Source organism: Geodermatophilus sp. SYSU D00708, assembly GCF_054050115.1.
Genome location: NZ_JBJGYS010000016.1, coordinates 1 through 53598, shown reverse-complemented (window position 1 = coordinate 53598; position 53598 = coordinate 1). Strand labels below are relative to the sequence as shown.

Genomic DNA, 53598 nt, shown 5'->3' with positions numbered 1-53598 from the left:
AGGACGTACTGCTTGGAGCCCATCACCTCACCCATGTACTCCGCGAAGGTCCGCATCTCCGTCAGGTTCATCCGACGTGGCGGCAGGACGGAGGCCGACCACGGTAAGCCCGTTGGATCCGGTTCCCAGAAGCGCCACCGCACGTCGGCGAGTGTGCCTGGTGGCCGCAGTGGGGCGATCGGCCCCCCGAACCGCCGGGGTGCCCCAGGGCGGGGTGGCGGTGCTCCGGCGGCCGAGCAGCGCTGTGCCAGGCTTGCCCCGTGACGCAGTGGCAGACCTGGGCCATCGTCATGGCCCTGCTGGCGGTGGCGGCGTCGGGTTGGAGGTCACACCTGATGGCGGTGCCATCGGTGACGGCGTTGGTGCTGGCGAGCTGGCGGCGTCCCGCGCCCGTTCCATCTCGTCGAGCAGCTGGGCCATCTGCTCCGGGTCGATCGTGACCGTCGTCGACTGCTGCGGGGCCGGCTCCTCGGCTGGGGCCTGAGGGAACAACCACGCGAGGATCGTCACCAAGCCGAAGATCAAGGTGAGGGCGTTCCCGCGGCCGTAGGCCAGGGCTCGACGGAGAGCCCCAGCGGCTTCCGGGCTGACCTCCTCGACGCGGCCGATCGCTTCGAGCGGATCAATGCTCGACCAGTTTCTCGCGGTCCAGTGCAAGACGTCGCTCAACTCGTGCAGCCGGCCCCACGTCCAGTGCGGTGCCGAGAGGACCTCGATCACGTCGTCCCGGAAGTTGAAGGTCCCCTCAATCCACCTGGCCCTGGCCCGGCACCGTGGGCACGGGAGCGAGCCGCCGCCGCCCAGCGTGATGTTGGTGCTGTTGTCGATGCGGATACCGCCGATCGTCGGCTCCCAGGTCAGGCCGCAGGTGTCGCAGTGAGCGGGGACCACGGGCACGGAGCGACGGTAGACGGCGACCCGCCCCCCGCCGGTGGGTAGGGGCGGGTCGCTTGAAGCGCCCCTACCGGCGAGCGCCCGGACTGCTTCGTTCCATCACGCTGAGTAGTCTGACCATGCCGAGGCGTCACCACGGGTGCCGGGGGAGCGGCTGGGGGATGACGTGGCGTGGTGGGTCTTGCTGCTGCTCGTGTGGGCGGTGCTGGCGATGGGCGCGGCCGTCGCCATGGGCATGACGATCCGCACGGCCGAGCGGCATGACCTTGGCCAGGGCCGGGCTGGTGACAACGGCACCGACACGCGCCGGGACGCTGCCTGACCGATCGGTAGAGCGCCCCCATCGGCGCCCCACAATTTGTGAGGAATCCGTGACGATCGGCTAGTGGCCCGTCGGGCCTGCTGTCACCCTGCTAAGCGTGACTACGGGGGAACGGGTCCAAGGCCTTGACGTGCTCCGCGGGATGGCGGTTGGACTCGTCCTCCTGCGTTGAGGTCGCCCGCGCCGGAGCCCTTGGTGCCGTGCGCGTAGCCGAACAGGGTGTTGCCGGTGGTGGTCGTGGTGAGGGCGTTGGCCGACGTGATGTAGATCGGCAGGCCCTCTGAGGCGACAGCGCCGGTGACGGAGAGGCTGTACTCGCCCTTCCGCCAGACGGTGGCGCGGCCCTCGGCGTTGCCGCCCTGGCCCTCGGCGGTGGCGGTGACGCCGACGAGCACCGGTGCCCCGGCGGGGGTGTCGGCCGGGACGGGCAGGGAGATGCGGTCCGCGTCGCGGAAGATCTCGTTGCGCATGGTCAGTTCCCCTTGACGGTGCGGCCGAAGGCGCCGCTGATGGCGGCGTCGATGTCGGACTCGGAGATGTCGGTGATGTCGCCGCCGTCGGACTCCTGCGCGGAGCCGAGCGAGCCGAACAGCGGGGCCGGGGCGGTGCTCTGGCCCTCAGCCAGCTCGGCCTCGGCGTCGGCCACGGCGGCCTCGACGGCGGCGGTGATCGCCTCGTCGGCGATCGTGCCGTCGACGACCGGCAGCGCGGCGACTACGGACTCGACCAGCCGCGCCTGGGTGCGGACGCGGTCGGCGATCACCTTGAACTCGGCGACCTTCGCGGCGACCTTCGGGCGGGCGGCGTGGCGGGCGTTCGACTCGGCCATGGCGGCGCGGGCGGCGTCGCGCTCGGCTTCGAGCGTGGTCACCCGGCCGGCGGCCTCTTCGAGCTGGGCCAGGCGGCCCTCCTCGATCTGGGGCATGTGGGACTCCTCGGTGTCCGTGGTGGTGGGGGGTGCCTCGACCGAGGTGACCGGGACGTATCGCGTCTCGATGCGGACCTCGACGGGCTGGCCGGTGAGGGTGACGGCGCCGTCGGTCTCGCTGTAGGTGTGCTGGAACAGGCCGGAGTGGGCCTCGGTCTCGCGCTCGTACCAGACCTGGCCGTCGTCGAAGTCGCGCAGCCACACCCACGACTTGTCGCCGCCATAGGCGTCGCACAACGCCTGCTGCAGCTGCTCGCGGAGCTCGTTGGCGGTGGCCTCGGCGACCCCGCGCTGCACGGCCTGGCGGACGACGTGGGAAGGGGTCGCGGACTCGATGACCTGGTAGCGACCGCCCCGCCCGGCGCGGGTTACGAAGTTCACCGACTGGCCTCGACGAGGCGGCCGACGATCCGGCCGCGGCGACCCTCGGCCTCGCCCATGGTGACGTCCGCGGACGCCCGGATGGAGACGCCGATGGCCTCGGCCAGCTCGGGCTGGCGGAACGTCTCGGCGTGCGGCGGCAGCAGCTGCGCTTCGGCGACCAGCCTCTGGTCGGCGGCGTCCCAGCGGGCGGCCTCAGTGAGCACCGCGGCGAGGTCGCGTAGCGACCGCTCGGGGCGCTCGTTGTACTCCCGCTGGATGGGGTGATCGACGTACAGATGCAGGCCGGCACCGAAGACGCCGTCGCGGGCGGCCTGCTCGAGGATCTCGGCGAAGTAGTAGCCGGAGGAGCCCCAGCCGGAGGAGCCCCAGCCGGGGGTGATGAGGGTGACCTCGATGCGCCCAGCGCCGTTCGGGGTTGCCTCGATCGTGGGGCGGGCCTCGGTAAGCAGTTCGGGCATCAGGCACCCCCTCGCGGCGGCCAGTTCCAGTGGCCCGGCGTGGGCTCTTCGGCGGATGGGAAGCTCGTGATGAAAAACATGCCGGTCGGGTTGAGGACGGCCAGCCCGACGGCTGGGGTCACCTCGTCCTCGGCCGGGGTGCCGATCTCCGTGATGCTCGCGGCGCGGGGCTCGGGCAGGTACTCGCCGCCCGGCGTCCCGTAGGACTGGTAGTGGACGACGCGGCCGATGGTGGGCTGCACGACGCCTCCTCTCTACGGTGGGCACGGGCAGCGGAGAGCTGCACGAGGTGGAGCACGGGGAGACGGCATGGCAGACGTCAAGGTCAAGACGGTCGACGGCGAAACGCTCGACATGGAGGTGTCTGACGATCAGGCGCGAGAGCTCGTTGACTGGTTTGACGACGCAAGCAAGGACCCGGTGGTCAACCTGACCGACCCGACGCTGGGCAACATCTACCTCCGCCGCGACCACGTCATCTGGCTGTCCGTGCGGTGACCGTCAGTGGGCGCTGACGACGCGAACGAGGGCACCGGGCCGGGCGAGTGCCCGCAGCACCGGTGGCGCGTGGCGCGCATGGTGTTGGACTGGCGCGGCACCCTGTTCGTGCACCGCTGCGAGGACTGCGACGCGGAACTGGTGGAGCCGGCGTCAGGCGACCGGCTGTAGGTCCCGCACCGGGGTCTGCTGGAACGACCGCCGCCAGCTGGCGTTCGGCCGCTCGGTGGCGAGCGACGCCCAGTGGGCGCCGTCGTCGAGGGCCTTGAGCCGGGCCGGGCCCATGACCGCGAGCTGCTGCTCGGGGGTGAGGCGGGGTGCCGCTGTACGACGTCCAGGCGCTGCTGGGGCGCGAGAGCCCGCAGATCACGGCGCGGTACTCGCATCTGCAGCCGGATGCGCACGGGGCGGTGGAGGCGGCGTGGCGGCGGATGCTGGAGCGGCGGCGGCGGCCGGACGCGGCCGACGGCTGACTCGCGTATGTCCCGGCGCACGTCGGGCGCACGGGGCATGTGTCGGCCCGAGGGACCGGGGGCTGACCTGCGGGTTCTTGGGAGACAGGTGTTCCCGATGACCCACCACGTGGAGTGCGTCGCGCTGCTCACCTCGGCCTGAGCCGGCCGCGGCGTCAGAAGGCGCAGCCGCCGCCGGAGGCGATCGGGCCGGCGATCACCGGCAGGCCCGGCCCCGGGTCGACGACGACGGGGTGGACGCCGGTCAGCCGGCCCATGCAGGTGTCGGCGGACGACGAGCTGCCGTCCCGGCCGTCGACCCAGACGTCGAGCCAGGTGGACGCCGACGACGGGAACCCGGTGTGGCAGGCGCCGTCCTGCGGGGAGTCACCGTCGCCGCAGGTGTCCTCGACGATCAGGTAGCGCTTGATCGAGGGGACGTAGAAGCGCGTGCCGGCGGCCCAGTCCAGCGTGTCCCCGCCCCCGGCCTTGGAGTGGCCCACCGCGACGGTGATCGGGTCGTCGTAGGTGCCGCTGCCGCCCGCCGTCCGGTGCACCTTCGGGTGGGAGATGCGCGGGCTGCCGGCGGGGGTGTTGTCGAAGTAGGAGTACCCGGTCAGGTAGGCCTGGATCTGCCGTCCCCCGGCGGGCGCGGCGGCCGCGGCCGGGGGCGCCGGCGCCGGGGCCTCGCTGGTGCGGCGCGGTGCGGGAGCGGACTCGGTCTCGTCGTCCTCGGCCGGGGCGGCCGGAGCGGCCGCCGGCTCCCCGACCGGCTCGGGCTCGGCGGTCTCGGCCGGGGCCGGCGTCGTCTCCGCGGGGGCGGTGGTGGACGGCGCGGCCGGGCTCGAGGACGCCGACGTGGTGGCGCGCGAGGCGTCGCCGATCCCGCTGTCGCCGCCCGTCGTCGGAGCGGACGTCGCGTCGTCGGTCTCCGTCGCGGTCTCCGTCGCGGTCGCCGCCTCGGTCGCCGCGAAGGAGGCCGGCTGCTGCGCGTCGAGGGCGATCGCGCCGAGCCCCGCGGCGATGCCCACCAGGGCGAGGGCGCCGAGGACGGCGGTCGCCGTCCGGGCTCGGCGGTTCCCGGGCAGGGCGGCATGGCGGTGCGACGACGGCATGGAGGTCCCCTCGCGGGTGGGTCCGGCAGCAGGCGGCGCCGAGGCTCGGGGACCGAGGGACGGACACTCAGTGGAGTCGGTCCAGCGCCGGCGTCACGTTAGCCTGACCAGGACGGGTGACGGAAGGGTTCGGTTCAGTTTCGCTGAGTAACCAGTGTTGCGGTCGCCGTCCGGCCGCGCCGGGGCCTCGGCTACCGTGACGACCCGTGACCACCTGGGAGTACGCCTCGGTCATCACGGCGAACGAGGCCGAGTCCATGCGAGCCGGGGTGAGCGTGAAGCTCCCCGGTGGCCAGCTCGAGCGGCAGGCCGGTGACACCAGTTCGGTGCTCAACCGGCTCGGCAGCGAGGGGTGGGAGCTGGTCAGCTACCACTCCAGCGGCGCCGGCACCTGGGGCTTCGAGCAGTTCTGGCTGAAGCGGCCGACCTCGGCCTAGCAGGTCCGGCCGGCGTTCCGCATCGAACGTCCGTTCGAACCGGTGGCACACTGGTGCGGTGGACGCGACGGTGCCGCCGGGCTGGCCGGACGCGGTGCGCCCACCCGGCGCCCCGGACTGGGAGCACAGCGCCGTCGCGTGGCTGTTCGACCTCGTCCCGCCCGACTACCGGGCGCACGAGGTGCTGCGCCGCTACCCGGTGGTGCTCGCCCGCTTCGCGCGCGACCACGTCCGCGCCGGGCTCGAGGCGGCGCGCGCGGGCTGGCGCACCGTCCGCGTGGACCTCGCCGACGACCTGCCGGCCGACGCGATGGAGGCGGCGATCGGCGCCTACGAGCGCGAGGGCGCCCGGCTGGCGGCCGCCGCCCGGGGGGTCGAGGTGGTCGCCGGGGCGCTGCGCGGGGAGCGGTGGGTGCCCCGTCTGTGAGCGGCGCATCCGCAGCCGGTGCTCGACCGGAAGAGGTGGGCAACCACGGCTACAGTTGATCGGCGGCCGTTGCCGAGCCGTGCACCTGCCGCCGATGGAGAGGACGCTTCCCCCTCGTGTCGCTCCTGCGATCGCTCCGCACCCCCGCCGACCTCAAGGCGCTCTCCCCGGAGCAACTGCCGGTCCTCGCCGCCGAGATCCGTGACGCCCTCGTCACCAGCGTCGCCCGCACCGGCGGCCACCTCGGGCCCAACCTCGGTGCCGTCGAGCTGACCATCGCCCTGCACCGCGTCTTCGACTCCCCGCGCGAGCCGATCGTCTTCGACACCGGTCACCAGAGCTACGTGCACAAGATGCTCACCGGCCGCGTCGAGGACTTCCAGCGGCTGCGCCAGCGCGACGGCCTGTCCGGCTACCCGAGCCGTGCCGAGAGCGAGCACGACTGGGTCGAGAACAGCCACGCCTCCACCTCGCTGTCCTACGCCGACGGGCTGGCCAAGGCATTCGCCCTGCGCGGGGAGCGGCGGCCGGTGGTCGCGGTGATCGGCGACGGCGCGCTCACCGGCGGCATGGCCTGGGAGGCGCTGAACAACATCGCCGCGGCGAAGAACCGCCCGGTGGTGATCGTCGTCAACGACAACGGCCGCTCCTACTCGCCGACGATCGGCGGCGTCGCCGACGCGCTGGCCACCCTGCGGCTGCGGCCCGGCTACGAGCAGGCGCTGCTGCAGGTGCGCCAGGCGCTGCACCGCGCCCCCGTGCTCGGTTCTGCGCTGTACGACGCGCTGCACGCGATCAAGAAGGGGCTCAAGGACGTCCTCTCGCCCCAGGGCATGTTCGAGGACCTCGGCCTCAAGTACCTCGGCCCGGTCGACGGCCACGACGTCCGGGCGATGGAGTCCGCGCTGCGGCGGGCCCGCTCGTTCGGTGGGCCGGTCATCGTGCACGCCGTCACGACGAAGGGCTTCGGCTACCCGCCGGCCGAGACCGACCAGATCGACGCCTGGCACGCCACCGGTGTCTTCGACCCCGACAGCGGCGCCTGCGCCGCCGCGGCCCGCGACTGGACGGCCGCCTTCTCCGACGAGCTGGTCCGGATCGGCACCGAGCGCTCCGACGTCGTGGCGATCACCGCGGCGATGCTGCACCCGACCGGGCTGGCGCCCTTCGCCGAGCGCTTCCCCGAGCGGACCTACGACGTCGGCATCGCCGAGCAGCACGCGCTGACCTCCGCCGCCGGCCTGGCGATGGCCGGGATGCACCCGGTGGTCGCCGTCTACTCGACCTTCCTCAACCGCGCGTTCGACCAGCTGCTCATGGACGTCGCGCTGCACCGCCAGCCGGTGACCGTCGTCCTCGACCGGGCCGGGGTGACCGGCACGGACGGCGCCTCGCACAACGGCATGTGGGACATGTCGATCCTGTCGGTGGTCCCCGGGGTGCGGCTGGCCGCCCCGCGCGACGAGCCGACCCTGCGCGAGGCGCTGCGGGAGGCCGTCGCGGTGACCGACGGGCCGACCGTCGTCCGCTTCCCGAAGGGCGCCCCGCCGGTCGACATCCCGGCCCTGGAGCGGCGCGGCCCGGTCGACGTCCTCCGCCGGGGAGCGACGCCGGAGGTGCTGCTCGTCGCGGTCGGGTCGATGGTGCCGACCTGCCTGGCCGCGGCCGAGCGCGCGGCCGACCACGGCATCGACGTCACGGTCGTCGACCCGCGCTGGGTGCTGCCGGTCTCCGACGAGCTGGTGGAGCTGGCCGCCGGGCACCGGCTGGTCGTCACGGTCGAGGACGGCGGCCGCGCCGGCGGGGTCGGGTCCACGCTGACCCGGGCGCTGCAGGACCGGGGCTGCGACGTCCCGCTGCGGACGATGGGTCTGCCGCAGGAGTTCCTCGAGCACGGCAGCCGCGGTCAGGTGCTCGCCGACGTCGGCCTCACCGAGCAGGACGTCGCCCGGCGGATCACCGAGTGGACCGCCGTCCTGGCCGAGCGCACCGAGGGCCGCGTCGCCGAGGCGGTCGAGGAGACGCCGTGACCGGCACGGTCGTCGCCGCGACCCAGTAGCCGGGCCCGGGCCGGGATCGCCGGGGTTCCTCGCACGGTGCGGGCGCTGCAGCGCCGGCACTGCGCGAGGAACGCACGCAACGGCGACCTCCGGGACACCCCGGTCCGGCCGAGGCGCCGCCGGGCTCAGGCGCGGGCGAGCGCGTCGGTGAGCAGGCCGCGGGTGAGCTCGACCTGCCACTCGCGCGCACCGCCGGCGCGCAGGGCCGCCGCGACCGTCTCGGCGTCCCGCGGCTCCGGCGGGGTCCACATCAGCCGGCGCACCAGGTCGGGGGAGAGCAGGTTCTCCACCGGCACCCGGTGCTTCTCCGACAGCTCCGCCAGGCCGGCGCGGGCCACCTGCAGCCGGGTGGCCGCGGCGGGGTCGCGGTCGGCCCACCGGCTGACCGGGGGCGGGCCGTCCCCGGGCTTGCTGTGCTGCGGCAGTTCCGACTCCGGCAGCTCCCGGCCGCGGGCGAGCGCGCCGAACCAGGTGCCCACGAGCTTGCGGTTGGCCCGGCCGCGGAAGACCGGCAGCTCCAGCAGGGCCGCCTCCGACCGCGGGTCGGCCTGGACGGCGGAGACCATCGCGGCGTCGGGCAGCACCCGCCCGGGGGCGACGTCGCGGCGCCGGGCCAGGTCGTCGCGCGCCTGCCACAGCGAGCGCAGCATGCCCAGCTGCCGGCGGTTGCGCAGCCCGTGGACGCCGGAGGTACGCCGCCACGGGTCGGGCTTGGGCGCGGGCGGCCCGGCGGCGAGGATCGCCTCGAACTCCTGGCGGGCCCACTCGGTCTTGCCCTGCTCGTCCAGGATCTCGGCCAGCGCGTCGCGCAGGTCCACGAGCACCTCGACGTCCAGGGCGGCGTAGACGAGCCACTCCTCGGGCAGCGGCCGGGTGCTCCAGTCCGCGGCCGAGTGCCCCTTCTGCAGCGAGTACCCGAGCAGCGACTCCACGACGGCGCCCAGGCCCACCCGCGGCAGCCCGGCCAGCCGCGCGGCCAGCTCGGTGTCGAAGACCCGGGTGGGCACCAGGCCGAGCTCGGCCAGGCAGGGGAGGTCCTGGTTGGCCGCGTGCAGCACCCACTCCGTGTCGGCGATCGCCTCCTGGAGCACCGACAGGTCCGGCAGCGGAACCGGGTCGACCAGCCCGGTCCCCGCGCCGTCGCGGCGCAGCTGGACGAGGTAGGCGCGCTGCCCGTAGCGGTAGCCGGAGGCGCGCTCGGCGTCGACGGCGACCGGGCCGGTGCCGGCGCGCAGCGCCTCGGCGTACTCGACCAGCGCGGTGGAGGTCTCGATGACCGGGGGTAGCCCGTCGCGAGGGACGAGCAGCGGGGTCGCCGGGGGAGGGGTCGGTTCCTCGTCCACTGCCGGGATGGGCTCGGTGCTCAGCGCTCGTCCACCTTCTCGCCCGTGTCGTCGACCAGTGCGGTGCCGGCAGCACGCAGCCTGCGCGGAACGGGACCGCAGGAGGCCGGGGAGGGGCAGCCGGCGCGGGGGCGTCGCGCCCCCCGTCGGACACCGATGTTACGGAGTCCCACTCCCGGCAGGACCGGAGGGACCCAGCAGCCGGACGCCGGGCGGCGGCAGACCGGCCGCGTTGCCGAGAACCTCCAGCCAGGCGGCGAGGTGCCGGTCGAGCGCGGTGTCCTCGGCGGTCCAGGAGGCGCGGATCTCCACGTCGACGGAGTGCTGCGGCCCGGCCAGCTCGCCGAACCGCGTCGACGCGGTGCGGGTGACCGTGCCGCCGACGGCGTGGTGCGCGGCGCCGGCCTCGGTGAGGGCCTCGGTGAGCCAGCTCCACGCCACCTCGGAGAACATCGCGTCGTCCACCATGTGCTCGTCGGTGGCCGCCGACAGGTAGCCGACGCAGCGCGTCGTCCCGGCCCAGGACTCGTGCCCCGCGGGGTCGTGCAGGACGATGAAGCGCGCGCTGGCGACCTCGACGTCCTCGTCGCCGTCGGGCTCGGTGACCAGCGCGCCGATGGCGTGGGCGAACGGCGCCAGTCGCTGCGGCGCGGGGATGTGCTCGAGCTGGATCTCCGGGCGGACCGTCACCCGCGTCAGGGCCTCCAGGGCAGCCCGGAACTCCTCCGGGGGTTCCTCGCCGGGCCGGTCCCCGGGGCCGCGCCCGGCGCCGGCCAGGCTCGATGGCTCCACGCTCGCAGAGTAGGACCAGAACCGGGCCCGCGCCGCCGACGCGCCGCACCGTTCTGGGAGGATCGACGGTCGTGACCCCAGCTGGCGACGCCCGGACCCATCCCGCCGACTCGGACCTCGTCTCCGCCGCGCGCGGCCTGCCGGTGTCCCGGACCCCGGTGTGGTTCATGCGCCAGGCGGGCCGGTCGCTCCCGGAGTACCGGGCCCTGCGGGCCGACACCCGCATGCTCGACGCCTGTCAGCACCCCGACCTGATCACCGAGATCACCCTGCAGCCGGTGCGCCGGCACGGGGTGGACGCCGCGATCCTCTTCTCCGACATCGTGCTGCCGCTGGTCGTCGCCGGCGTCGACGTCGACATCAAGCCGGGGGTGGGCCCGGTCGTGGCCCACCCCGTGCGCACCGTCGCCGACGTCGACGCGCTGCCGCCGCTGGAGCCCGAGCGGCTGGAGTTCCTCGCCACCGCGGTGCGCGCACTGGTCGCCGAGCTCGGGCCGATCCCGCTCATCGGCTTCGCCGGGGCGCCGTTCACCCTGGCCACCTACCTGATCGAGGGCGGCCCGTCGAAGGAGCACGCCCGCACCAAGGCGTTCATGTACGCCGAGCCCGAGGCCTGGACCCGCTTGCTGGACCGGCTCGCGGTCTCGGCGGCGACGTTCCTCCGGGCCCAGGTCGACGCCGGCGCGTCCGCGGTGCAGCTGTTCGACTCGTGGGCCGGCGTGCTGTCGGCCGCGGACTACGCCGAGCGGGTGCTGCCGCACTCGCGGGCGGTCTTCGACGGCCTGGGCGACCGCGACGTGCCGCGCATCCACTTCGGCGTCGGCACCGGGGAGCTGCTGGCGCTCATCGGGGACGCCGGCGCCGACGTCGTGGGCGTCGACTGGCGGGTGCCGCTGGACGAGGCGGCCCGCCGGGTGGGGCCGCAGCGCTCCCTGCAGGGCAACCTCGACCCCGCCGTCCTGCTGGCGGACCCGGCGACCGTCGACCGGGAGGTGCGGCGGGTCGTCGCGCAGGGCCGGGCCGCCCGCGGGCACGTGTTCAACCTCGGCCACGGCGTCCTGCCCGAGACCGACCCGGGCGTGCTGACCCACGTCGTCGAGCTGGTCCACGAGCTGACCACGCAGTGACTCCGTCCCACCCCACCACCCCGGCGAAGTCCCGCCGGCTGGTCGTCGTCGGCGCCGGGATCACCGGCCTGGCCGCCGCGTTCGAGTGGCGCCGCCGGCGTCCGGACGACGAGATCGTCGTGCTGGAGGCCGGCGACCGCATCGGCGGCAAGCTGGGCCGCGTCGAGCTGGCCGGGCACTGGTACGACACCGGCCCCGAGGCGATGCTCGCCCGCGTGCCGGAGGCGGTGCAGCTGGTGGAGCGCCTCGGCCTGGCCGACCGGCTGGTGGCGCCGGCGACCACCCAGGCGGCCGTCGTCCTGCCCGACGGGCGGTACCCGCTGCCGGCCGGGACCGTCCTCGGTGTGCCCGCCTCGGCCGACGGGCTCGAGGGCGTGCTGACGCCGGCCGGCGTGGCCCGGGTGGCCGCCGAGGCGCAGCTGCCGCCGCTGTCCCTGGACGGCGACGTCGCGGTCGGCGCCCTGCTGCGCGAGCGGCTCGGCGACGAGGTGGTCGACCGGCTGGTCGAGCCGCTGCTGGGCGGGGTGTACGCGGGCCGGGCCGACGAGCTGTCGCTGACCGCGACCATGCCGCAGCTGGCCGCGCACCTGCCGGGTGTCGGGTCGGTGCTGGCCGCGGCCGCCGCCGCCCGCGACGCCGGAGCGCGCAGCCGGTTCGACGCCGACGGGCCGGTGTTCGTGACCGTGTCCGACGGCATCGGCGGGTTGCCCGACGCGCTGGTGGCCGCCGCCCGGGCCGACGTCCGGCTGCGGACCCCGGCGCACGGCCTCACCCGGACGGCCACCGGCTTCGAGCTGTCGGTCGGGCCCGCCGCCGCCCCGCAGCGGCTGACCGCCGACGCCGTCCTCGTCACCGCCCCGGCGCCGAAGGCCGCGCGGCTGCTCGGCGAGGTCGCGCCCGCCGCGGTGGAGCCGCTGCAGGGCATCCCGTACGCGTCGATGGCCGTGGTGGCGATGGCCTTCCCGGCGCAGCAGGTCGCGGCCGGGTCGGGCCTGCTCGTGCCGCCGGTGACCGGGCGCCTGGTCAAGGGGGTCACCGTGTCGTCGGCGAAGTGGCCGCACCTCGCCGGGGACCACCTGCTGGTGCGCTCCTCGGTCGGCCGCTTCCGCGACGAGACGGAGCTGCAGCGCACCGACGAGGACCTCACCGCGGCCGTGGTGGCCGACGTCGCCGACCTGCTGGGACTGTCCCGCCCCGAGCCGGTGGCCACCCGGCTGGTGCGCTGGGGCGGCGGGTTGCCGCAGTACCTCGTCGGGCACTCCGGCCGGGTGGACGCCGTCCGGGCCGCGGTGAGCGAGGTGCCCGGGCTGGCGATCGCGGGCGCGGCGTTCCGGGGCGTGGGCGTGCCCGCCTGCATCCGCGACGCGTACCACGCCCTCGACGCGCTGGGCTGAGACCTCAGGGTCCGCGTCGCCCGGTGACCGGCCGGGCGTCGCCGTCCTCCCGGTACAGGACGACGACGTCGTGCCCCAGCGCGTCCAGCTCGTGCTGGAGCGCGTGGGCCAGGTGCAGCCCGTCGCGGGTCCACGCCGCCCACTCGGCCTCGTCGTCCGCACGGTGCTCCGGCGGGGGCGGGCCCCAGTTCCACCGGGCCGCGTGCTCCTCGTACCGCTCGTTCCAGTCGGTGAGCCGGGCGGTGAGGTCCGCGGAGATGCCGAGGTCCTCGGGCTCCACGGTGTCGACCGCGCCCGGGGAGCGGTCCCAGAGGAACGCCCCGCCGTGCTCGGCCATGAGCAGGACGGTGGTGGGCAGCGGCTCGTCGTCGGCAGCGCCCATGTGAGCAGTCTCCCCACCCGCGCGACCGGCGTCCCGCAGCCGCGCGCGAGAATGGGGCCATGAGCGAGCAGACCGACGAGCGCAGCATCGGCAAGCGGGCCAACGAGCTCAACGCGACCATCCGCTACACGATGTGGTCGGTGTTCCGCCTGGCCCGCCCGCTGGGGGAGGAGCCGCGCACGGTCCTCTCCGACGAGGTGCAGGGCCTGGTCGACGAGCTGGCCGGCAAGGACGTCGTCGTCCGCGGCACCTACGACGTGAGCGGGCTGCGGGCTGACGCCGACCTCATGGTCTGGTGGCACGCGCCGTCGGCGGAGGCGCTGCAGGAGGCCTACACCCGGCTGCGCCGCACGGCGCTGGGCCGACACCTGGAGCCGGTGTGGTCGCAGATGGCGCTGCACCGGCCGGCGGAGTTCAACCGCAGCCACATCCCGGCGTTCCTGGCCGACGAGCAGCCGCGCCGGTTCGTCTGCGTCTACCCGTTCGTGCGGTCCTACGAGTGGTACCTGCTGCCCGACGAGGAGCGGCGGGCGATGCTCGCCGAGCACGGGCAGATGGCCCGCGGCTTCCCGGACGTGCGGGCCAACACCGTCGCGTCGTTCGCGCTGGGCGACTACGAGTGGATGCTGGCCTTCGAGGCCGACGAGCTGCACCGCATCGTCGACCTCATGCGCGAGCTGCGGGCCTCGACGGCGCGGCGGCACGTCCGCGAGGAGGTCCCGTTCTACACCGGCGTCCGCAAGCCGGTCGCCGAGCTCGTCGCCGACCTGCCCTGACGCCACCTCTCCCGACGATCATGGGGTTCGGGAACGGACACCCGGCTGGACGCCGGCGTGTCGCTTCCCGGACCCCATGATCGCGGGGGTCGGGGCTCAGGCCTCGACCAGCCGGATGCTCACCGAGTTGATGCAGTAGCGGTCGCCGGTGGGGGTCTGCGGGGCGTCCTCGAACACGTGGCCCAGGTGGCTGTGGCAGGAGCCGCAGAGCACCTCGGTGCGGACCATCCCGTGGCTGCGGTCCTGGCGGAGGACGACGTTGTCGGCGGCCGTGGGCTCGTAGAACGACGGCCAGCCGCAGTGCGAGTCGAACTTCGTCTCGGAGCGGAACAGCTCCGCGCCGCACGCCCGGCAGGTGTAGACGCCCTGGGTCTTGGTGTCGACGTACTCACCGCTCCAGGGCCGCTCGGTGCCGGCCTGGCGGAGGACCCAGTACTCCTCCGGGGACAGCTGCGCCCGCCACTCCTCGTCGCTCTTCGTGACCTTCGGCTGGTTCTCCGCGGACGTCGTCATGCTTCAACGGTACGACGACTAAAGCGCCGGTCAGCGGCCCAGCCCGGCCTCCCGCGCCCGCACGATCGCCTGCGCCCGGTCGGTGACCTGCAGCTTGGTCAGCACGTTGGACACGTTGTTGCGCACCGTCTTCGGCGACAGGTACAGCGCGGCGGCGATCTGCGCGTTCGACCGGCCGGCGGCCACCAGGTCGAGCACTTCGCGCTCGCGGGCGGTGAGCTGGGGGAACGCCGTCTCCGGACCGCTCGGCCCGGCGGCGAAGAACTCGGCGATCCGGCGGGCCAGCGCCGCGCCGAAGACCGCGCCGCCGCCGGCCACCGTGGTGATCGCACGGACCACCTCCTCCTGGTCGGCGCCCTTGAGCAGGTAGCCCCGGGCCCCGGCGCGGACGGCGGCGAACACGGTGCCGTCGTCCTCGCTCATGGTCAGCACCACGACCCCCACGGACGGCGACTCGGCGGTGATCCGCCGGGTGGCCTCGATCCCGTCCAGGACCGGCATCTGCACGTCCATCACCACGACGTCGGGCTGCTCCTCGCGGGCCAGCACGACCGCGGCCGCGCCGTCGGCGGCGGTGCCCACGACGGTCAGCCCGGGCACCGAGCCGAGCAGGACCGCCAGCCCGTCGCGGTAGACCGGGTGGTCGTCCACCACCGCGATCCGCAGCGGTTCCTCCGGCTCGGTCACCATGCCCTCCTGCTCGATCACGCCGTCCCCCTCCCGTCCGCGGGCAGCACCGCCCGCACCACCGTGCCCCCCTCCGGCGGGCAGCTCACCGAGCAGCGGCCGCCCAGTTCCGCCGCGCGCTCGCGCAGCGACACCAGCCCCACCCCGGCGGGCGCGGCCGGGTCGATGCCGACACCGTCGTCGGCGACGTCGACCACCAGGGCGCCGTCGTCGTCGCAGGCCAGCGACACCCGGACCCGGGTCGCCGCGGCGTGCTTGGCGACGTTGGCCAGCGCCTCCGACGCGATCCGGTAGGCGGCCACCTCGACCGCCGCGGGCAGGGGGGCGAGCTCCTCGGCCGCCACGGTCACCGCGACCCGCGGGACGAGCAGCCGCTCGGCCTGCTGGCGCACCGCACCGGCCAGGCCCAGGTCGTCCAGCGCCGGTGGGCGCAGGTCGTGCACCAGCCGGCGGACGTCGGCCAGCGCGGCGGAGACGTCGTCCCGGGCCTGGCGGAGCAGCCGGTCGGCGTCCTCGGGCCGGGACGCGGCCAGGTTGCGCGCGGTGTCGATGCGCAGGACGACCGCGCCGAGGGAGGGCCCGAGCCCGTCGTGCAGGTCCCGGCGCAGGCGGCGGCGCTCCTCCTCGCGCGCGGCGACCAGTTGCTCGCGGCTGGCCTGCAGCTCGGCCGCCAGGGCGCTGGCCCGCGCCGCCGCGGCGGCCTGCCGGACGACGTCGGCGAGCAGCCGCTCGTCGCGGGTGACCAGCTGCGCGCGGACGCCGTCCCGGGGGAGCAGGAGCCGGCCGACCTCCTCGCCGCGGTAGGCGATCGGCAGGGACTGCACGCCGGCCGGGCGGCGGCCGGACTCGGCGAGCAGCTGCTGGCCGCCGGGCTGGTCGACCTCGACCCCCACGTACGGCGAGCGGAAGGCCTCGGCGATCCCGGCGGCGACCGCCATGAGCTGCTCCTCGGCGCCGTCGGTGCGCTCGAGCCGCTCGGCCAGGCCGGAGACGACCCGGTAGGGGTCCTCCCGCTCGCCGAGCACCCACCGGCGCACCAGCCGCCAGGCCTGGGCGCGCAGCGGCACGTAGAGCCCGGTGACGACGAGCAGCGCCAGCAGGGTGGCGTCGCGGTCGCCGAGCCGGTCGCCGAGCAGGGCGCCGGCACCGGCGATCACCGCGAGGTCGAGCAGGACGACGGCGACGGCGAGCCCGCCGTAGACCAGGGTGCCGCCGAGCAGCCGGTCGATGTCGACCGCCTGCGGGCGCAGGATGCCGACCGCGATCGCCGCGCCGGTGAGCGTGACGGCGATCGACAGCGCGAACGACGCCTCGTCCCCCGGGAAGACCAGGGCGGCGACCATGACCAGCAGGTCGACGACGGCCGCCCACAGCAGCCACCGCATCCGGCGGCGGCCCTCGCCGGTGGCCCGCCGGTACCGGGCGACGACGACGGCGACGGGCACGACCACACCCAGGACGGCGGCGGGGAAGGCCAGTCGCAGCAGCGGCAGGACGATCGGCTCCGGCAGCGGCAGGCTGGTCGGGTCCAGGTCGAGCGAGCGGTAGATGGCGGGCGTCTCGGAGCCGGCGCGAGCATCGGCGATCTCCGACGGCACCACCAGGAGCAGCGTCGGGAGCAGCGCGGTGGACGCCAGGCTCAGGATCGCGACGGGGCGCCACCGCCCGGTCGGCATCCGCCCGTCGGGGTAGAGCAGGAGCAGCAGGGGCAGCCCGAGCAGCAGCCAGGCGCCGAAGCGGTTGACGATCCAGAAGGCGGCCGTCCCGCCGGGCAGGGGCGGGTCGAACTGCAGGACGTGGGTCAGCCAGGACTGCGCGATCCCGTCGAGCGCCCAGAGCAGGCCCGTCCCGCCGACCACCCAGGAGACGGCGTTCCGCGGCGCGCGGCGCAGCAGCAGGGCGGCCGGCACGGCGAGCCCGATCCCGGGCAGCCCGATGATCCAGCCGGGCGTGGCCTGGGCCGCCTCGCGGGCGGCGGCCGGGGTGAGGACGTCGAGCACGGTGGCGCCCACCGCGAACGCCCCGGTGACGGCGACGAGCAGCCAGCCGACCAGCCGCAGCCCTGCTGTCGGGCGCTCACCGGGACGCTCCGGTCGCGGCGCGGGAGGGGGCTCCGGCGCCGTGGGGGTCGACCCGGCGACCGGGGCTCCTGCCTGCACGCGGGCGATCCTCGCCGACCGTCGTCCCGCGCGTCACGAGGCAGGTGTCCCGTGTCGCCCGGGACGGCGACGGGGACCGGATCGAGGGCGGCGCGCCCTGGCTGCCCGGGACGCCGCCCCGAGACGGTTCTCCCAGTCGGTGCACAGGGCACCGCCACCACGACCAGGGAGACGAGATGTCCCTCAGCACCACCCCCGCCAGCGCCCGCACCGACCTGGCCGCGGCCTCGCCGACGCCGTCCGGCACCCGGCCGGCCGCCACCACCCGGTTCGCCCGCGCCACCGGCGTCGCGGTGGCCACCGGCTCCGCGGCGTGGGCCGCCGGGCTGCTCGCCTTCGGCCCCAACCCGGACCCGGGCTGGGGGGACACGGTCTACAACCTGACCTCGCTGCTGTTCCAGCTCGGCCTGGTCGCGCTCGTGACCCTCCAGCTGCGCACCGGTGCGACGGGTACCGGCCGGCTGGCGCGCTTCTTCCTGCACGTCGAGCACGTGCTCCTCGGCCTGGCGATCGTCTCCACGCTGACCTGGATCTTCCTGCGGCAGTACGACGGCGCCACCTGGTTCCTGCTGCTGGACGCCTTCTGGCCGCTGTCGATGCTCGGCATGGCCGCCATCGGCGTCCGGATCGCGATCGCCGGCCGCTGGCAGGGGGCCGCGCGCTTCTGGCCGCTGGTGGCCGAGAGCTGGGCGCCGGTCGTCGTCCCGCTCAACGCGATCGTGCCCGCGGTCGCCGGTCTCGCGGGGGCGGCGCACCTCCTGGTCGGCTACGTCGCCCTCGGCCTGATCCTGGCCTGCCGACCGGAGCTGACCGGCGCCCGCTGAAGAAGGACCGCCCAGCTCACCCGGCGCCCCGCCACCCCGTGACCCCGGGTGGCGGGGCGCCTGCGCGTGCGGCGGAGACTGGGGCGGTGACCTCGCCCGACGCCCCGCTGCCCGACGTCTGGTTCACCCGCGACCTGCCCGTGCTGCGGGCCATCGCCCGGCTGGTCGACGAGCCGACGCACGGCGGCAACCCCTACCTCGGGCAGGTCGTCCCGGCGAGCGGACTGCCCAAGCCCGAGGTGGCCGCGGCGGCCCGGGCGCTGGTGTCGGCGGGCTACGTCGAGGCGCTGACCACCTACGCCGGCGAGATCGTGCGGTTCACCGGCATCTCGCCGGAGGCGCGCCGGCTGGCGGGGCTGTGGCCGACGCCGCAGGGGGAGTGGGACCGGCTGCTGGAGCAGCTCACGGCGCGGGCGCAGAACGCGCCGACCGACGTCGAGCGCGGCCGCTGGCGGGCCCTCGCCGACGCCGCGGCCGCGATCGGTCCGCACGACGGGGCGCTGCTCATGTCGGCGCTCATCGGGGGCTACGTGCCGCGAGCCCGGTGACCGGCAGAAACGACAGCGCCCCCGCCCGGCGGACCGGGCGGGGGCGCTGTGCGCTGATCAGGCGATCAGAGCGGGTTGACGTTCGCAGCCTGCGGGCCCTTCTGGCCCTGCTCGATGTCGAACGAGATCCGCTGGCCTTCGTCGAGCGAGCGGTACCCGCTGGTCTGGATGGCCGAGTAGTGGACGAACACATCCGGTCCGCCACCGTCAGGGGTGGCGAAGCCGAACCCCTTCTCCGCGTTGAACCACTTGACAGTTCCTTCGGGCATTGCTCGCTCCTAGCTGAGGTGGTGCATCGGGGTCCTGCCATAGCGCAGGGCCTTCCCGACGGGGACGACCATAGTCGCCGAGCACCGCCTGCGGGGTAGTGGGCGCGACGAGGACGGGCCCGGGCGGGTCGCCGTCCCCCGGTCTTGCGGATTTCGTGCGCTTTCCCGGCCACGGACGTGCGGTTGGGACCGGAGAGTCCTCGGTGCCGGGAACGACCCGGCGGACGACCACGAGGAACGGATTCCCGCCATGACCGCCGCGCTGCTCACCACCGCCCCCTTCGCCCTGCGCGACGTCGAGGACCTCGCCGAGGCCGACCTGGACGCCCACCTGGCCGAGCGGCTGGACGAGGCGGGCCGGGTGCCGGGCGCGCCGGCCGAGGCGCGGACGCTGGCCGCGACGATCGGTGCGGCCGCGCTCGCCGCCCACGCCCTCGGCGCCCGGGCGCACGACCTGCTGGGCTGACCGGCACCGCCGGGCGGGGCCGGCGTCAGAGCAGCCGGCCGGGCTCCTCGGGGAAGGGCCGGCCGGACGACGGCGCGGGGGAGTAGTCCGGGCTCGGTAGGCCGGGCGACGGCCCGCGGCCCGCAGGCAGCGCCAGGGGCTCGGCCCGCCACGAGGACACCTCGATCGGCGGCTGCTCGGCCCAGTACGCCTCGGCGGCCTCGAGCCGCTCCGCGCGCCACTCCTGGACGGCGCGCCGCCAGCGACGGCCACCGACGTCCAACCCGACGAGGACGGCGATGCCCACCGCCACGGTCAGGCAGGCGTTGGTCACCGCGGTGGCGACGTCGAGCGGGGTCAGCTGCGGCCACCCGATGCTCTCGAGCTGGTGCCCGACGATCTCGACGACGACGTAGAGCACGCCGTACACGAGGAACGACACCCGCACCGCACACACCTCCGTCCCGGACCCGACCCCCTCTCAACGGCAGGTCCGGTTCCGGGACGTCGCCTGGACGCCCCGCGGTCACCCTCCCGGGTGAGTGCTCAGGGCTGCAGGACCTCGTTCCACGGGCGCACCGACCAGCCGGCGACCACCCCGTGCCGCACGAACGGGTCGCCGGCGATGAACTCCTCGGCCGCCTCGCGGGTGGTGAAGACGCCCATCGCGTCGCCGTTCATCGGCTCGTCGAAGGTGCCGACCATGAGCAGCAGCCCCCGGTCGCGGAACTCGTGCAGCCGGGCCACGTGGTCCGGGCCGTGCTGCCGGGCCAGGGGCAGGAAGTCCTCGACGGCGTGGTAGGTCATCACGTACTTCACGGCCGGCATCCTGGCCGGTCCCGCCGACATCCGGACCGCTCCACGGCGTGCCCTCGTCGCCGCGGTCAGCGGCGCGGCAGCGCGGTCAGGACGTTGCTCCTCTCCGCCTGGCCGGCCGGGTGCGCGTCCCGCCCCGCGAACTGCCGCACGGTCCTCCAGTGGCCCGGCGCCCAGGCGCGCACCATCAGCCCCTCGCCGGAGAAGGCGACCAGTGCTCCGCCGTCGGTGGCGAGGACGTCGGCCTCGATCCTCTCGTCCTGTTCCCCCGTGAGCTCCACCGTCCAGATCGGCATGCCGACGTTCTCCCGTCTCGAGCCACCGCTTCTCAGCGCTCGGTCCCAGGCAAGCGCCGACGGGAGGAGCCGGCAAACGCGGACGGGCGCGTCGTCGCTCTGGGTTATCGGAACCAGAGCGTTCGAATCGATGCCGTCTCCGCCGGCCTGTCGGAGCGGACGGCGCGGGCGCTGGTCGCGGGCCTGCGCGGTGTTCACTGCGCCGGGGCCTGCGCGGTGTTCACTGCGCCGGGGCCTGCGCGATGTCCGACGGGTGCGGGGCCAGCGGCGTGACCGTGATGGTCATGTACGGGAACAGCGGCAGCCCCCAGAGGATCTGGTGCAGCTGCTCGTTGCTGTCCACGGCGAAGACGCTGAGGTTTGGCGTACTGCCCGACGCAGCGCCAGATGTGCGGCCAGTGGCCGGAGCGCTGCCACTGCTGGGAGTAGGCCTTCTCCCGGGCTAGGAGGTCGTCGCGGGCCGCCGGGTCCATGTCCGGCGGCAGCGCGACGTCCATCCGTACCGCGTACAGCTGGGTCACGCCGCGGGGTCCAGCCGGAAGTCGTAGGTGACCTCCTCGCCGTTCCCCGAGGCGGCCGGCGTGGGCCGCAGGATCAGCTCCGGCTTCACCGCCTGGGCCACGTCGTCGGCCACGTGCTCCCCGCCGTCGAAGTACAGCTGGGTGGTGACCAGCTGCTTGCCGGGCGCGGACACCTTCAGGTGCAGGTGGGCCGGCCGCCAGGCGTGCCAGCCGGCCGCGGCGATCAGCGCGCCGCAGGAGCCGTCGGTGGGGATCTGGTACGGCGCGGGTTTGATCGTGTGGAACGCGTAGCGGCCGTCGGGGCCGGTCAGGATCGTGCCGCGCAGGTTCCACTCCGGGATGCCCGGCGCGAACTGCGAGTAGTAGCCGTCGTCATCGGCGTGCCACAGCTCCACCCGCGCACCCTCGATGGGGCTGCCGTCGAGGTCGGTCACCGTGCCCTGGAAGAGGAACGGGGTGCCCCTCTCGTCGTCGCGCATCGGCAGGGTGGCCTCGCCGTGGAACTCGGGCGAGCCGGGGATGTAGTACGGGCCCTCGATGGTGCCGACGGCGCCCTGGCGGTCGGCGTTGGCGACCTCCTCCACGACGTGCTCGACCCACACGTCCAGGAACAGCGGCCACTCGCCGTCCTCGCCGACCCGGATCAGCCACGCCTTGAGCGCGTCGTACTCGGCGTAGGTCAGCCCGTGCTTGCGGATGACCCCGTGCAGGGCGGTGAGGGCGTCGGTGGCGATCGCCGAGACGCGGGCCTGGTCGACGGCGGCCGCGCTGCGCTCCTTCTGCGCGAAGCGCTCGGTGGCGTTGCGACCGGCGCCGGCCGCGGTGGGGTTGGGGGCGGTGGGTGCACTCACGGTGTCCTCCTCGGTGGTGGGGTGGTTCAGTCCTGGCGGTAGCGGCCGAGCTTGTCGGGGTCGATGTCGATGCCGATTCCCGGTCCGGGACGGACGGCGAGCTCGCCGCCGGAGATCTCCAGCGGCTCGGTGAGCAGGTCGTCGCGCATGTCCAGGAAGTTGGAGAGCTCGCCGGCGCGGCGCGACGAGCTGCGGTGGGCGGCGCCGAAGGCGACGGAGCAGGCGGTGCCGACCTGGCCGTCGATCTGGTTGCCCATGACGACCTCGGCCCCGAGGCCCTCGCACTGGTGCAGGATCCGCTGCGAGGTGCTGAACCCGGTGCGGGCCGTCTTGATGCTGATCATGGTCGCCGCGCCGTCGAGCAGCTCGCGGGTCACCTGGCCCGGCGTCGTCGCGCTCTCGTCGGCCACGGTGGGCACCGACGTCCGGGAGGTCAGCCAGCGCCGGCCCAGGACGTCGTCGGCGGGGCAGAGCTCCTCGGACAGCGTCAGACCGAGGTCGGCCATCGCGTCGAGGGCACGGGCGGCCTCCGACGGGGTCCAGCCACGGTTGCCGTCGACGTAGAGCTCCACGTCGGCGCCGAGGGCGGTCCGCAGCGCCCGCACGGCGCCGACGTCGAGCTCGACCGGCCGCCGGCCGACCTTCACCTTGAAGGTGCTGATGCCGTAGGTGTCCCGGACCCGCTCGGCCTCGGCGACCATCTCCGCGTCGGGGGCGAACCCGACCATGTGGGCGACCCTCATGCGGTCGGTCCAGCCGCCGAGCAGCTGCGACACCGACAGGCCGAGCCTGCGGCCCAGGGCGTCCCACAGCGCCATGTCGATCGCCGCCTTGGCGGCGGGGTTGCCGATGGTGCGGTCCAGCCGCGCGTGCACGGCCTCCCGGTCGAGCAGGGTGAGCCCGGCCAACTGCGGGGCGAACACCGTGTCGACCACCGCGACGATCGACTGCTGGGTCTCGCCGTAGGTGTACGGGCGCGGCGGGGCCTCCGCGACACCGACGACGCCGTCGTCGGTGTGTACGCGGACCAGCACGTGGTCGGCGACGTGCACCTCGCCGCTGGCGAAGCGCAGCGGCTTGGCGTACGGGATGGCGAACGGGATCGCCTCGATCCGGACGATCTTCACCGGGTACCTCCCAGAGGGACGTCGAGGTCTGCGTCCGGCAGGTCCACGTCCGGGGTGATGAAGCCGTTGGCCTCCAGGGCCCGGAGCAGGCGGGCCAGGGCGGGGGAGTCGTCCTCGCGGCGCCAGGCCAGCGCCAGGTCGATGGAGACGTCGTCAGCGACGGGCACCAGCCGGACGCCCTCGACGCGCAGGGCCTCGACCGACTCCGGCAGCACCGCGACACCCAGTCCGGCGGCGACCAGGGTCAGCACGATCGACGTCTGCCCGGCCTGGTGCGCCCGCCGCGGCACGAAGCCGGCCGAGAGGCAGGCCTGGGCCACCGCGGTGTCGACGACCGAGTCCGGGACGCCGTAGGTCACGAAGTCCTCGTCGCGGAGCGTGGCCAGGGTCACCGGCTCCTCCCCGGCCAGGCGGTGACCGGCCGCGACCGCCAGCACCAGTCGCTCCCGGGCGATCAGGCGGGAGGCCAGGCCGGCGCTGCGCAGCGGCGGCCGGAGGACGGCGAGGTCGATCCGGTACTCCTCCAGCGCGCGCTCCTGCGCGGGGGTCAGCAGGTCCGGCTGGAACCGCAGCACCAGCCCCGGCAGCTCGCGGCCGGCGATCCGCGCCAGCTGGGGCAGCTGCCGGAACGCCGCGAGGCCGGTGGCACCGACCCGGAGCAGCCCGGTGCTGCCGGCCGCCACCAGGCGGACGCGGGACTGCGCGGCCTCGACCGACTCGAGGACCCGCTCGGCGTCGCGCAGCAGGGCCTCGCCGGCGGCCGTGAGCTCGACCCGCCGCGTCGTCCGGTGGAACAACGTGGCACCCAGCTGCGACTCCAGCTGGCGGATCGCCTGGGACAGCGGGGACTGGGCCATGTGCAGCTGCTCGGCAGCCCGCCCGAAGTGACGGGTCCGTGCCACGGTGACGAAGTAGTGCAGCTGCCGGATCTCCACGCGCGCTCCTCCGCCCGTCCCGCGCCGTCCACCGGGCTCCCGGCAGCGCTGGTCGTTGTGACGGGGGGAACGTAAGCCCGCTCCATGTGGACGCACAAAGACCCAGTTCGGCCCCATTCAGACGTCACGCATCTGAATCGGGCCTGGCTGCGGGCGGGGGAGGGTGCCGGCTCCGACGTGCCGCGGCTCGACATCGGCGCCCGTTCCGGGACCAGGGGCGGGTCCCGCGACCGCCTGATCGGTGCGGCCGCCGCACGGATCAGGCGGGCTCGGGCACGCCCCCGGGATCGCCGCCGGGGTCATCCGGTTGCGGTTCGATCGGCGCAGGCGGCAGCGGGTCGGGTGCGTCGGGCAGCAGCTCACCCGGATCGTCGGGCACCGGCTGATCCGGGTCGATGATCGGGTCCGGTTCGGGCAGTGGCGCGACCATGCGACGAGTCAACCAGCGCCTGCCGCCGCTCACCGCTCCGCGGCAGCGCGATGCGACGGGTCCCGATGTGCAGGCCTGCTCACCGGCCGGGACCGTGCCCTCCTCGGCGCGACCCCGACCTGGCCGACCGGACGCACCGATGAGTTCGGCGCGCCCATCGGGTCGGCACTCACGTGGCGGCCCTGCACCCGGCGATCCGGGGAGCGCCTGCAGGGGCCACCTCGCGAGGGAGGAGTCCGAGGTGACCTCGATCCGCCTCGACATGACCACGTCGCTCGACGGCTTCGTCGCCGGCCCCGACGACCGGCCGGGTCAGGAGATGGGCCGCGGCGGCTTCCGGCTGTTCAACTGGCTCGACGACCGCGACGAAGCCGGCCCCAACGGCGAGGTCTTCGCCGACAGCCTGGCCACCGGCGCGATCATCGCGGGTCGCCGGACCTTCGAGCTGGCCGGCCGCTGGAACGGCGACCACCACTCGGGCGTCCCGATCCTGGTGCTGACCAGCCACGTGGACGACGGTGACGTGCCGCCCGGCAGCGCGCGGTTCTACACCGATGTCGCGGCGTGCGCGGCCGACGCGAGAGCGGGTGCGGGAGGCAGGGACGTGCTGGTCGCGGGCGCGGGCGCCGGCCAGGCGCTGCTCCGTGCCGGCGAGCTCGACGAGGTCGAGCTGCACCTCGTGCCCGTGCTGCTCGGTGCCGGACGCCGGCTGTTCGACCACCTCGACCACCTCCTCGAACCCCTCGAGCTGGAACTCGTGCGCACCGTCGAGGGCCGCGACGCCACCCACCTGCGCTACCGCGTGGTCCGGGACCCCGACGTCCACTGACCCCCGCCGGCGATGGCCGCACGCGGTTCCCTCCGGGACGACGGGCACGCGGTCACCCACGGTGGGGCGCGGCCACCCGATCGGAGGGTTCGTGTCGCTCGCGCGGGGGTGGGCGCGCGATGATCGACCGGGAGCGCGCGGAGCGTGCACGGGGGGCGGCGTCGGAGGAGGTCGGGATGGCCCGCAACGGCGCACCCGACGACCCCGACGAGCCCGAGGCGCGCGGTGGGGCGGCCATGGTGGTGCCTGCGGCGGCTCCGGGGACGGCGCGCGGCAGCCTGGACCGCCGGCGGGTGCTCGGCGCGGCGGTGGAGTTCATCGACGAGCACGGCATCGACGCGCTCACCATGCGTCGGCTCGGCGCCCGCCTCGGGGTCGAGGCGATGGCGCTCTACCGCTACGTGCCCAGCCGCGAGCACCTCCTGGACGGGGTGGTGGAGACCGTCATCGACGAGCTCTACGGCGACCCTGACGTGCACATGGAGGCCTCCGCCGGCTGGCAGGACTACCTGCAGCGACTGGCCCACGGGGTGCGGCGGATCGCCCTCGCGCACCCCGCCGTCTTCCCGCTGGTGGCGACCAGGCCGCCGGCTGCGCCGTGGATCCGGCCTCCGTTGCGCAGCCTGCGCTGGGTGGAGTCGTTCCTGACCGCGCTGACCGGCCACGGCTTCACCGACGAGACGGCCGTCGGCGCGTACCGCGCCTACACCAGCTTCCTGCTCGGGCACCTGCTGCTGGAGATCTCCCAGCGAGGGGTGCCGATCAGTTCCCGGGACGACACCGATCCGGCCACCGAGGGGGACGCCGACCTGCGCCAGTACCCGATGGTGGTCCGACTCGAGCCGCTGCTGCGCGAGGACGAGTCCGCGGTGGAGTTCGAGGAGTCGCTGGAGAACCTGCTCGACCGACTGGGCCGGCTGCTGCGCGAGTCGCGCCGTCGTCCGCGCTCCTGACGGCTGGCGTCTTCCCCTCCGCCGTCTTTCCTTCCGTGCGCTGCCGCTTTACGCTGTAAACGACCGGGCGTCGTTGCGCCGAGAGGCGCACGAGGAGGCGGATCGACGCAGCATGCCCCATCCATCGCTGCCGCGCGCGCCCGGTGAGGTCCGGTTCGGGCTCGAGGGTGACAACACCGTGCTCTACCTGACCGGGGAGATCGACACGGCCACCGTCGCCGCCTTCGAGGCCGCGGTGCTCGCTGCGAACGGGAGCCTCGTCGAGGTCACGGTCGTCGACGCCTCGGCGGTCACCTTCATGAACTCGGTCGGCGCCCGGCTGCTGCTGCAGCTGACCCAGCCGGCCCGGAAGGCCGGGCTGCGTCCCTGCCTCCGTCACCCGTCGAGGTCGGCGTTGCAGGTGCTGACCATGACCGGACTCGAGCAGCTCTTCGACCGTCTGGACTGAGCCCCGGCCCGGGGTCGCTCGTTTACGTTGTAAACGAGCGGGTAGGCGCTGTCGGCGTCCCGTGGGGGTCACCTCTGACCCGTCACGGGGCATCCGTCTCGCAGCCTTCCCAGGAGGACAGATGATCGGCACCGAGTCCATCAGTCGCGTGATCGGCAGCGACGTCTACGACGCATCCGGGCAGAAGATCGGTTCGGCGTCGGAGGTGTACCTCGACGACGAGACCGGTCGGCCGGAGTGGGCGACCGTGCGCACCGGCCTGTTCGGCACCAAGGAGTCCTTCGTCCCCATCGGCCAGGCCGACCTGACCGACGACGGCGTGCGCGTACCGGTGACCAAGGACCAGGTCAAGGGCGCTCCGAAGGTCGACACCGACGGGCACCTCTCGCCGCAGGAGGAGCAGGAGCTCTACCGGTACTACGGCCTGGACCTCGGCAACGGCGGTCGGCAGGTCGCCGGGACCAACGGCACGGCGACGACCGGCACGACCGACCGCGACCTGGCCGGGACGGGCGCCGCAGGTCGGACCGAGCACACCGACACCACCCCCGCGGTGGGCCGGGACACCTCCGGCCCGACGACCGACAACGCCATGACCCGCTCGGAAGAGCGCCTCAACGTCGGCACCCGCACCGAGGAGGTCGGCCGCGCCCGGCTTCGCAAGTACGTCGTCACCGAGAACGTCACCGAGACGGTGCCGGTGTCCCGCGAGGAGATCCGCGTCGAGCGCGAGCCCATCACCGACGCCAACGTCGGCAACGCGCTCGACGGCCCCGCGATCTCCGAGGAGGAGCACGAGGTCACGCTGCACGCCGAGCGCCCGGTCGTGGACAAGGAGGCCGTCCCGGTCGAGCGGGTCCGCCTGGACACGCAGACCGTGACCGACCAGGAGACGGTGACCGACTCCGTCCGCAAGGAGCACATCGAGCTCGACGAGGGCGCGACGGATCGTCGCTGACCTGCGCCTGCGGCGGCCCCCACCCCGGGTTCCGGTTCCGGGCTGGGGGCGCCGCGTCGCGGCCGGGTCCAGGGAGCCGGCGTCGGCCGAACCCATCCTCACGGGCAGCCCACGGCCTGCGGCCCTACGTGCCGACGCGGCTGTACGTGGCGGCCGGAGAGTCGGGCAGGGGGTCCGGCAGGCTCACGTCTCACACACCCGGCCAGCGGCGCCGCGGTAGCCGAACCGTCTGTGGCCCTGCCAGGCTCCCGGCATGCAACAGGCCTTCGGCATGACGATCCCGGACACAGTGGTCGAGATGTGCCGACCTCACACGACCGCGGTGCTGGTCTATGACCCGCAGGAGGGCATCCTGGCCCACGTCCGCGACCGCGACGGCCTGGTCCAGCGGATCACCGCCGTCCTGCGGGCGGCGCGGGCAGCCGGTGTGCCCGTGCTCTACGTCCGGCACGTCTCCCTGCCGCCGTCCCACATGGGCGTGGCCGCACTGCGCACCGCGATGGCCTGGCAGCGGGTGAGCCGGGCCGAGGAGGTCACGGCGGCCTTCCCGCCGGGCGCGGCCCACGCGGGGATCGTGGCGGAGCTCGCCCCCACCGCCGATGAGCCGGTGTTCGACAAGCTCGGCATGTCGGCGCTGGTGGGCACGCCGCTGGAGGCCGTGTTGCGCGACCGGGGAGTGACGACGCTGGTGCTGGTCGGCGCGGTGCTCGAGATCGGGATCGAACCCACCGCGCGGCACGCCGCCGACCTCGGCTTCCTCCCCGTCGTGGTCGAGGACGCCTGCGGCGTCGTGGACCACGAGGCCGCCCAGCGGTCACTGGACAGCCTCGACTACAGCCTGCTGACCTACCGCTGCCGCAGCGAGGACGTCATCGACGCCCTCCGGCAGTGACCTGCCGACCCGGAGCGGCGGCCCACCGCTGCGGCCTCCGTCGTCGGCCGCCGGGACCGGGTCTCCGCTGCCGCTGAGGCGGCGATCCGTTCCCCGGGTCCCGTGTTCCGTGTGGGCTTCGGCAGCGACCCAGCTCCGAAGGAGTGCCGCCCACCGCTGGATCCCTCCTCAGCAGCGGAGCCGCTGCTCGCGTCGAGTCGCGAGGTGCCCGTCGCGACGTCTCCGGCCACGGCGACCAGGCCGTGGTCCTCGACCGGTCCGGCGATGCGCCCACCGCAGCCGGACCGTCCTGGTCCACCGGCTCGCCGGTCTCACTCGGACGGCGACCTCGGCCGAGCCCGTGGATCTCGCGCACCGCCTCACCGCTCGACGCCCTGCGCGCGGACGTAGAAGCCGGCGCCCGCTCCCGTCGAACCGGATCGCACGCGCTCCCTTGACCTCGAGTCCGGTTGAGGTCCTAGCGTCGGTTCCGTTCCACCGCCACGAGTGCACTCGACACGGCCGATGACTTCGGACTCGCGATGGAGTCGTATCGGCAGGCGGGCATCGACCCGGGCAAGCCCCGGGCGACCGGCCCGAAGCCACCCCTCGGAGGGGAGCCCCCATGCCCACCGACCTCAGCCGACGTCATCGCCTCGCGGTCCCCACCGTGGCCGTCGGCGACCGTTGCGACCGCTGCCCTGCCGTGGCTCGGTACCGGGCGGTGCTCTCCAGCGGTGCGCTGCTGTTCTGCGGCCACCACGCCCGCGAGCACCGGGCCCGCCTGCTCGAGATCGGGGCCGAGCTGGGCCCCGTTCCCAGCGGGCCCGTCCCCGAGAAAGGACAACCGGCATGACCACCACGCACCTCACCGGCTCTGGCCGGAACGCCGCCCTCGTCCGGACGGCCTCGGACGTCGTCCTGCTCGTCGCCCGCATCGGCCTGGGCGTGATGATGGTGGCGCACGCCAAGCTGGAGTACGACTTCGGCGGCGGCAGCCTGGCCGGTGTCGGGCGGCTCTTCGACGAGGCGAGCGTGCCCCTGGCTGCGATCACGGGGCCGGCCAACGTGCTGTTCGAGCTCGTCGGTGGCATCGCGATGATCCTCGGCGTCGCGGTCCGGATCGTCGGCGTCCTGATGGCGCTGAACATGGTCGGCGCCTGGGTCTTCGTGCACACCAGCGGCCTGTTCGCCATGGACCACAACGGCCCCGAGCTGGTCATCACCCTCGGCCTGCTCAGCCTCGTGCTGGCCGTGACCGGCGCGGGCCGGTTCGGGCTCGACCAGCGGATCGCTCAGCGCCTGCACCGGACGTCGCGGACGGCGACCTGAGGCACTCCGCCGTCTCCGACAGTGCACGAGCCTTCGCGGGCCGGCGCGCCTTGCGGGCGCCGGCCCGCCCGCTTCGCCGGACACCGAGGGACCGGTGATGAGTTCCGCGCCGTCGCTCTGTCTTCTGTCCATCCGTTCCTGGAGAGGGGGCCGAGATGGCCACTTCCCACAAGGCGCACCCTGCGGGCACGGCTCTGCGGCTCGAACGGGTCGGCTCCGCCGTCGTCCGTTACGGGCTCGCCCTGGTACTCGTCTGGATCGGCGCCCTGAAGTTCGCCTCGTACGAGGCCGCGGCCATCGAGGGCCTCGTCGCCAACTCCCCGGTGCTGTCGTGGACCTACCGCCTCGGGAGCGTGCCCACGGTCGCGGCCCTGATCGGGGTCGCCGAGATCCTCCTCGGTTGCCTGATCGCCGCGCGACCCCTGGCGCCGCGGGTGTCGGCCGCCGGCAGTCTCGGGGCGGTCCTGATGTTCCTCACCACGCTGAGCTTCCTGCTCACCACGCCCGGGGTGTGGCAACCGGATCTCGGCTTCCCGTTCCTGTCGGGAGCCGGGCAGTTCCTGGTCAAGGACGTGATCCTCTTGGGCGCGGCCATCTGGACGGCCGGTGAGTCGCTCGCCGCGGCTCCCGCGAGGACGCGACCACGGTGAGGAGCCCCCGCGCGCCCCGGAGGACAGGATGAGCGCGCCGAGCGGCTCGGCGCGGGCGACGTCGGACGGTGGGCCGCGGCCGTGCAGCGTCGGCTGATGCCGCTCGATGCAGGCGGTGTTCCTGCAGGACCTCGCGCACCGGGCGCCGATCGAGAAGCTGTTCATGACCCCATCGACCTGGACGACGTCCCGGAGTACGTGGAGCCCGCCGTCGAGCGCACCGCAGCATGGCTGCACGTCTCCGTCGCGAGGACGCCGGCCTGATCTCCACAGACGCGCCCGCGCGAGACGGGCTCGGGACTCTCGAAGCCAGCGGGGAGTACCGCTGGAGCGCCGGCGGGCGTAGGAAGGACCTCACTGGGCCCGGCTCGTTCCAGCACCATCGGCGACCGGAGGCGACGGTGACTCGTACGGATCAAGCCACACACGCCGAACTCGTCGACCTCTTCGCGCGCATGTGTTCCGCCTGGACGGCGGGAGACGCCGCCGGCTACGGCGCCTGCTTCACCGAGGACAGCGACTACGTCTCCTACGACGGCACGCACGCCCGGGGACGGCGGACCATGGTCGAGAACCACGACCGGCTCTTCCGCGGCGTCCTCAGCCACTCGGCGCTGGTGGGGGAGGTCGAGTCCGTTCGCTTCCTGCGGGACGACGTGGCGGTGGTGCACGCGACGGGTTCGGTCCAGATGCCCTGGCGCGCGAGCCTGCCGACGCGGCGGCTGTCTCGGCAGACGATCGTGGCGGTCAGAGGAGACGACGGCTGGCGGATCGCCGCGCTGCACAACGGCCGGATCCGGCCGGTGACGATCCCCGCCCCCGACTCGCTGCCTGCGCGGGCCTCCCGGGCCATGACGCGCGCCGCCCGGGCTCTCCACGTCGGGAGGATGCGCTGACCGCGCCGGTCAGGTTCCGTCGCGCGCGGTCGGCGCACCCGACGCGAGCGGCGGGGGACACCTGGTCGCGGTCGCTCGCGTTCCTCGCGGCGGTCACGGCGGGGCTGCTGGCGGGCGGGATGCTGCTGATCGAGTTCGTCCTCGTCCCGTTCTGGCGGGCTACCTCACCGGCCGAGTTCCGGGAGTGGTTCACCGCGCACTCGGGTCGGATCCGCGCGCTGATGGTCCCGCTGGGCGCCGGCGCCGTCCTCTCCGGTGCGGCCTCGGCGGCGGCCCAGGTCACCGCACGTCATCGGAGCGCCCCGGCCGCCGTGGTGGCCGCGGGTGCCGTGGCGGGCGTCGTCGCGATCACCGCGGCGGTCAACGAGCCGGCCAACCACCGGTTCGTGGCGGGGGAGCTGACAGGGCCGGAGACGACGCAACTGCTGGGCAGATGGACGCGCTGGCACCACGTCCGCGTCGTCCTCGGGCTCGTTGCCACGGGCGCGGCATCGCTGGCGCTGACGCAGTGTCGTCCACCTCGCGCGCAGCCGTGACCGACTGACCGCCGCTGGACACCCGGGCGTCGAGCAGACGCTGCTCTCCGCTCTCGTCCGAGCCACTGCCACTGCGGTGGACGTCTGCAGACGAGCGGCCGACGTCCGAGGGGGCGCGCTACCTCCGGGCGGTGCCTCCCGTCGCTCGTACTGCTACCCCAGCAGTGACACCGCCGCCATCCGTTGCAGGTGCTCGACGTAGGTCTCGAACGTCCAGCCCCATGTTCCGACCAGGCGTTGGTGGAGCGTCGGATCGATCAGGACGTCGGCGATGGCGGCAGCTCGTTCGAGATCGAGGTCGGGCCGGAGCCCGCCGAGGTCGGCGACGCGGCCGACGACGTCTCGGGCGCCCTCGGCCCGCTGGTCGTCGGTCGTGGCGAGGAGGGCTGCTGCGTCCGGGTCGGCGTCGGCTGCCACCACGAGGACGTGGTGGAGCGTGGCGAGCCGCCTGTTGATGGCGGCGTTCATGGCCATCCACGCGGCGAGTAGCTCCGCGGGGTCGCCGCCCTGCATCATCCGCTGCACCTCGGGCCGGTCTGCGATGGCCACCGGTGCGTCGTCGCCGGCCAGCGTCCAGTCGAAGGCGAGCTTGAGCACGGCGGCCTTTGCGCCGACCGCGGTGAAGACGGTCCTGCGGCTGACCCCTGCGCGCTCCGCGATGGCGTCGATCGTGGTCGGGACATAGCCGCTCTCGACGAACAGTGCGGCTCCGGCGTCGACGATCCGTCGGCGTGTGGCCCGCGACTGCTCGTCGCGCAGAGCGGAGCGGTACGGGCGGCGGTCGTCCGTCATGCGCGCAGCTCCGCGCGCCGCGTCGTCCGGCTTGACGACACTAGTAGTGTAATCAACACCTCATCAGTGTAACGAAGGTGAGAGCATGGACGTCATCATCGTCGGTGCCGGGCCCACAGGTCTGACCCTCGGCGCAGTCCTGGCCCGGCGCGGCCATCGGGTCACAGCCATCGACAGGGACCCGGGCCCTGCTCCCGACGGCTCGTGGCGGCGCCGTGGTGTCATGCAGTTCGAGCAGGCGCACGGATTCCGCCCGCAGGTGCGCGACCTGCTGCTCGCCGAGTGGCCCGAGGCGTGGCAGGCATGGCTCGATCTCGGTGCGCAACCGATCGACCTGCCCGTCCCCGCCGCTCGGACGCCGGCGGTTGGGGTGCGGTCCCGTCGCGTCACCTACGAGCGAGCCCTCCGCCGGGCGGCGGCGGAGGTCGACGGGCTGACGGTCGCGGTCGGCCACGTCGACGGCCTCGTCGAGCGGGGCGGTCAGGTCGTGGGCGCGGTCGTGGACGGGTCGACAGTGAGCGCCGACCTGGTCGTCGATGCAAGCGGCCGCCTCTCCCGGCTGACGCCGCCGCCGCACGTTCGCGGCGACGTCGGCATGGCCTATGTGTCCCGGACCTACCGCCGACACCTGGGCGCGACGTCGGGTGCTGTGACCACCCCCTTCGCCTGGAGCGCCCGATTGCAGGGGTACGACTGCTACGCCTTCCCCCACGAACACGGCCACGTCTCGATCGTGATCATCCGACCCAGAGCTGACGCCGGCCTGGGCGCCCTCCGTCACCAGAGCGCCTTCGAGTCCGCGTGCCGTGCGATTCCGGGGCTGGCCGAATGGACCGACGCCCGCGTCGCCACGCCCACCAGCGGCGTCATCGTCGGTGGCGGATTGCTCAACATCTACCGGCGACAGCTCTGCCGGCCCGGTCTGGTTGCCGTCGGCGACGCAGTCGCGACCACGGCGCCCACGGCGGGCCGAGGGCTCGCCATGGCCAGCATGCAGATCGGCGCACTCCTGCAGCTGCTCGACACGGGCGCCGACCCCGTCGGCATCGCAGCTCCGTTCGGCGCTTGGTGTGACACCTGGATCCTCCCGTGGGTCGAGGACCACCTCGCCTTCGACGCCGAGTCGGTACGCCGCTGGCAAGGTCACGACCTCGACCTCACTCAGCCCCTGACCTCGGCCGCCATCGTCGCGGCTGGTCAAGCCGACCCCCGGATCGGACCCCACGTCGCCGGCTTTCTGGCCATGACGGCGTTGCCGGCGTCGTTGGCTGTCGCCGAGCCGCTGGCCCGCGCCGTCTACGAGACCGGCTGGCGTCAGCCGACGGCCGAAGGCCCCACGCGCGACGAGCTCGTCTCGATCGCCGAGAGCGCGAGCCAGGTCGGGGGCCCGGCTGGAGAGAGGCGCGCATCATGAACGCCCGCCGTTCTTCCGAGCGGCAGGCTGACGACGGTCGACTTCGCAGTGGTCGTCGAGCCGCTGCCGCGGGATTACGTGGCGTGGCCCGCCGCGCGGCTGCCGGAGCGCGGGGTCCGCCGTCGAGGACGAGGTCGGCGCCATGCTCCTGCTAGCGCTGTTCACAGCGGCGAACCCGCAGGTCCTGGGTGAGCGTAGGTGGGTGGGTCATCGGGCGAGTTCTCGCGCCCGGAGTGCCCGCAGAGGGCCATTGCCCGTACTGCCATGACCCCCGCTCACGGTAGTCATTGGTCGCGGGGGAAGGCGGCGACAGTCGGAGAGGGCGCCCTTGTCGGAAGGCACCCGGTGCTCGTCCGACCGGCTGGGGCGGCTGCTACGTCTCTCGACCGCGGACGTCTTGCGCGCGCCTGCGCCGATCGGAGTGCGAGGCGGCCACAGGAGGCCTTGCGAGCGTGCCCAGCTCGGCTTGCCTCGGCGACGACAACGCACCGTCGCCGCACTCGCATGGCCGAACGCCGTCGCTTGGCGCAATGACTCTGTCAGGAGGCCTGCCCCGGAGGCGAGGTGGACGCGCGGAGGACGAGGGAGGTGGCTTGGGTGCGGTGGAGATCGGCGACCGCCTCGCCGGAGATGAGCGCTAGGAGCATGTCGGCGGCCTCCCTGCCCATCCGCCGGATCGGTTGCTGCACCGTGGTCAACGGGGGATCGGCGACAGCGGACTCCGGGATGTTGTCGAAGCCGACCACCGAGAGCTGACGCGGCACGTCGATCCCGAGCTCCGCCGCGAGCTCCAGCGTCACCAGCGCCGAGAGGTCGTTCGCCGCGAAGACCGCGGTCGGCGGGGATGGGCGCGACAGCAGCTCGCGAGCCGCCTCGCGCGCGATCTCCGGTTCGAAGCCGCCGGACCGCACCAGCGCCTCGTCCACGGGCAGCCCCGCGGCGACGAGCGCCTCGCGATAGCCCTGTTCCCGCTGCTGCGCGGACAGCAGGTCCGAACGACCCGTGATCATGCCGATGCGGGTGTGCCCCAGCCCGATCAGGTGCTCCACGCCGAGCCGGGCCCCCTGCAGGTTGTCCGCGGTGACCGAGGGCACCCCCGAGGGACCCGTGTGCGGATCGACCGCCACCACTGGGCCGTCGGCCTGCACCTCCGTCACGGTCGGCGTGACCAGGACGGCGCCGTCGACGAGGCTCCCCATCAACCGGGTCAGCGACCGACGCTCCCAGCCCACCTGCGCCTCGACGTGTCCGCCGGCGGAGTAGGCGATCAGCTCGTAGCCGGAGCCGTGGATCGCGTCTGCGACCCCCTTGAGGACTTCGGTGCTGAAGGGCTCGAAGTCCATGACGAGCACACCCACGACGTTGGTACGACGGTTCCGCAGGCTGCGCGCGACGAGGCTCGCCTCGTAGCCCAGCCGGTCGATCACCTGGTTCACGTGGTCGACGGTCTCGGCCGAGACGCCGTACCGACCGTTGATGACCTTCGACACGGTGGAGATCGAGACACCGGCCTCCGCCGCCACCTGCTGCATCGTCACGCGCCCGCGGAGCGACGGCACGCGGACGCCGTCGGACCCGCCGCTCGGACCCACGAGGAGGTCCGAGCCCACGACGTCGTTCCGGGATGAGTCGAGCTCCATGGTCAACCTCTTCTCGGTCAGGCCCTCGACGGTCAGGCTGCCAGGCCCTCGCTCTACAGGACATCGGCGCCGGAGGCCACGAGCTGAAACCCCCCGCGGCCCCATGGCTGCTCTCAGCCCTTGACCGCCCCCTGCAGCCCGCTGACGATGCGCCGCTGCATGGCGAGGAACAGCATGAGCGCGGGGATCATCGCGATGGTCGTGAACGCCAGCACCCCCGCGGTGTCGGCCGAGTGCTCGGTCGAGTAGTCCGCCACGCCCAGCGGCAGGGTGCGCATCTCCCCCTGGAGCAGGAGCAGCGGGAGGAGGTAGGCGTTCCAGGAGGCGACGAAGGCGAGGACGCCGACCGTGACCAGGCCGGGCATCGACAGGGGCAGCGCCATCCGCCAGAAGATGCCGATCCGGGAAGCGCCGTCGATCATGGCCGCCTCCTCGATCTCCTTCGGCAGCGCCATGAGGAAGGGACGCAGGATGACGACCGTGGTCGGTAGCGCGAACGCCGCCTGCGGCAGCGCGATGCCCCACCAGGTGTTGCCGAGCTGCAGGTCGCGCGTCACGAGGATGAACAGCGGGACGATCGCGACGGCCGCCGGGAAGAGGAGCCCCAGGACGAAGACCATGAACAGCGGTTCCCGGAACCTGAACTGGTAGCGCGCCAGCGGGTAGGCGGCCATCACGCCCGCCAGTACCGCGATCGCCGTGGTGATGAGGGCGATCACCGTCGAGTTCAGCGCGTAGCGCCAGAAGTCCGAGTTGCTCAGGACGCCCTCGTAGTTCCGCAGCAGCCACGGGTCGGGGAGCGCGGCAGGGTCGCGCGCCAGCTGCTCGTTGCTGCGGAAGCCGCCGAGCGCGCCGTAGAGCACCGGTCCGAGCGTGAGCGCCACGACCGCCAGCGCCACCAGGTAGACCAGTGGGCCACCCCGCCCGTACGTCGTCGCCCGTCGTGCCATCACCGGGACCTCCTCTCGTTCGCCTGTTCCACCGCGTTCACGCGTCGGCCTTGGTGTCGCGGCGCAGCACCAGGAACTGGTACGCGACAGCCATCACGAACCCGATCAGGAACAGCACGACCGACGCCGCGCCGGCGATCCCGAAGTTGCTGCGCTGCGTGCCCTGGCTGACCAGGTAGGTCGCCATCGTGGTCGTCGCGTTCGCCGGGCCACCGCCGGTCAAGATCCAGACCATGTCGAACAGCTGCAGCGACCCGATCATGGACAGGAAGCACCAGGTCCGGATGGTCGGCGCGAGCAGGGGGATCGCGATGCGGCGCTGGACCTGCCACCACGAGGCGCCGTCGAGCTGAGCCGCCTCGTGGAGCTCGTCGGGGACGCCCTGCAGCCCGGCGAGGAAGAGCAGCACCGCCAGACCGAGGTACTTCCACGTGAGGACGACGAAGACCGTGACCAAGGCCAGATCGGGGGTGCCGAGGAAGCCCTGCTCGGGGACCGGCAGCCCCACCGACGTCAGCACGGCCTCGATCAGGCCGGACCGGGGCTGCAGCAGCTGGAACCACACGACGCCGGCGATCACCTCGGCGAGCACGTAGGGGACGAAGATGATCGTCCGCAGCAGCCCCCGCCCCCTGATGCGGCGGTTGAGCAGCAGCGCGAGCGCCAGCCCCAGCGGCAGCTGCACCAGGATCGACGCGAAGACGATGATGAAGTTGTGCGTCACGGCGTCGGTGAAGACGTCGTCGGCCAGCACCCGGGCGTAGTTCTGCAGGCCGACGAAGTCCACCATCGGGCCGAAGCCCTTCCAGCGGTAGAACGACATCCGGGCCGCGGAGAAGACCGGGTAGACGACGAAGACAGCCATCAGCGCCAGGGCCGGCGCCACGAAGAAGAGGATCTCCAGGCGCTTCCGGTTCCTGTCACGACCGGGGCGGCCGGTCCCACGAGCGGACCGGCCGGTCACCCGGCGCGCTTCCGCGCGCCGGGTGACCGCTGCCCCCGGGTCCGCCGCCGTCACGGCGCCCTGGGAGGTCATCGTCGGATCACTGCTCCTGGTCGGCGGCCTGCTGGGTCTGGTCCACGATGTCCTGCGGCGTCGCCTCGCCCGCGAACTGCAGCGCGATCGCGTCGTTCATCGCACCACCGACGGACGCCCCGAACGCGGTGTCGAAGTACAGCTGGACGTACGGCGCCGCGTCGCGGACCTCGAGCAGCTGGGCGAGCGCCGGGTCGGAGACGGAGCCCGAAGCGGCAGGGTTCGTCGGGAGACCCATGTCGTTCTCGGCGAAGCCCTGCTGCACCTCGTCGGAGAGCAGGTACTTCACGAGGTCGACCGCCACATCCGGAGCCTCCTGCGCGACGGCCCACGCATCGCCACCACCGAGCTGGGCCTCGGGGTCACCCTCGCCGCCCTCGATCGCCGGGAACGGGAACCAGCCGGTCTTGGCGCCGAGGCCCTGGCCGTCCTCGGTGAGGCCCTGCATGACGCCGGGCTCCCAGTGGCCCGTCAGCTCCATCGCGACCTGTCCGGTCGCGAGCAGGCCGGAGGCCGACGTGGCACCCTCCTGCGCCGGCGTCGTCAGGAAGCCGGGGTTGAAGGGTTCGCTGTCGATCAGCGACTGGACCTCCTCGCCCGCCTGGACGAAGCACGGGTCGGAGAAGTCGAGGCTGGTGACCGCGTCGGTCAGCACGTCCTCGGAGCACGAGCGCACCGCCGCGTAGTACCAGTAGTGGGCGGCGGGCCACTTGTCGCCCGCGCCGAGCGAGATCGGCGTGATGCCGGCGCCCTTCAGTGTGTCGATGGCGGAGGCCAGCTCCGCCATCGTGGTCGGTGGCGCCGTGATGCCCGCCTGCTGGAAGAGCTCGGTGTTGTACCAGAAGCCCACGACGCCGACGGAGAACGGCAGCGCGTAGGTCTGGTCCTCGACCTGCCAGCCGGCCACGGAGCCGCCGATCTTGTCGATCTCCTCCGCCGCGTCCTCGGACAGGTCGCGGACCAGGCCGGCCTCCACGCGGTCGGCGAGCTCACCGCCGCCGCGCTCCATGTAGACGTCCGGCACGTCGCCGCTCTGGAAGGCGGCCTCGAGCTTGTCGACCATGTCCTCGTGCGCCATGGCGACGACCTCGACCTCCACGCCCGGGTTGGCGGCCTCGAAGTCCGCGGCCACCTGCTCGTAGTAGCCCTTGCCCGGTTCGTTGTTCGAGTTGTGCCACCAGGTGATCGTGTTGTCGTCGCCTCCCGAGGCGCTGCTGTCGCCACCGCCGCAGGCAGTGGCCGTCAGCAGCACCGCGCTGCTGCACAGCACCGAGAGAGCTGCTCGCCCCGAACGCCGCATGTCTGACCCCTTCGTCCTTCCGCACGCCGTGGTGGCGTGGAACACATTTCACGAAGGTCGCAGCAAGGGCTTGCGCTGTCAATCGTTGTCGATAACGATTTCGGAGTGACCTGCTCCACAGCTGTCGACGCCGTCCGGTGCACCGGAGCCACGTTGGTCGTACGTTCCGCCGACGGCTCGCCCTGTGCCGACAGGGACGTGGTGGTCCAGCAGGTTCGGCACGACTTCGCCTTCGGCAACATCGGCTTCGACTTCGTGGGACTGGCCAACGACGAGCGGGGCGAGTCCCGCGAGAACGTCTTCGGCGGAGCCGACCCGGAGGCGGCCGAGCGGCTCGAGGACCTGTGGCTCGACCTGTTCAACACCGCGACCCTCCCGTTCTACTGGGCCGGGTTCGAGCCGCTGGAGGGGCACCCCGACACCCGCCGCCTGCAGTCCGCCGCCGCGTGGTTCCGCGAGCGGGGCGTGTCCGTCAAGGGCCATCCGCTGGTCTGGCACACGCTCGCGCCGGACTGGCTGAGGGAGTACTCCGACGAGGACGTCGAGGAGATCGTGCGGGCGAGGATCCGGCGTGAGGTCACGTCCTTCGCGGGCCTGGTGGACACGTGGGATGCGATCAACGAGGTGGTGATCATGCCGGTCTTCGCGAACGAGGACCGGCAGAACGCGGTCACCCGCCTGTGTCGTCGCATCGGTCGCATCCCGACGATCCGCCTCGCCTTCGAGGAGGCGCGCCGGGCGAACCCCGCGACGACCCTGCTGCTCAACGACTTCAACCTGTCGACGGCGTACGAGTGCCTGATCGAGGGAGTGCTCGAGGCCGGCGTGCAGGTCGACGCGATCGGCCTGCAGAGCCACATGCACCAGGGCTACTGGGGCGAGGAGCGGACCCAGGAGGTCCTGGAGCGGTTCGCCCGTTACGGCCTCCCGCTGCACTGGACCGAGACCACTCTGGTGTCCGGGGACCTGATGCCACCGGAGATCGTGGACCTGAACGACCACCAGGTCGACGAGTGGCCCTCCACGCCGGAGGGCGAGGAGCGGCAGGCCGACGACGTCGTCCGCCACTACCGGACGCTGCTCTCGCACCCCTCGGTCCAGGCCGTGACGTACTGGGGGATCACCGACCGGGGGTCCTGGCTCGGCGCCCCCGCGGGGCTGGTGCGCGCCGACGGCAGCCCCAAGCCGGCCTACGACGCGCTCCGGGGCCTCGTCAAGGGCGAGTGGTGGCAGGCGCCGACCCGGCTGCGGACCGACGGCGAGGGGCGGGTCGCCGTGCGCGGCTGGCCCGGGGACTACACGGTGTCGGTCGGGGACCGCTCCGTGTCCTGGGAGTTGCGGCCGGACGCGCCGCTGTCGGAGGTCACCCTGGCCTGACCGCCGCACCCACCCAGGCCGCAACCGACAACGAACGACACAGGACGGACTTCCGAACAGCATGGGCACCAACGACGACCTCGGCTCCGCGCCCTGGCGGGACACGACCATCCCCGCCCAGGACAGGGTGGCGGACCTCATCCGGCGCATGACACTCGAGGAGAAGGTCGCCCAGTTGTACGGCGTCTGGGTGGGCATCGATGCGACCGCCGGCGAGGTCGCCCCGCACCAGCACGAGATGGCCGCGGCGCCGGTGGACTGGGACGAGCTGATCCGCAGCGGGCTCGGACAGCTGACCCGCCCGTTCGGGACGGCGCCCGTCGATCCGCTGCTGGGCGCGAAGGGTCTGGCGGAGAGCCAGCGGGCCATCGTGGCGGCCGGCCGCTTCGGGATCCCGGCGCTGGTGCACGAGGAGTGCCTGACCGGCCTCGCGGCGTGGACGGCGACCGCCTTCCCCTCGCCGCTGTGCTGGGCGGCCAGCTTCGACCCGGACCTCGTCGAGCGGATGGGCGCGGTCATCGGGCAGGGCATGCGCCGGCTCGGCGTCCACCAGGGGCTCGCCCCGGTCCTGGACGTCGCCCGGGACCTGCGCTGGGGACGGGTCGAGGAGACCATGGGCGAGGACCCGTACCTGGTGGGCACCATCGGCAGCGCCTACGTCCGCGGTCTGCAGTCGAGCGGCATCGTGGCGACCCTGAAGCACTTCGTCGGCTACTCCGCCTCCCGGGCGGGGCGGAACCTCGCCCCGGTCTCCGCCGGCCCCCGGGAGATCGCCGACGTGCTCCTCCCGCCGTTCGAGATGGCGCTGCGGGCGGGTGCCCGGTCGGTGATGAACTCCTACACCGACATCGACGGCGTGCCCGCGGCCGCGGATCCGGCGCTCCTCACGACGCTGCTGCGGGAGACCTACGGGTTCACCGGCACCGTGGTCGCCGACTACTTCTCGATCGCCTTCCTGCAGACCCTGCACGGCGTCGCCGCGTCCCCGGGGGAGGCGGCCGGGCGTGCCCTGGAGGCGGGCATCGACGTGGAGCTGCCGACCGTGGCCTGCTACGGCGAGCCGCTGGTCGAGGCGGTGCGCAGTGGGGCGGTGGACGAGGGCCTGGTGGACCGGGCGCTGCGCCGGGTGCTGCTGCAGAAGTGCGAGCTCGGTCTGCTCGACGCCGACTGGTCGCCGGACTCGCCGGCCGTCCTCGACGGCGAGGTCGAGCTCGACTCGGCGGAGTCCCGTGCCGTCGCGGCGGAGCTCGCCCGCCGCTCCATCGTGCTGCTCGCCAACGACGGCACGCTGCCCCTGCGGGCCGGGCTGCGGCTGGCGGTGGTGGGTCCCCGCGCCGACACCGCCCAGGCCATGCTCGGCTGCTACTCGTTCCCGATGCACGTCGGCGTGCACCACCCGGACGTGCCTGTGGGCGTCGACATCCCGACGCTCGCCGACGCGCTGCGGGCGGATCCGGCCGCGTACGACGTCGTGGTCACGGAGGGCTGCCCGGTGCTGGGTGGCGACGACGAGGGCATCCAGGCCGCCGTGCGCGCCGCGGCCGACGCCGACGTGTGCGTCGCCGTCCTCGGTGACCAGGCCGGCCTGTTCGGCAACGGCACCTCCGGGGAGGGCTGCGACGCCGTCGACCTCCGCCTCCCCGGCCGCCAGGAGGAGCTGCTGGAGGCCCTGCTGGGGACCGGGAGACCTGTCGTGCTCGTCCTGCTCGCCGGCCGCCCCTACGAGCTGTCCCGCCAGGTCGACCGGCTCGCCGCGGTGGTGTGCGGGTTCTTCCCGGGTGAGGAGGGCGGTCCGGCGATGGCGGACGTCCTCAGCGGGCGGGTGGCCCCGTCGGGCCGGCTGCCGGTGAGCTTCCCGCGCGCGGAGAGCAGCCAGCCGGCGACCTACCTCGCGGCGCCCCTGGGCCGGCGCACCGACGTGAGCACGGTGGACCCGACCCCGCTCTTCCCCTTCGGGCACGGGCTGGGATACGGCTCGGCGACCTGGGCAGGGGTCCGAGCGGTCACCGGATCGGAGTGGGACACCGACGGGACCAGCGAGCTGGAGGTCGAGCTCCGCAACGACACCGACCGCGAGGTGACCGAGGTCGTGCAGGTCTACCTGCACGATCCCGTCGCCGAGGTGGTCCGGCCGGTGCAGGCCCTCCTGGCCGCCCGGCGGGTCGATCTCGCGCCGCGGTCGGCGGCGACCGTCCGGTTCAGCCTGCACGCCGACCTCACCTCCTTCACCGGGCGGGACGGCAGGCGGATCGTCGAGCCGGGTGCGGTGGAGCTGCGGGTGGGTGCCTCCAGCGCCGACGTGCGGGAGACCCTGCGGTTCACGCTCACGGGCAGCCGCCGCACGGTCGGGTTCGAGCGCCGGCTGCACGCCGAGAGCGTCGTCGAGGACGGGGTTCGCGGCGGCGGGGGCGACGGCTGATGCCGCAGACCGACCTCCCGCTGGAGGAGCTCCGGCGCTACCGCCCGGAGCTCCCCGCACCGGACGACCTCTGGCAGTTCTGGGAGGCGACCCTGGACGAGGCGGCCGAGCGGCCGCTCGACGTGTCGTGCACCCCGGTCGACAGCGGGCTCGTGACGGTCGAGACCCACGACGTGTCCTTCGCCGGCTCCGACGGGTCCGAGGTCCGCGCCTGGCTGCACCTGCCCGCGCGCGCACTGCGCGGGAACGGAGCGCTGCCCGGGGTCGTCCAGTTCCAGGGCTACAACGGCGGGCGCGGGCTGCCCCACGAGCACGTGTTCTGGGCGTCGGCGGGCTTCGCCCACCTCGTGGTGGACACGCGCGGGCAGGGGAGCGGCTGGTCCGTGGGGGACACCGGCGACCCGGTGGGCTCCGCGGCCGCCCAGCCGGGGTTCATGACCCGGGGCGTGCTGTCGCCGGACGACTACTACTACCGCCGCGTCTACACCGACGCCGCGAGGGCCGTCGAGGTGTTGCGCGGCCACGCCGAGGTCGACGGCGACCGCGTCGCGGTGACCGGCGTGAGCCAGGGCGGCGGCATCGCGCTGGCCGTCTCGGCCCTCGTCCCCGGAGTGCGGGCGGTCATGCCCGACGTGCCGTTCCTCTGCGACTTCCCGCGGGCCGCGCGCATCGCTCCCGGGGACCCGTACGGCGAGATCGTGCGGTACCTCAAGGCCCACCGCGACCGCGTGGACCGCGTCTTCCGGACGCTCGCCTACTTCGACGGCGCGGTGCTGGGCCGCCGGTCGTCCGCGCCGGCACTGTTCTCCGTCGCGCTCATGGACGAGATCTGCCCGCCGTCGACGGTCTTCGCGGCGTACCACTCCTACGGCGGGCCCAAGCAGATCGAGGTCTACCCGTTCAACGACCACGAGGGTGGTCAGGGCTTCCAGCAGCGTGCGCAGCTGGCCTGGCTCCGCAGCCGGCTCGAGGTGCCCACCTCCCGGCAGACCGCGTCCGGCGAGCGGTCCGCACCGCGGGGGCAGGGCGTCTGATGCTGCGCGCACGCCTCACCGTCGACCCGGCCCGACCGGTGGGCCCGGTGTCCCGTCGGCTCTTCGGCGCCTTCGTGGAGCACATGGGACGCGGCGTCTACGGCGGCATCCACGAGCCGGGGCACCCGGAGGCGGACGAGGAGGGCTTCCGCCGGGACGTGATCGACCTCGTCAAGGAGATGGGGGTGACGACGGTTCGGTATCCCGGCGGGAACTTCGTCTCCGGGTTCCGGTGGGAGGACGGCGTCGGGCCCCGTGAGAACCGCCCCGTCCGGCTCAACCTCGCGTGGCACAGCACGGAGACCAACGAGGTCGGGCTGCACGAGTTCGCCTCGTGGCTGGAGAAGGTCGGCGCCGAGCTCATGCTCGCTCTGAACCTCGGCACCCGCGGCACGCTGGAGGCGCTGGACCTGCTCGAGTACGCGAACGTGCCTGCCGGCACCACGCTCGCCGAACAGCGGATCCGCAACGGGCGTCCGCAGCCGTTCGACGTCCGGATGTGGTGCCTCGGGAACGAGATGGACGGTCCGTGGCAGCTCGGCCAGCGGTCCGCGGACGACTACGGCAAGCTGGCCGCCCGCACCGCGAAGGCCATGCGCCAGGTCGATCCCGGCCTCGAGCTCGTCGCCTGCGGCTCGTCGGGCGCGACCATGCCGACCTTCGGCGAGTGGGAGCGCGCCGTCCTCACCCACGCCTACGACGACGTGGACCTCATCTCCTGCCACGCGTACTACGAGGAGAAGGACGGCGACCTCGGTTCCTTCCTCGCCTCCGCGACGGACATGGACCGCTTCATCGAGACGGTCGTCGCCACCGCCGACCACGTGAAGGCCGTGCGGAGGAGCCCGAAGACGATCAACGTCTCCTTCGACGAGTGGAACGTCTGGTACCTGTCCCGGGTGTCGGCCGACCTGGCGAAGGACATCGGCGACTGGCCCCTCGCGCCCGCCATCAGCGAGGACCCCTACACCGTGGCGGACGGTGTCGTCGTGGGTAGTCTCCTGATGTCGCTGCTCCGCCACGCGGACCGGGTGACCAGCGCCTCGATCGCCCAGCTGGTCAACGTCATCGCCCCGATCGCGGCGGAGCCGCAGGGACCGGCGTGGCGCAAGTCGACGTTCTTTCCGTTCGCGACCACCGCACGGCTGGCGCGCGGCGTCGCCCTCCGGGTGGGCGTCGACGGCCCTGACTACGACACCGCCGAGTACGGCCGGGTCCCCGTCATCGACGCTGCCGCCACCGCCGATGCCGGCGTGGCCGCGCTGTTCCTCGTGAACCGCTCGCAGACGGAGGAGGCGGAGGTCTCCGTCGACCTCACGGCGCTGGGTGTGCGCACCATCGAGGAGACGCTGATGCTCTGCGACCCGGACCCACACGCGGCCAACACGACCGACCGGCAGGACCGGGTCCGCTTGCAGCCCAACACCCGGGCAGCGGTGGTCGGCGGCACGCTCGGGGTGACCCTGCCGCCCGTCTCCTGGACGGCGGTCTCCCTCCGCTGACCGCGAGATCGACCACCGACCCCGGCCACCAGCCGTACCGCTCGCGAGAGGAACCCACATGTCGTCCGGGACGCCGGCAGCGGCGCGCTGGTCCGCGAGGGCCGGGCGCCGCACCCCGAGGGCACCGAGGTCGACCCCGCCGCCTGGAGGCGGCGCGGCGCCGCTGCCGTGGCGCGCCGCCGGGACCGAGGTCCACGAGGCCGATCCGCTCGTGCATGTGCGGCGGGCGCTACGCCGAGGTGCGCGCCCCCACCGCCGAACGCACCTGATCCACCCGCCGCAGCGCGCGGCTGCACCACCACCGGACAACACCAGACCCCGGCGACGCCGCCGGGGGAGCAGATGAGGAGCAGGACATGGCATCGGTCACCTACGACGAGGCGACACGGGTCTACCCCGGCGCGCAGCGGCCAGCAGTCGACGCGCTCGACCTCACGGTGGAGGACGGCGAGTTCCTGGTCCTCGTGGGCCCGTCGGGCTGCGGCAAGTCCACTTCCCTCCGCATGCTCGCCGGCCTGGAGGACGTCGACGGCGGGCGCATCCTGATCGGTGACCGGGACGTGAGCACCGTGCCGGCCAAGGACCGCGACATCGCCATGGTCTTCCAGAACTACGCCCTGTACCCGCACATGACCGTGGCGGACAACATGGGCTTCGCGCTGAAGATGGCCAAGGTCGGCAAGCAGGAGATCGCCGAGCGCGTCCGGGAGGCAGCCCGCCTGCTCGACCTGGAGGAGTACCTGGACCGGCGGCCGCGGGCGCTGTCGGGTGGTCAGCGGCAGCGGGTGGCGATGGGCCGGGCGATCGTCCGCAAGCCGCAGGTCTTCCTCATGGACGAGCCGCTGTCCAACCTCGACGCCAAGCTCCGCGTGCAGACGCGCACCCAGATCGCCCAGCTGCAGCGCCGGCTGGGGATCACCACCGTCTACGTCACGCACGACCAGGTCGAGGCGATGACCATGGGCGACCGGGTCTGCGTCCTCAAGGACGGGCTCCTCATGCAGGTGGGCAAGCCCCGGGAGCTCTACGACCGGCCGCGCAACGTCTTCGTGGCCGGCTTCATCGGCTCCCCGGCGATGAACCTGTTCACGCTGCCGCTCGCTGAGGGTGGCGTCCGCTTCGGCGACGACGTCTACCCGGTGGCCCGCGACGTCCTCCAGGAGGCATCCTCGTCCACCGTCGTCCTCGGCGTGCGCCCGGAGGACCTGGAGGTCGCCCACCACGGTCTGGCGGTGGAGGTCGACGTCGTGGAGGAGCTCGGCGCCGACGCGTACGTGTACGGCCGGACCCGGCTCGGGGACGGGGAGCACCAGATCACCGCCCGCGTCGACGGGCGCCGGCCTCCGCAGAAGGGGGAGGTCCTGCACGTGACCCCCCGGCGCGGCCACGTGCACCTCTTCGACGTCGGCGACGGGAGCCGGCTGGGCGACTGACCGGGGCGATGAGCGGCGCGGCGGGCGCCCCTGGACTCGTCCGAGGTGCCCGGCCCCCGGCGGCGCCGGCCCCGACCGCTCGAGGCGACCGCCAGCGGAGACGGGGAACGCCGCTGCCGATGACGAGGGACGGGCCCGCCCTCGTGACGGGTGCCGGACGAGCTGCTGGAGCCGACCGTGGCTGCACGAGTCAGCAGGTCATCGCCACGCAGCTCCGGCAGGGTGGCCACTCTTCGGTGCCGTCGTCGGGCCACGCCCAGTCCGCGGGATCGAGGAGTGTCACCGGGGCAAGGCAGAGGGCTCGGCCGGTGATGAGCCCGTTCCCGCCGACGGCGTGCAACCGGCCGGTGGGCATGTCCACCCACTCGTCTTCCCACCGCCGGGGCACGACCGCGTCGGCGCCGACGGTCCACTGCGCCTGCCCGTGCTCGGCGCCCCCGGTGCCGGCTCTCATGGCCTGCCGCCAGGATCGGCGGTGCGGCGCCGGCTCCGGCTCGGCGGCACCCGGGTGGCCGAGGCTGATCCCACCTCGTGCGGCCCGGTCACCGCATCCCCAGCTGCACGCCCTCGGCGGACACCTCCGCTCGCGGCTCACGGTCGCTCGAGGGGCCGGGCTCGCTCGGCGGCGGTGGGTGCCGCATCGGCGGTGGCCCCGCCTGCAGCAGTGACCACGCCCGGGACGTCAGGAACCGGACGGTGGTGCAGTTGGAGCCGGGTCAGCTCCCGCTGCAGCCACAACGGCGTTCCGACCAGCATCATGCGGCGGTTCTGCCGCTGGGCCCACCGGCGGGCGCCGGCGATCACATGCGCCCCCGTGCGCCCGCACGCGGTCAGCTCGCTGAGGTCGACCGTCCACCGGGGGCGGTCGCAGACGAGCAGGGTCACGACCGCGTCGTGGAAGAGGTGGGTGGTGTCCCGCTCCAGCGGTCCGGTCAACTTCAGGCGTCCGCCGATGAGGTCGAGATCGACGGTGAACGATGGGTCCCGCCCATCGGCGGCTCCCGCGGCGCAGGCAGATTCGGCGGTCACGCATCACCTCGGTGGTGAGCGCGTGGCGTCGGCGGCCGAGCGTCGACCGCCGAAGGTCCTGCTGCTGCAGGCGGCTCCGTTGTTGGACCGGTCACCCACGCTAACCCCGGTCCGGGCGACCGGCGACTGGATCGACCCGCTCTGAGGATGTCGGCCACCGCCAGACGGTGCTCACCGACTGTGGGTGCCTGCCCGAGACGGGACGCACGGCTGCTGCGACACCTTCAGGCGCTCGACTCCCTTCAGCGACCAGGAGACGGCGTACCGCACGCCGGCGCAGGTCGCACGGGTGCCTGCGGCCATCTCTCCCGCGCACGTTGCTGCGACGCACGCCGGCCGGCCCGCGGCCCACCCCGGCGGGGCTCACGCCAGGACGGCGATGCTCCCGACCGCGGCAGCAGACAGCGCCAGCAGGGCGGCCTGGGTGGTGTTGCGGCCCTCGGGCCTGCTGCGGCCCAGGCGCTCCTGCACGGCACGCAGACGCGTCCGGACCCCCTCGCCGCAGGCCACTCCGACCGCGAGCAGAACCAGGCACGGCAGGCAGTAGATGAACGCGTAAGCGGCGAGGGTGGTCAGCGCCGGGGTGGTCGCGACGTCGGCTGCCAGCAGTCGCTCGATCGCGATCAGGTACGGGAAGGCGTTGGGCAGGTCCGCGACGGTGACCATCACGCCGACGGGCGCGGCTGTCCACGGACCGAACCAGGACGGCAGCCGCACCTCCCGGCGGCGTCCCGTGCCCAGCCGGCGAACCGCGGCGACGAACAGCAGGAGCGCTGGACGCCTACGTCGGGGACGTGGACCGGGCCGAGCCCGAGCGGGGGCCGGCGCCCGAGGCCCTTCGCCGGGTGCTCGCACACCTCGTCGCCCTGGCTCCCCGGTACGGCCTGCTGGCGCTGCAGCCGCTCGAGGAGGTCGTGGAGGACCGGCTGCTGGAGCAGGCTCGCAGCGCCGAAGACCGGCTGCGCGCGCTGGTGCGCCGCGGCCAGGAGGCCGGCGAGTTCCGCGTGGACCTCCCCGCGGACTGGGCCGTCGTCGCGGTCACCTGGCTCATCGTCGGAGCCGCGGACGGCCTGCGCACCGGCCGCGTGGCGCCGGCCGACGCCCAGCGGCTGGTGACCGAGACCGTGCTCGGCGCCCTGCGGCGGCGCTGAGTCACACCGACCGGGGCCCGGTGCTGTCGGCTCTCGCATCTCTGCCCCAGGAGATCACGTGCATCTGCGCACCCCCTCCGACGTAAAGGAGGGGAGTGGGTTCCCGGACCAGCGGGGTGAGGGAGGGGCTGTGGACGCGTCCGTGCGGGCCGGTCGCGGTCGTCGGGCACGCTGGCTGCTGCTGGGCACGGCAGCAGCGCAGGCGGTGAGCCCGCTGGTCGCCGGGTTCGACCAGGGGAACGGGGCGGATCCGGTCGTCGTGCCGCCCGGCCCGTTCTTCGCCGTCTGGGGCGTGGTCGTCCTCGGCTCGGTCGCCGCGGCGCTGTGGGGGCTGCCGTTGCTGCGGGCCACCCGGGCGCCGTGGACGGCGGTGCAGGTACCGGTGTCGGTGGCCCAGGTCGGCTTCGTCGTCTGGCTGCTCGCCGCCGCCACGGCGCCGGCTCTGACGCTCCCGGTGTTCCTGGTGATGCTCGGCGTGCTGGCGTGGAGCCTGTGGACGGTGCTGCGCACACCTGCCGACCGCCTGACACGGGTGCTGCTCGGCGGGACGCTGGGCGTCTACACCGGCTGGAGCGCGGCGGCGGTGTGGCTGAACGCGGCCACGCTGCTGCCGGGCGATGCCACCGTGGCCTTGGGCGTTGCTGGTGGCCGGTGCCGCGCTGACCGCCTGTGCGGGGGCGCGCCTGTTCGGCGGCCAGTTGGGGTTCACTCTGGCGGCCGGCTGGGCGTTGCTGGGCGTCGCCGTGTCGACGTCGGGTGCCGGAGAGCCTGGGCTCGCTGCGCTCGCGGCGGCGGGCCTGGCGGCTGTGGCGGTCACCGCCCTGGCGTCACGGAAGGCGGCTGCGCAGGCCTGAGTTGCCCCGGACGATCGCGCTGGTACAGCCGTGCAACGGTGCTCTCGTGCGACCGGAGACGGCGATGTCGAGGATGTTCACGGTGTGCTCTCCCGAGCAACAGCGGCCGTGCTGTCCAGCGACGTCGGCGGAGATGGACGGGGAGTCCTCACCCGCCGTCCGGGGCGAAGATGGCGAGCAGTTCGTCCACCTCGTGCGCGGCCGTGCTGGGGTGCCGGAAGTGCTGGTGCGGACGTAGCTCGTAGTGCGTGCGCCGGCCGCGGCGGCTGCGCGTCAGGTACCCGCCGTCTTCCAGGTCGCGCAGGATCGACAGCGCCGCTCGCTGCGTGACACCCACGCGGTCGGCGATGTCCTTGACGCGGGCGTCCGGATCCGCCGCGACTGTCAGCAGCACGTGACCGTGGTTGGTCAGGAACGTCCAGGGCGGGCGGCGCGGCGCCTCGACTCCCTCGGCCACGGCACTTCCTCACGGGTTCTGGTGGCAGGCGACAGGTGAAGTGTGGTTCACTCTATCTCACGGAGGGGAGTATCCCCCAACGCTCCGTCGTCAGTACGGCGCCGAAGGGCGCTCGGCGGGGCGGGCGTCCCGGAGGGGCGCCGGGAGAGACCTCCGGTCGGTGACATCGACCGGAGGGATGGCTCGTGGACGTCTCGTTGTGGCTCTGGCTGGCCGTGCTCGGCCTGATCGTCGGCATCCTGGCCGTGGACCTGTTCGCCCACCGCCGCGCGCACGTCATCGCCGTGCGCGAGGCCGCGGTGTGGTCGGCCGTGTGGGTGGCGCTCGGGATGGCCTTCGGCGCCTGGGTGTGGTGGGCGCACGGCGCCGAGTTCGGTCAGCAGTACTTCGCCGGATACCTGATCGAGAAGTCGCTGGCCGTGGACAACGTCTTCGTCTGGGCGATCATCTTCACGTACTTCGCGGTGCCTCGGGAGTACCAGCACCGCGTGCTGTTCTTCGGCGTCCTGGGCGCCCTGGTCTTCCGCGGGCTGTTCATCGCCGGCGGGTCGGTGCTGATCGCCGGCTTCGGCTGGGTGCTGTACCTGTTCGCGGCGTTCCTGCTGTGGACCGGCTACCGGATGATCCGTCAGCGCGACGAGCACCTGGACCCGGACAAGTCGCGAGCGCTTCGGCTGTTCCGCCGGTACGTGCCGATGACCGACGCATACCACGGGCAACGGTTCGTCATCCGGCGCGACGGCGCCCTGCTCGCGACCCCGCTGCTGGCGGTGCTGGTCCTCGTGGAGGTCACCGACGTGGTCTTCGCCGTCGACTCCATCCCGGCGATCTTCGCCGTCACCGACGAGCCGTTCCTCGTCTTCACCGCCAACGCCTTCGCCATCCTGGGCCTGCGGGCGATGTACTTCCTGCTCGCCGACCTGATCCACCGCTTCGTCTACCTGAAGACCGGGCTGGCCCTCGTCCTCATCTGGGTGGGCGTCAAGATGATGCTGAAGGTGGACCTCTTCTACGTGCCCACCGCGGTCAGCCTCGCGGTCATCAGCCTCATCATCGGCGTCTCCGTCGCGGCCAGCCTCCGGGCCACGCGCGGCCAGGGCCGACGCGCCGTCGAGGCGCCGTCCACACCGCCCTTCCGGACCGCCACCGAGGACGAACTCGCCGCGATGCAGCCGCTGCGGTTCCGCGGCGCCCGGGGGGACTTGCGAGTCGACACGCCGGCCGAGCAGCAGGCCGGGAAGCAGTCGTGACCCGGGCGGCGCTGGGTCCGGTCGCCGCCGTGGTCACCGGACGTCGCTCGCCGTTGACAGGCACCTCTCCATCCCGTCGGTCAGGGGCTGATCACCACCGCACGCCTGGGAAGCGCAACCTCGGCGGTCCGACGACGCTCGGGACGTCCACGGGTGGTGCCGCCGGGCGGTCGTCCCCCAGCACCCGCTGGGGCCGGTGCGGCACGAGCTCGCGCAGGCGCCGTGCGCGCTCGGCCGTCGGTGGATGGGTCCGGAGCAGCAGGGGATCGGGCACCCGGCCGCGCCGCACCATCAGCCGCTCCCAGATCCGGCCGGCGCTGCGCTCGAGGGCCTCCAGGGCGGAGGCGAGGGCTTCCGGATCCCCGATCAGGGTCGACGCCTCGAGGTCGGCGTCGTACTCCCGGGTCCGGGAGAGTGCCAGCTGCAACAGGGTCACGACGGTCGGCAGGGCGATCAGGATCAGGGAGAGCAGGAGCAGTTCCGGGTCGCCACCGAGTGTCATCGGCAGCGTGATGAAGATCGACAGGACGCCGACGTAGGAGAGACCCTGGACGAAGCGGCCCACCGTGTCCGACAGGCTCATGATCGTGGTGTCGCCGGACCGCACGTGGCTCACCTCGTGTGCCAGGACGGCGGCCACCTCGCGGGTGGTGAGGATGCGCAGCAGCCCGTCGCTGACCGCGATCGCCGCGTCGTCTCCGCGCCCGACCGCGAAGGCGTTGGGGATCGTGCTCGGCACGTAGTAGAGGGCCGGCGTGCTCGCGAGCCCGGCCCGCTCCGAGAGTTCCTGCACGATCCGGAGCAGTCTCGGAGCCGTGCTGGGGCCCACCGGTAGCGCGCCGTACATCGACAGCAGGGTCCGCGTCGGCGCCCGGGGCCGCAGTGCACCGACGAGCACGCCGATGACGAGCGCCCACAGCAGGCCTGTCGGGCCGAACAGCACCCAGGCGAGCACACCGGCCGTGCCGATCAAGCCGACGAGCAGGAGGACGGCCTGTGTGACGTTGCGCAGTCTCTGCCGGCGGAGCGTCCCGGGATCGAGCACTGATCGACGCTATGCCCGGCACGGGCCGCAGCGGCAGGTCCGGCGGTAGGGCGCGTCCACGACCGCTGCGCGGCCGTGTCGGCGACCACCCACCGGATTCAGCCGCTGGAGACCGGCCCGGTCGACTCAGCGGCGGGGGAGAGCAGCTGACGGGCCGCGGCTGCGTCCGAGGCGGCAACCAGCACGTGAACGCCCTCCAATTGCAGCTGTGGGTACTGTCCTCCGGCATCGTCGGTTGCGATGTCTGCTCTCAGGCCGTGACTGCGCAGCAAGCCGACGATCAGTTCCCCCTCCGTGCGGCTGCCCACGATCGCCACGGACACAGGCGCGCCCTCCACGCGCTCACCTCCTCGAAGCTCCCCCTGGCGGTGTCGGCACCACCGTCGCACCGTTGGCGGCCCCTCGGGCCAGTCGGAAGTCCCTGAGCCATCCCGTGCTGGGCTCGCGGCGGGCTCCCATCGATTTCCTGCCCTCCTGCGGAAGGAGGACGCCTCGGACACCGACGGGGAGCTGATCGAGGTGGGCCATCGGCGGGCCGGTCGGCTGGTCGAGGCCGGGGCGCGGATCGGCTCGTCGAGGCAGAGCTGCACGCTTCCGACGTCGGCATCGACGGCGCCGCCGCGGGGGCTGCGGTCCACGTCGTGGCGAACGCCGAGGATGCGTCGGTCGTGAACCGGTAGCCGGTCTCCTGCCAGGCTGAGCCGGCGTGGCGACGTTCGCGATGTCATCGGCCCGTCCTCTCGACGGTCGGTGCAGGTCAGCCCCGCGCTCGGGGGATCTCGGGTCCGCGCAGCGACCGGAAGCCCGCGCGGAGCTCCTCGGTGAACAGGTGTGGCTGTTCCCAGGCCGCGAAGTGCCCGCCCCGCTCGACCCGGTTGTAGTGGACGAGGCCGGGATAGGCGCGCTCGGTCCAGCTGCGCGGGGCCTCGTACTGCTCGCCGGGGAAGACGCTGACGGCGACCGGGATGGTGACGCCCTTGGCGTCGAAGAAGCCGCCGCGGTACTCCCAGTACAGGCGTGACGCCGAGACCCCGGTGTTGGTCAGCCAGTACAGCGTGATGTTGTCGAGGACCTCGTCGCGGGTGAGGTCGCCCGTGGTGCTCGACGTCCGGTCCAGGGCCGCGACCACCGCCGCGGCCGGCTGACCGTCGGCGTCGTTGTGGTCGAGCAGCCACGCGGCCAGGCCGACCGGTGAGTCCGCGATGCCGTACAGCGTCTGCGGCCGTGCCGCC

General features: G+C 73.6%; 65 protein-coding genes and 2 pseudogenes (1 of these 67 only partly in view). 31 read left to right on the top strand and 36 right to left on the bottom strand.

What is annotated here, in order from left to right:
* Together ACI79D_RS14830 and ACI79D_RS14825 are read right to left on the bottom strand one after the other, a co-directional pair.
* On the bottom strand, window positions 1-143 hold the 5' end (the start) of the coding sequence (locus ACI79D_RS14830) for a hypothetical protein (protein WP_456919186.1). The gene continues 586 nt to the left of window position 1, outside the view; the window shows 143 of its 729 coding nt (coding positions 1-143); it begins with the start codon at window positions 141-143; the stop codon falls past the left edge of the window.
* Between the two features lie 145 nt (window positions 144-288).
* On the bottom strand, window positions 289-897 hold the full coding sequence (locus ACI79D_RS14825) for a hypothetical protein (protein ID WP_456919185.1): 609 nt from the start codon (window positions 895-897) through the stop codon (window positions 289-291).
* Between the two features lie 163 nt (window positions 898-1060).
* Between ACI79D_RS14825 and ACI79D_RS14820 the strand changes: the two genes are divergently transcribed.
* Window positions 1061-1216, top strand: a complete 156-nt coding sequence (locus ACI79D_RS14820; protein ID WP_456919184.1) for a hypothetical protein — start codon at window positions 1061-1063, stop codon at window positions 1214-1216.
* A gap of 101 nt (window positions 1217-1317) precedes the next feature.
* On the opposite strand, the gene ACI79D_RS14815 is transcribed toward ACI79D_RS14820, so the two are convergent.
* The 4 genes from ACI79D_RS14815 to ACI79D_RS14800 are packed head-to-tail and all read right to left on the bottom strand — an operon-like array spanning window position 1318 to window position 3228.
* Window positions 1318-1686: a capsid cement protein gene (locus tag ACI79D_RS14815; RefSeq protein ID WP_456919183.1), complete on the bottom strand. Its 369-nt coding sequence runs from the start codon at window positions 1684-1686 to the stop codon at window positions 1318-1320.
* A gap of 2 nt (window positions 1687-1688) precedes the next feature.
* A complete protein-coding gene (locus ACI79D_RS14810) occupies window positions 1689-2525 on the bottom strand; it encodes a hypothetical protein (protein ID WP_456919182.1) in 837 nt (278 codons plus the stop codon).
* Window positions 2522-2986, bottom strand: coding sequence for a hypothetical protein (locus tag ACI79D_RS14805; protein ID WP_456919181.1), 465 nt, complete (start codon window positions 2984-2986; stop codon window positions 2522-2524). Before ACI79D_RS14805 ends, ACI79D_RS14810 begins: the two co-directional genes overlap by 4 nt.
* On the bottom strand, window positions 2986-3228 hold the full coding sequence (locus tag ACI79D_RS14800) for a hypothetical protein (RefSeq protein ID WP_456919180.1): 243 nt from the start codon (window positions 3226-3228) through the stop codon (window positions 2986-2988). Before ACI79D_RS14800 ends, ACI79D_RS14805 begins: the two co-directional genes overlap by 1 nt.
* A 67-nt stretch (window positions 3229-3295) precedes the next feature.
* On the opposite strand from ACI79D_RS14800, the gene ACI79D_RS14795 reads away from it, so the two are divergent.
* On the top strand, window positions 3296-3484 hold the full coding sequence (locus tag ACI79D_RS14795; RefSeq protein WP_456919179.1) for a hypothetical protein: 189 nt from the start codon (window positions 3296-3298) through the stop codon (window positions 3482-3484).
* Window positions 3485-3637: 153 nt separating this feature from the next.
* Here ACI79D_RS14795 and ACI79D_RS14790 read toward each other — a convergent pair whose 3' ends face one another.
* Complete coding sequence (locus tag ACI79D_RS14790) at window positions 3638-3769, bottom strand: hypothetical protein (protein ID WP_456919178.1); 132 nt, start codon at window positions 3767-3769, stop codon at window positions 3638-3640.
* A gap of 32 nt (window positions 3770-3801) precedes the next feature.
* Here ACI79D_RS14790 and ACI79D_RS14785 point away from each other — a divergent pair, with 32 nt between their 5' ends.
* Window positions 3802-3957 (top strand): hypothetical protein, encoded by a 156-nt coding sequence (locus ACI79D_RS14785; RefSeq protein WP_456919177.1) that lies wholly within the window; start codon window positions 3802-3804, stop codon window positions 3955-3957.
* Between the two features lie 155 nt (window positions 3958-4112).
* On the opposite strand, the gene ACI79D_RS14780 is transcribed toward ACI79D_RS14785, so the two are convergent.
* The gene (locus ACI79D_RS14780; protein ID WP_456919176.1) at window positions 4113-5051 is read right to left on the bottom strand and encodes a hypothetical protein; all 939 of its coding nucleotides are present in this window, start codon (window positions 5049-5051) and stop codon (window positions 4113-4115) included.
* Window positions 5052-5257: 206 nt separating this feature from the next.
* On the opposite strand from ACI79D_RS14780, the gene ACI79D_RS14775 reads away from it, so the two are divergent.
* The 3 genes from ACI79D_RS14775 (at window position 5258) to dxs (ending at window position 7945) form a co-directional block, all read left to right on the top strand.
* Window positions 5258-5488, top strand: a complete 231-nt coding sequence (locus ACI79D_RS14775) for a DUF4177 domain-containing protein (protein WP_456919175.1) — start codon at window positions 5258-5260, stop codon at window positions 5486-5488.
* Between the two features lie 58 nt (window positions 5489-5546).
* Complete coding sequence (locus ACI79D_RS14770; protein ID WP_456919174.1) at window positions 5547-5915, top strand: hypothetical protein; 369 nt, start codon at window positions 5547-5549, stop codon at window positions 5913-5915.
* 116 nt (window positions 5916-6031) lie between these two features.
* Window positions 6032-7945 carry a 1-deoxy-D-xylulose-5-phosphate synthase gene (gene dxs / locus ACI79D_RS14765; RefSeq protein ID WP_456919173.1) on the top strand — a complete coding sequence of 638 codons (1914 nt, stop codon included), beginning with the start codon at window positions 6032-6034 and terminating at the stop codon, window positions 7943-7945.
* A 155-nt stretch (window positions 7946-8100) separates the two neighbouring features.
* Here the strand turns inward: dxs and ACI79D_RS14760 are convergent, their stop codons facing one another.
* Entirely contained in the window at window positions 8101-9318 is a 1218-nt protein-coding gene (locus ACI79D_RS14760) for a ribonuclease D (protein WP_456919172.1), read from the bottom strand.
* Window positions 9319-9477: 159 nt separating this feature from the next.
* Window positions 9478-10110, bottom strand: coding sequence for a DUF3000 domain-containing protein (locus tag ACI79D_RS14755; RefSeq protein ID WP_456919171.1), 633 nt, complete (start codon window positions 10108-10110; stop codon window positions 9478-9480).
* A 71-nt stretch (window positions 10111-10181) separates the two neighbouring features.
* Here ACI79D_RS14755 and hemE point away from each other — a divergent pair, with 71 nt between their 5' ends.
* Both hemE and hemG read left to right on the top strand, forming a co-directional pair.
* Window positions 10182-11237, top strand: coding sequence for a uroporphyrinogen decarboxylase (gene hemE / locus ACI79D_RS14750; RefSeq protein WP_456919170.1), 1056 nt, complete (start codon window positions 10182-10184; stop codon window positions 11235-11237).
* Window positions 11234-12631 carry a protoporphyrinogen oxidase gene (gene hemG, locus ACI79D_RS14745; protein ID WP_456919169.1) on the top strand — a complete coding sequence of 466 codons (1398 nt, stop codon included), beginning with the start codon at window positions 11234-11236 and terminating at the stop codon, window positions 12629-12631. Before hemE ends, hemG begins: the two co-directional genes overlap by 4 nt.
* Window positions 12632-12635: 4 nt before the next feature.
* On the opposite strand, the gene ACI79D_RS14740 is transcribed toward hemG, so the two are convergent.
* Window positions 12636-13013 carry a hypothetical protein gene (locus tag ACI79D_RS14740; protein ID WP_456919168.1) on the bottom strand — a complete coding sequence of 126 codons (378 nt, stop codon included), beginning with the start codon at window positions 13011-13013 and terminating at the stop codon, window positions 12636-12638.
* 59 nt (window positions 13014-13072) lie between these two features.
* Here ACI79D_RS14740 and hemQ point away from each other — a divergent pair, with 59 nt between their 5' ends.
* Complete coding sequence (gene hemQ, locus ACI79D_RS14735) at window positions 13073-13789, top strand: hydrogen peroxide-dependent heme synthase (protein ID WP_456919167.1); 717 nt, start codon at window positions 13073-13075, stop codon at window positions 13787-13789.
* A gap of 96 nt (window positions 13790-13885) precedes the next feature.
* On the opposite strand, the gene msrB is transcribed toward hemQ, so the two are convergent.
* The 3 genes from msrB to ACI79D_RS14720 are packed head-to-tail and all read right to left on the bottom strand — an operon-like array spanning window position 13886 to window position 17148.
* Entirely contained in the window at window positions 13886-14302 is a 417-nt protein-coding gene (gene msrB / locus ACI79D_RS14730) for a peptide-methionine (R)-S-oxide reductase MsrB (protein ID WP_456919166.1), read from the bottom strand.
* 30 nt (window positions 14303-14332) lie between these two features.
* On the bottom strand, window positions 14333-15010 hold the full coding sequence (locus ACI79D_RS14725) for a response regulator (RefSeq protein WP_456919165.1): 678 nt from the start codon (window positions 15008-15010) through the stop codon (window positions 14333-14335).
* Window positions 15007-17148, bottom strand: coding sequence for a histidine kinase (locus ACI79D_RS14720; protein WP_456919164.1), 2142 nt, complete (start codon window positions 17146-17148; stop codon window positions 15007-15009). Before ACI79D_RS14720 ends, ACI79D_RS14725 begins: the two co-directional genes overlap by 4 nt.
* Before the next feature lie 176 nt (window positions 17149-17324).
* Here ACI79D_RS14720 and ACI79D_RS14715 point away from each other — a divergent pair, with 176 nt between their 5' ends.
* Window positions 17325-17972 (top strand): hypothetical protein, encoded by a 648-nt coding sequence (locus ACI79D_RS14715; protein ID WP_456919163.1) that lies wholly within the window; start codon window positions 17325-17327, stop codon window positions 17970-17972.
* Window positions 17973-18058: 86 nt separating this feature from the next.
* Window positions 18059-18520 carry a hypothetical protein gene (locus ACI79D_RS14710; protein ID WP_456919162.1) on the top strand — a complete coding sequence of 154 codons (462 nt, stop codon included), beginning with the start codon at window positions 18059-18061 and terminating at the stop codon, window positions 18518-18520.
* A gap of 65 nt (window positions 18521-18585) precedes the next feature.
* Here ACI79D_RS14710 and ACI79D_RS14705 read toward each other — a convergent pair whose 3' ends face one another.
* Window positions 18586-18789, bottom strand: a complete 204-nt coding sequence (locus tag ACI79D_RS14705) for a cold-shock protein (protein ID WP_012948038.1) — start codon at window positions 18787-18789, stop codon at window positions 18586-18588.
* A gap of 250 nt (window positions 18790-19039) precedes the next feature.
* Here ACI79D_RS14705 and ACI79D_RS14700 point away from each other — a divergent pair, with 250 nt between their 5' ends.
* On the top strand, window positions 19040-19255 hold the full coding sequence (locus ACI79D_RS14700; protein ID WP_456919161.1) for a hypothetical protein: 216 nt from the start codon (window positions 19040-19042) through the stop codon (window positions 19253-19255).
* A gap of 25 nt (window positions 19256-19280) precedes the next feature.
* Here the strand turns inward: ACI79D_RS14700 and ACI79D_RS14695 are convergent, their stop codons facing one another.
* The 9 genes and pseudogenes from ACI79D_RS14695 to ACI79D_RS14655 form a co-directional block, all read right to left on the bottom strand.
* Window positions 19281-19682 (bottom strand): hypothetical protein, encoded by a 402-nt coding sequence (locus ACI79D_RS14695; RefSeq protein ID WP_456919160.1) that lies wholly within the window; start codon window positions 19680-19682, stop codon window positions 19281-19283.
* 98 nt (window positions 19683-19780) lie between these two features.
* Window positions 19781-20062, bottom strand: coding sequence for a YciI family protein (locus ACI79D_RS14690; protein ID WP_456919159.1), 282 nt, complete (start codon window positions 20060-20062; stop codon window positions 19781-19783).
* 56 nt (window positions 20063-20118) lie between these two features.
* The gene (locus ACI79D_RS14685; RefSeq protein ID WP_456919158.1) at window positions 20119-20346 is read right to left on the bottom strand and encodes a hypothetical protein; all 228 of its coding nucleotides are present in this window, start codon (window positions 20344-20346) and stop codon (window positions 20119-20121) included.
* A 220-nt stretch (window positions 20347-20566) separates the two neighbouring features.
* Complete coding sequence (locus ACI79D_RS14680) at window positions 20567-20689, bottom strand: muconolactone Delta-isomerase family protein (protein ID WP_456919157.1); 123 nt, start codon at window positions 20687-20689, stop codon at window positions 20567-20569.
* Window positions 20690-20738: 49 nt separating this feature from the next.
* Window positions 20739-20867: pseudogene (locus ACI79D_RS14675) on the bottom strand (muconolactone Delta-isomerase family protein); the annotation flags it as partial.
* Complete coding sequence (gene catA / locus ACI79D_RS14670; RefSeq protein WP_456919156.1) at window positions 20864-21718, bottom strand: catechol 1,2-dioxygenase; 855 nt, start codon at window positions 21716-21718, stop codon at window positions 20864-20866. The pseudogene ACI79D_RS14675 and the gene catA, both read right to left, overlap by 4 nt.
* 26 nt (window positions 21719-21744) lie before the next feature.
* Window positions 21745-22845, bottom strand: a complete 1101-nt coding sequence (locus ACI79D_RS14665; RefSeq protein ID WP_456919155.1) for a mandelate racemase/muconate lactonizing enzyme family protein — start codon at window positions 22843-22845, stop codon at window positions 21745-21747.
* A complete protein-coding gene (locus ACI79D_RS14660) occupies window positions 22842-23780 on the bottom strand; it encodes a LysR substrate-binding domain-containing protein (protein WP_456919154.1) in 939 nt (312 codons plus the stop codon). The genes ACI79D_RS14665 and ACI79D_RS14660 overlap by 4 nt, the downstream gene beginning before the upstream one ends.
* A 259-nt stretch (window positions 23781-24039) precedes the next feature.
* A complete protein-coding gene (locus ACI79D_RS14655; protein ID WP_456919153.1) occupies window positions 24040-24210 on the bottom strand; it encodes a hypothetical protein in 171 nt (56 codons plus the stop codon).
* Window positions 24211-24451: 241 nt separating this feature from the next.
* On the opposite strand from ACI79D_RS14655, the gene ACI79D_RS14650 reads away from it, so the two are divergent.
* The 10 genes from ACI79D_RS14650 to ACI79D_RS14605 all read left to right on the top strand — a co-directional run bounded on the left by ACI79D_RS14650 (window position 24452) and on the right by ACI79D_RS14605 (window position 31683).
* Window positions 24452-25039 carry a dihydrofolate reductase family protein gene (locus ACI79D_RS14650; protein ID WP_456919152.1) on the top strand — a complete coding sequence of 196 codons (588 nt, stop codon included), beginning with the start codon at window positions 24452-24454 and terminating at the stop codon, window positions 25037-25039.
* A gap of 176 nt (window positions 25040-25215) precedes the next feature.
* Window positions 25216-25992, top strand: a complete 777-nt coding sequence (locus ACI79D_RS14645; protein WP_456919151.1) for a TetR/AcrR family transcriptional regulator C-terminal domain-containing protein — start codon at window positions 25216-25218, stop codon at window positions 25990-25992.
* A gap of 112 nt (window positions 25993-26104) precedes the next feature.
* Entirely contained in the window at window positions 26105-26440 is a 336-nt protein-coding gene (locus ACI79D_RS14640) for an STAS domain-containing protein (protein WP_456919150.1), read from the top strand.
* Window positions 26441-26561: 121 nt separating this feature from the next.
* Window positions 26562-27398 (top strand): DUF2382 domain-containing protein, encoded by an 837-nt coding sequence (locus ACI79D_RS14635; RefSeq protein ID WP_456919149.1) that lies wholly within the window; start codon window positions 26562-26564, stop codon window positions 27396-27398.
* 253 nt (window positions 27399-27651) lie between these two features.
* Window positions 27652-28290, top strand: a complete 639-nt coding sequence (locus tag ACI79D_RS14630; protein ID WP_456919148.1) for a cysteine hydrolase family protein — start codon at window positions 27652-27654, stop codon at window positions 28288-28290.
* 604 nt (window positions 28291-28894) lie between these two features.
* Entirely contained in the window at window positions 28895-29125 is a 231-nt protein-coding gene (locus tag ACI79D_RS14625; protein ID WP_456919147.1) for a DUF7455 domain-containing protein, read from the top strand.
* A complete protein-coding gene (locus ACI79D_RS14620; protein ID WP_456919146.1) occupies window positions 29122-29601 on the top strand; it encodes a DoxX family protein in 480 nt (159 codons plus the stop codon). Before ACI79D_RS14625 ends, ACI79D_RS14620 begins: the two co-directional genes overlap by 4 nt.
* Before the next feature lie 155 nt (window positions 29602-29756).
* Window positions 29757-30251 carry a YkgB family protein gene (locus tag ACI79D_RS14615; protein WP_456919145.1) on the top strand — a complete coding sequence of 165 codons (495 nt, stop codon included), beginning with the start codon at window positions 29757-29759 and terminating at the stop codon, window positions 30249-30251.
* Between the two features lie 227 nt (window positions 30252-30478).
* Window positions 30479-31147, top strand: a complete 669-nt coding sequence (locus tag ACI79D_RS14610) for an SgcJ/EcaC family oxidoreductase (protein WP_456919144.1) — start codon at window positions 30479-30481, stop codon at window positions 31145-31147.
* A gap of 119 nt (window positions 31148-31266) precedes the next feature.
* Window positions 31267-31683: an anthrone oxygenase family protein gene (locus ACI79D_RS14605; protein WP_456919143.1), complete on the top strand. Its 417-nt coding sequence runs from the start codon at window positions 31267-31269 to the stop codon at window positions 31681-31683.
* 153 nt (window positions 31684-31836) lie between these two features.
* Here the strand turns inward: ACI79D_RS14605 and ACI79D_RS14600 are convergent, their stop codons facing one another.
* Window positions 31837-32475, bottom strand: a complete 639-nt coding sequence (locus ACI79D_RS14600; RefSeq protein ID WP_456919142.1) for a TetR/AcrR family transcriptional regulator — start codon at window positions 32473-32475, stop codon at window positions 31837-31839.
* Between the two features lie 85 nt (window positions 32476-32560).
* Between ACI79D_RS14600 and ACI79D_RS14595 the strand changes: the two genes are divergently transcribed.
* Window positions 32561-33889 (top strand): FAD-dependent oxidoreductase, encoded by a 1329-nt coding sequence (locus ACI79D_RS14595; protein WP_456919141.1) that lies wholly within the window; start codon window positions 32561-32563, stop codon window positions 33887-33889.
* A 539-nt stretch (window positions 33890-34428) separates the two neighbouring features.
* Here ACI79D_RS14595 and ACI79D_RS14590 read toward each other — a convergent pair.
* From ACI79D_RS14590 to ACI79D_RS14575, 4 genes are all read right to left on the bottom strand, one after another.
* Complete coding sequence (locus ACI79D_RS14590) at window positions 34429-35421, bottom strand: LacI family DNA-binding transcriptional regulator (RefSeq protein ID WP_456919253.1); 993 nt, start codon at window positions 35419-35421, stop codon at window positions 34429-34431.
* Between the two features lie 221 nt (window positions 35422-35642).
* Window positions 35643-36479: a carbohydrate ABC transporter permease gene (locus ACI79D_RS14585; protein ID WP_456919140.1), complete on the bottom strand. Its 837-nt coding sequence runs from the start codon at window positions 36477-36479 to the stop codon at window positions 35643-35645.
* Between the two features lie 37 nt (window positions 36480-36516).
* A complete protein-coding gene (locus ACI79D_RS14580) occupies window positions 36517-37365 on the bottom strand; it encodes a carbohydrate ABC transporter permease (protein ID WP_456919139.1) in 849 nt (282 codons plus the stop codon).
* 157 nt (window positions 37366-37522) lie between these two features.
* Entirely contained in the window at window positions 37523-38785 is a 1263-nt protein-coding gene (locus tag ACI79D_RS14575; protein ID WP_456919138.1) for an extracellular solute-binding protein, read from the bottom strand.
* Window positions 38786-39016: 231 nt separating this feature from the next.
* On the opposite strand from ACI79D_RS14575, the gene ACI79D_RS14570 reads away from it, so the two are divergent.
* From ACI79D_RS14570 to ACI79D_RS14550, 5 genes are all read left to right on the top strand, one after another.
* Window positions 39017-40192: an endo-1,4-beta-xylanase gene (locus ACI79D_RS14570; protein WP_456919137.1), complete on the top strand. Its 1176-nt coding sequence runs from the start codon at window positions 39017-39019 to the stop codon at window positions 40190-40192.
* 61 nt (window positions 40193-40253) lie between these two features.
* Window positions 40254-42611, top strand: coding sequence for a beta-xylosidase/alpha-l-arabinosidase (locus ACI79D_RS14565; protein ID WP_456919136.1), 2358 nt, complete (start codon window positions 40254-40256; stop codon window positions 42609-42611).
* A complete protein-coding gene (locus tag ACI79D_RS14560; protein ID WP_456919135.1) occupies window positions 42611-43645 on the top strand; it encodes an acetylxylan esterase in 1035 nt (344 codons plus the stop codon). Before ACI79D_RS14565 ends, ACI79D_RS14560 begins: the two co-directional genes overlap by 1 nt.
* Complete coding sequence (arfA, locus tag ACI79D_RS14555; RefSeq protein ID WP_456919134.1) at window positions 43645-45147, top strand: arabinosylfuranosidase ArfA; 1503 nt, start codon at window positions 43645-43647, stop codon at window positions 45145-45147. Before ACI79D_RS14560 ends, arfA begins: the two co-directional genes overlap by 1 nt.
* Window positions 45148-45503: 356 nt before the next feature.
* On the top strand, window positions 45504-46580 hold the full coding sequence (locus tag ACI79D_RS14550) for an ABC transporter ATP-binding protein (protein WP_456919133.1): 1077 nt from the start codon (window positions 45504-45506) through the stop codon (window positions 46578-46580).
* A gap of 190 nt (window positions 46581-46770) precedes the next feature.
* Here ACI79D_RS14550 and ACI79D_RS14545 read toward each other — a convergent pair whose 3' ends face one another.
* The 3 genes from ACI79D_RS14545 to ACI79D_RS14535 all read right to left on the bottom strand — a co-directional run bounded on the left by ACI79D_RS14545 (window position 46771) and on the right by ACI79D_RS14535 (window position 48275).
* Window positions 46771-47034 carry a hypothetical protein gene (locus ACI79D_RS14545; protein ID WP_456919132.1) on the bottom strand — a complete coding sequence of 88 codons (264 nt, stop codon included), beginning with the start codon at window positions 47032-47034 and terminating at the stop codon, window positions 46771-46773.
* 137 nt (window positions 47035-47171) lie between these two features.
* On the bottom strand, window positions 47172-47609 hold the full coding sequence (locus ACI79D_RS14540) for an STAS domain-containing protein (RefSeq protein WP_456919131.1): 438 nt from the start codon (window positions 47607-47609) through the stop codon (window positions 47172-47174).
* Window positions 47610-47972: 363 nt separating this feature from the next.
* Window positions 47973-48275 carry a hypothetical protein gene (locus ACI79D_RS14535; RefSeq protein WP_456919130.1) on the bottom strand — a complete coding sequence of 101 codons (303 nt, stop codon included), beginning with the start codon at window positions 48273-48275 and terminating at the stop codon, window positions 47973-47975.
* Between the two features lie 128 nt (window positions 48276-48403).
* On the opposite strand from ACI79D_RS14535, the gene ACI79D_RS14530 reads away from it, so the two are divergent.
* Window positions 48404-48760, top strand: coding sequence for a hypothetical protein (locus tag ACI79D_RS14530; RefSeq protein WP_456919129.1), 357 nt, complete (start codon window positions 48404-48406; stop codon window positions 48758-48760).
* Window positions 48761-49398: 638 nt separating this feature from the next.
* Window positions 49399-49614: a hypothetical protein gene (locus ACI79D_RS14525; RefSeq protein ID WP_456919128.1), complete on the top strand. Its 216-nt coding sequence runs from the start codon at window positions 49399-49401 to the stop codon at window positions 49612-49614.
* Between the two features lie 148 nt (window positions 49615-49762).
* On the opposite strand, the gene ACI79D_RS14520 is transcribed toward ACI79D_RS14525, so the two are convergent.
* Window positions 49763-50071 (bottom strand): helix-turn-helix transcriptional regulator, encoded by a 309-nt coding sequence (locus tag ACI79D_RS14520; RefSeq protein ID WP_456919127.1) that lies wholly within the window; start codon window positions 50069-50071, stop codon window positions 49763-49765.
* A gap of 185 nt (window positions 50072-50256) precedes the next feature.
* Between ACI79D_RS14520 and ACI79D_RS14515 the strand changes: the two genes are divergently transcribed.
* Entirely contained in the window at window positions 50257-51321 is a 1065-nt protein-coding gene (locus tag ACI79D_RS14515; protein ID WP_456919126.1) for a TerC family protein, read from the top strand.
* 91 nt (window positions 51322-51412) lie between these two features.
* Here ACI79D_RS14515 and ACI79D_RS14510 read toward each other — a convergent pair whose 3' ends face one another.
* From ACI79D_RS14510 to ACI79D_RS14500, 3 genes and pseudogenes are all read right to left on the bottom strand, one after another.
* On the bottom strand, window positions 51413-52366 hold the full coding sequence (locus tag ACI79D_RS14510) for a zinc metalloprotease HtpX (RefSeq protein WP_456919125.1): 954 nt from the start codon (window positions 52364-52366) through the stop codon (window positions 51413-51415).
* Between the two features lie 98 nt (window positions 52367-52464).
* The gene (locus tag ACI79D_RS14505) at window positions 52465-52683 is read right to left on the bottom strand and encodes a hypothetical protein (protein ID WP_456919124.1); all 219 of its coding nucleotides are present in this window, start codon (window positions 52681-52683) and stop codon (window positions 52465-52467) included.
* Between the two features lie 440 nt (window positions 52684-53123).
* A pseudogene (locus ACI79D_RS14500) lies at window positions 53124-53598 on the bottom strand (epoxide hydrolase); the annotation flags it as partial.

Coding starts and splice junctions, on each gene's coding strand:
- msrB (WP_456919166.1), bottom strand. CDS start 14,302: ATGACGACGTCCGCGGAGAACCAGCCGAAGGTCACGAAGAGCGACGAG.
- ACI79D_RS14615 (WP_456919145.1), top strand. CDS start 29,757: ATGGCCACTTCCCACAAGGCGCACCCTGCGGGCACGGCTCTGCGGCTC.
- ACI79D_RS14545 (WP_456919132.1), bottom strand. CDS start 47,034: ATGAGAGCCGGCACCGGGGGCGCCGAGCACGGGCAGGCGCAGTGGACC.
- ACI79D_RS14700 (WP_456919161.1), top strand. CDS start 19,040: ATGACCGCCGCGCTGCTCACCACCGCCCCCTTCGCCCTGCGCGACGTC.
- ACI79D_RS14805 (WP_456919181.1), bottom strand. CDS start 2,986: ATGCCCGAACTGCTTACCGAGGCCCGCCCCACGATCGAGGCAACCCCG.
- ACI79D_RS14560 (WP_456919135.1), top strand. CDS start 42,611: ATGCCGCAGACCGACCTCCCGCTGGAGGAGCTCCGGCGCTACCGCCCG.
- ACI79D_RS14640 (WP_456919150.1), top strand. CDS start 26,105: ATGCCCCATCCATCGCTGCCGCGCGCGCCCGGTGAGGTCCGGTTCGGG.
- ACI79D_RS14550 (WP_456919133.1), top strand. CDS start 45,504: ATGGCATCGGTCACCTACGACGAGGCGACACGGGTCTACCCCGGCGCG.
- ACI79D_RS14685 (WP_456919158.1), bottom strand. CDS start 20,346: ATGCCGATCTGGACGGTGGAGCTCACGGGGGAACAGGACGAGAGGATC.
- ACI79D_RS14630 (WP_456919148.1), top strand. CDS start 27,652: ATGCAACAGGCCTTCGGCATGACGATCCCGGACACAGTGGTCGAGATG.
- ACI79D_RS14535 (WP_456919130.1), bottom strand. CDS start 48,275: ATGGTCACCGTCGCGGACCTGCCCAACGCCTTCCCGTACCTGATCGCG.
- ACI79D_RS14780 (WP_456919176.1), bottom strand. CDS start 5,051: ATGCCGTCGTCGCACCGCCATGCCGCCCTGCCCGGGAACCGCCGAGCC.
- ACI79D_RS14600 (WP_456919142.1), bottom strand. CDS start 32,475: ATGACGGACGACCGCCGCCCGTACCGCTCCGCTCTGCGCGACGAGCAG.
- ACI79D_RS14625 (WP_456919147.1), top strand. CDS start 28,895: ATGCCCACCGACCTCAGCCGACGTCATCGCCTCGCGGTCCCCACCGTG.
- ACI79D_RS14605 (WP_456919143.1), top strand. CDS start 31,267: ATGCTGCTGATCGAGTTCGTCCTCGTCCCGTTCTGGCGGGCTACCTCA.
- ACI79D_RS14715 (WP_456919163.1), top strand. CDS start 17,325: ATGTCCCTCAGCACCACCCCCGCCAGCGCCCGCACCGACCTGGCCGCG.
- ACI79D_RS14705 (WP_012948038.1), bottom strand. CDS start 18,789: ATGCCCGAAGGAACTGTCAAGTGGTTCAACGCGGAGAAGGGGTTCGGC.
- ACI79D_RS14610 (WP_456919144.1), top strand. CDS start 30,479: ATGGCTGCACGTCTCCGTCGCGAGGACGCCGGCCTGATCTCCACAGAC.
- ACI79D_RS14585 (WP_456919140.1), bottom strand. CDS start 36,479: ATGGCACGACGGGCGACGACGTACGGGCGGGGTGGCCCACTGGTCTAC.
- arfA (WP_456919134.1), top strand. CDS start 43,645: ATGCTGCGCGCACGCCTCACCGTCGACCCGGCCCGACCGGTGGGCCCG.
- ACI79D_RS14740 (WP_456919168.1), bottom strand. CDS start 13,013: ATGGGCGCTGCCGACGACGAGCCGCTGCCCACCACCGTCCTGCTCATG.
- ACI79D_RS14635 (WP_456919149.1), top strand. CDS start 26,562: ATGATCGGCACCGAGTCCATCAGTCGCGTGATCGGCAGCGACGTCTAC.
- ACI79D_RS14690 (WP_456919159.1), bottom strand. CDS start 20,062: ATGCCGGCCGTGAAGTACGTGATGACCTACCACGCCGTCGAGGACTTC.
- ACI79D_RS14565 (WP_456919136.1), top strand. CDS start 40,254: ATGGGCACCAACGACGACCTCGGCTCCGCGCCCTGGCGGGACACGACC.
- hemQ (WP_456919167.1), top strand. CDS start 13,073: ATGAGCGAGCAGACCGACGAGCGCAGCATCGGCAAGCGGGCCAACGAG.
- ACI79D_RS14590 (WP_456919253.1), bottom strand. CDS start 35,421: ATGCAGCAGGTGGCGGCGGAGGCCGGTGTCTCGATCTCCACCGTGTCG.
- ACI79D_RS14795 (WP_456919179.1), top strand. CDS start 3,296: ATGGCAGACGTCAAGGTCAAGACGGTCGACGGCGAAACGCTCGACATG.
- ACI79D_RS14645 (WP_456919151.1), top strand. CDS start 25,216: ATGGCCCGCAACGGCGCACCCGACGACCCCGACGAGCCCGAGGCGCGC.
- ACI79D_RS14815 (WP_456919183.1), bottom strand. CDS start 1,686: ATGCGCAACGAGATCTTCCGCGACGCGGACCGCATCTCCCTGCCCGTC.
- ACI79D_RS14655 (WP_456919153.1), bottom strand. CDS start 24,210: ATGGTCGCGCCACTGCCCGAACCGGACCCGATCATCGACCCGGATCAG.
- ACI79D_RS14595 (WP_456919141.1), top strand. CDS start 32,561: ATGGACGTCATCATCGTCGGTGCCGGGCCCACAGGTCTGACCCTCGGC.
- ACI79D_RS14620 (WP_456919146.1), top strand. CDS start 29,122: ATGACCACCACGCACCTCACCGGCTCTGGCCGGAACGCCGCCCTCGTC.
- ACI79D_RS14790 (WP_456919178.1), bottom strand. CDS start 3,769: ATGGGCCCGGCCCGGCTCAAGGCCCTCGACGACGGCGCCCACTGGGCG.